The organism is Streptomyces sp. NPDC002788 (assembly GCF_053592115.1).
Map to the genome: position 1 here is coordinate 57,266 of NZ_JBSFVB010000003.1, position 55,147 is coordinate 112,412.

General features: G+C 71.3%; 57 protein-coding genes, 3 tRNA genes and 1 other RNA gene (3 of these 61 running past the window's edge). 25 read left to right on the forward strand and 36 right to left on the reverse strand.

Annotated elements, in window-relative coordinates:
- Positions 1-3, forward strand: partial view of a sensor histidine kinase gene (locus ACWD1U_RS06885; protein WP_451105122.1) — the 3' end only. 1,287 nt of this gene lie to the left of the window's left edge; the window shows 3 of its 1,290 coding nt (coding positions 1,288-1,290); its start codon lies beyond the left edge, outside the window; the stop codon is at positions 1-3.
- Positions 1-620 carry the 3' portion of a response regulator gene (locus ACWD1U_RS06890; protein WP_451105124.1) on the forward strand. It extends 1 nt beyond the left edge of the window, so only the last 620 of its 621 coding nucleotides appear in the window; its start codon straddles the left edge of the window (only 2 of its three bases are visible, at positions 1-2); its stop codon occupies positions 618-620. The genes ACWD1U_RS06885 and ACWD1U_RS06890 overlap by 4 nt, the downstream gene beginning before the upstream one ends.
- 22 nt (positions 621-642) lie before the next feature.
- Positions 643-718 (forward strand) — tRNA-Gly (locus tag ACWD1U_RS06895).
- Between the two features lie 42 nt (positions 719-760).
- Here ACWD1U_RS06895 and ACWD1U_RS06900 read toward each other — a convergent pair.
- The 6 genes from ACWD1U_RS06900 to ffs form a co-directional block, all read right to left on the reverse strand.
- Positions 761-1,660 carry a phosphoribosylaminoimidazolesuccinocarboxamide synthase gene (locus tag ACWD1U_RS06900; RefSeq protein ID WP_451105126.1) on the reverse strand — a complete coding sequence of 300 codons (900 nt, stop codon included), beginning with the start codon at positions 1,658-1,660 and terminating at the stop codon, positions 761-763.
- Positions 1,661-1,729: 69 nt separating this feature from the next.
- A complete protein-coding gene (locus ACWD1U_RS06905; protein WP_451105127.1) occupies positions 1,730-3,205 on the reverse strand; it encodes a N,N-dimethylformamidase beta subunit family domain-containing protein in 1,476 nt (491 codons plus the stop codon).
- A gap of 226 nt (positions 3,206-3,431) precedes the next feature.
- Complete coding sequence (locus ACWD1U_RS06910) at positions 3,432-5,327, reverse strand: hypothetical protein (RefSeq protein WP_451105129.1); 1,896 nt, start codon at positions 5,325-5,327, stop codon at positions 3,432-3,434.
- A gap of 345 nt (positions 5,328-5,672) precedes the next feature.
- Entirely contained in the window at positions 5,673-6,923 is a 1,251-nt protein-coding gene (gene purD, locus ACWD1U_RS06915) for a phosphoribosylamine--glycine ligase (protein ID WP_451105131.1), read from the reverse strand.
- A gap of 111 nt (positions 6,924-7,034) precedes the next feature.
- Entirely contained in the window at positions 7,035-9,449 is a 2,415-nt protein-coding gene (locus ACWD1U_RS06920; RefSeq protein ID WP_451105132.1) for a DNA polymerase III subunit gamma and tau, read from the reverse strand.
- A 63-nt stretch (positions 9,450-9,512) separates the two neighbouring features.
- Positions 9,513-9,607, reverse strand: an RNA gene (ffs, locus tag ACWD1U_RS06925) — signal recognition particle sRNA small type.
- A 73-nt stretch (positions 9,608-9,680) separates the two neighbouring features.
- On the opposite strand from ffs, the gene ACWD1U_RS06930 reads away from it, so the two are divergent.
- Positions 9,681-9,768 (forward strand) — tRNA-Ser (locus ACWD1U_RS06930).
- A gap of 465 nt (positions 9,769-10,233) precedes the next feature.
- Here ACWD1U_RS06930 and ACWD1U_RS06935 read toward each other — a convergent pair.
- Positions 10,234-10,602, reverse strand: coding sequence for a winged helix-turn-helix transcriptional regulator (locus ACWD1U_RS06935; protein ID WP_451105133.1), 369 nt, complete (start codon positions 10,600-10,602; stop codon positions 10,234-10,236).
- A 93-nt stretch (positions 10,603-10,695) separates the two neighbouring features.
- Here ACWD1U_RS06935 and ACWD1U_RS06940 point away from each other — a divergent pair, with 93 nt between their 5' ends.
- From ACWD1U_RS06940 to ACWD1U_RS06960, 5 genes are all read left to right on the forward strand, one after another.
- Positions 10,696-11,091: a nuclear transport factor 2 family protein gene (locus ACWD1U_RS06940; RefSeq protein WP_451105135.1), complete on the forward strand. Its 396-nt coding sequence runs from the start codon at positions 10,696-10,698 to the stop codon at positions 11,089-11,091.
- Positions 11,092-11,564: 473 nt separating this feature from the next.
- Positions 11,565-12,458 carry a phosphorothioated DNA-binding restriction endonuclease gene (locus tag ACWD1U_RS06945; protein ID WP_451105137.1) on the forward strand — a complete coding sequence of 298 codons (894 nt, stop codon included), beginning with the start codon at positions 11,565-11,567 and terminating at the stop codon, positions 12,456-12,458.
- Between the two features lie 115 nt (positions 12,459-12,573).
- Positions 12,574-12,852 carry a CopG family transcriptional regulator gene (locus tag ACWD1U_RS06950; protein ID WP_451105139.1) on the forward strand — a complete coding sequence of 93 codons (279 nt, stop codon included), beginning with the start codon at positions 12,574-12,576 and terminating at the stop codon, positions 12,850-12,852.
- Entirely contained in the window at positions 12,849-13,274 is a 426-nt protein-coding gene (locus ACWD1U_RS06955) for a hypothetical protein (protein ID WP_451105141.1), read from the forward strand. Before ACWD1U_RS06950 ends, ACWD1U_RS06955 begins: the two co-directional genes overlap by 4 nt.
- A 211-nt stretch (positions 13,275-13,485) precedes the next feature.
- Positions 13,486-15,933 carry a helicase-associated domain-containing protein gene (locus ACWD1U_RS06960; RefSeq protein WP_451105142.1) on the forward strand — a complete coding sequence of 816 codons (2,448 nt, stop codon included), beginning with the start codon at positions 13,486-13,488 and terminating at the stop codon, positions 15,931-15,933.
- 223 nt (positions 15,934-16,156) lie between these two features.
- Here ACWD1U_RS06960 and amaP read toward each other — a convergent pair whose 3' ends face one another.
- From amaP to ACWD1U_RS06985, 5 genes are read right to left on the reverse strand one after another with little or no spacing between them, the layout of a single operon-like run.
- Positions 16,157-16,750 (reverse strand): alkaline shock response membrane anchor protein AmaP, encoded by a 594-nt coding sequence (gene amaP, locus ACWD1U_RS06965; protein WP_451105144.1) that lies wholly within the window; start codon positions 16,748-16,750, stop codon positions 16,157-16,159.
- Between the two features lie 10 nt (positions 16,751-16,760).
- Entirely contained in the window at positions 16,761-17,444 is a 684-nt protein-coding gene (locus ACWD1U_RS06970) for a DUF6286 domain-containing protein (RefSeq protein WP_451105146.1), read from the reverse strand.
- Positions 17,441-17,884 (reverse strand): Asp23/Gls24 family envelope stress response protein, encoded by a 444-nt coding sequence (locus tag ACWD1U_RS06975; protein ID WP_451105148.1) that lies wholly within the window; start codon positions 17,882-17,884, stop codon positions 17,441-17,443. Before ACWD1U_RS06975 ends, ACWD1U_RS06970 begins: the two co-directional genes overlap by 4 nt.
- Positions 17,881-18,108, reverse strand: a complete 228-nt coding sequence (locus ACWD1U_RS06980; protein ID WP_451105149.1) for a hypothetical protein — start codon at positions 18,106-18,108, stop codon at positions 17,881-17,883. The genes ACWD1U_RS06975 and ACWD1U_RS06980 overlap by 4 nt, the downstream gene beginning before the upstream one ends.
- A gap of 38 nt (positions 18,109-18,146) precedes the next feature.
- A complete protein-coding gene (locus tag ACWD1U_RS06985; protein ID WP_451105151.1) occupies positions 18,147-18,578 on the reverse strand; it encodes an Asp23/Gls24 family envelope stress response protein in 432 nt (143 codons plus the stop codon).
- Between the two features lie 117 nt (positions 18,579-18,695).
- Between ACWD1U_RS06985 and ACWD1U_RS06990 the strand changes: the two genes are divergently transcribed.
- Complete coding sequence (locus ACWD1U_RS06990; protein WP_451105153.1) at positions 18,696-19,475, forward strand: hypothetical protein; 780 nt, start codon at positions 18,696-18,698, stop codon at positions 19,473-19,475.
- Positions 19,476-19,876: 401 nt separating this feature from the next.
- Here ACWD1U_RS06990 and ACWD1U_RS06995 read toward each other — a convergent pair whose 3' ends face one another.
- The 3 genes from ACWD1U_RS06995 to ACWD1U_RS07005 all read right to left on the reverse strand — a co-directional run bounded on the left by ACWD1U_RS06995 (position 19,877) and on the right by ACWD1U_RS07005 (position 23,139).
- On the reverse strand, positions 19,877-21,037 hold the full coding sequence (locus tag ACWD1U_RS06995; protein ID WP_451105155.1) for an HTTM domain-containing protein: 1,161 nt from the start codon (positions 21,035-21,037) through the stop codon (positions 19,877-19,879).
- Positions 21,027-21,722 carry a DUF5819 family protein gene (locus tag ACWD1U_RS07000; protein ID WP_451105157.1) on the reverse strand — a complete coding sequence of 232 codons (696 nt, stop codon included), beginning with the start codon at positions 21,720-21,722 and terminating at the stop codon, positions 21,027-21,029. Before ACWD1U_RS07000 ends, ACWD1U_RS06995 begins: the two co-directional genes overlap by 11 nt.
- A 193-nt stretch (positions 21,723-21,915) precedes the next feature.
- The gene (locus ACWD1U_RS07005; protein ID WP_451105159.1) at positions 21,916-23,139 is read right to left on the reverse strand and encodes an ice-binding family protein; all 1,224 of its coding nucleotides are present in this window, start codon (positions 23,137-23,139) and stop codon (positions 21,916-21,918) included.
- Positions 23,140-23,844: 705 nt separating this feature from the next.
- On the opposite strand from ACWD1U_RS07005, the gene ACWD1U_RS07010 reads away from it, so the two are divergent.
- Positions 23,845-24,066 carry a hypothetical protein gene (locus tag ACWD1U_RS07010; RefSeq protein WP_451105160.1) on the forward strand — a complete coding sequence of 74 codons (222 nt, stop codon included), beginning with the start codon at positions 23,845-23,847 and terminating at the stop codon, positions 24,064-24,066.
- A 494-nt stretch (positions 24,067-24,560) separates the two neighbouring features.
- Here ACWD1U_RS07010 and ACWD1U_RS07015 read toward each other — a convergent pair whose 3' ends face one another.
- The 3 genes from ACWD1U_RS07015 to ACWD1U_RS07025 are packed head-to-tail and all read right to left on the reverse strand — an operon-like array spanning position 24,561 to position 28,172.
- Entirely contained in the window at positions 24,561-25,028 is a 468-nt protein-coding gene (locus tag ACWD1U_RS07015) for an MSMEG_6728 family protein (protein ID WP_451105162.1), read from the reverse strand.
- Between the two features lie 17 nt (positions 25,029-25,045).
- The gene (locus ACWD1U_RS07020) at positions 25,046-25,489 is read right to left on the reverse strand and encodes a DUF4383 domain-containing protein (RefSeq protein WP_451105163.1); all 444 of its coding nucleotides are present in this window, start codon (positions 25,487-25,489) and stop codon (positions 25,046-25,048) included.
- Positions 25,490-25,502: 13 nt separating this feature from the next.
- On the reverse strand, positions 25,503-28,172 hold the full coding sequence (locus ACWD1U_RS07025; RefSeq protein WP_451105165.1) for a SpoIIE family protein phosphatase: 2,670 nt from the start codon (positions 28,170-28,172) through the stop codon (positions 25,503-25,505).
- Positions 28,173-28,320: 148 nt separating this feature from the next.
- Between ACWD1U_RS07025 and ACWD1U_RS07030 the strand changes: the two genes are divergently transcribed.
- Positions 28,321-29,292, forward strand: coding sequence for a DUF72 domain-containing protein (locus tag ACWD1U_RS07030; RefSeq protein WP_451105167.1), 972 nt, complete (start codon positions 28,321-28,323; stop codon positions 29,290-29,292).
- On the opposite strand, the gene ACWD1U_RS07035 is transcribed toward ACWD1U_RS07030, so the two are convergent.
- The 4 genes from ACWD1U_RS07035 to ACWD1U_RS07050 all read right to left on the reverse strand — a co-directional run bounded on the left by ACWD1U_RS07035 (position 29,192) and on the right by ACWD1U_RS07050 (position 34,405).
- Positions 29,192-31,084: a copper resistance protein CopC gene (locus ACWD1U_RS07035; protein ID WP_451105769.1), complete on the reverse strand. Its 1,893-nt coding sequence runs from the start codon at positions 31,082-31,084 to the stop codon at positions 29,192-29,194. The two genes, ACWD1U_RS07030 and ACWD1U_RS07035, sit on opposite strands and share 101 nt — an antisense overlap.
- A gap of 141 nt (positions 31,085-31,225) precedes the next feature.
- Complete coding sequence (locus ACWD1U_RS07040) at positions 31,226-31,705, reverse strand: cupin domain-containing protein (protein ID WP_451105168.1); 480 nt, start codon at positions 31,703-31,705, stop codon at positions 31,226-31,228.
- On the reverse strand, positions 31,702-32,310 hold the full coding sequence (locus ACWD1U_RS07045; protein WP_451105169.1) for a GNAT family N-acetyltransferase: 609 nt from the start codon (positions 32,308-32,310) through the stop codon (positions 31,702-31,704). The genes ACWD1U_RS07040 and ACWD1U_RS07045 overlap by 4 nt, the downstream gene beginning before the upstream one ends.
- Positions 32,303-34,405: a penicillin acylase family protein gene (locus ACWD1U_RS07050; protein ID WP_451105171.1), complete on the reverse strand. Its 2,103-nt coding sequence runs from the start codon at positions 34,403-34,405 to the stop codon at positions 32,303-32,305. The genes ACWD1U_RS07045 and ACWD1U_RS07050 overlap by 8 nt, the downstream gene beginning before the upstream one ends.
- A 78-nt stretch (positions 34,406-34,483) precedes the next feature.
- On the opposite strand from ACWD1U_RS07050, the gene ACWD1U_RS07055 reads away from it, so the two are divergent.
- The 6 genes from ACWD1U_RS07055 (at position 34,484) to ACWD1U_RS07080 (ending at position 38,268) form a co-directional block, all read left to right on the forward strand.
- Positions 34,484-35,206 carry a siderophore-interacting protein gene (locus ACWD1U_RS07055; RefSeq protein WP_451105173.1) on the forward strand — a complete coding sequence of 241 codons (723 nt, stop codon included), beginning with the start codon at positions 34,484-34,486 and terminating at the stop codon, positions 35,204-35,206.
- 57 nt (positions 35,207-35,263) lie between these two features.
- Positions 35,264-35,857: an HhH-GPD-type base excision DNA repair protein gene (locus tag ACWD1U_RS07060; RefSeq protein ID WP_451105174.1), complete on the forward strand. Its 594-nt coding sequence runs from the start codon at positions 35,264-35,266 to the stop codon at positions 35,855-35,857.
- Positions 35,858-36,382: 525 nt separating this feature from the next.
- Positions 36,383-36,721, forward strand: coding sequence for a hypothetical protein (locus ACWD1U_RS07065; protein ID WP_451105176.1), 339 nt, complete (start codon positions 36,383-36,385; stop codon positions 36,719-36,721).
- A 54-nt stretch (positions 36,722-36,775) separates the two neighbouring features.
- Positions 36,776-36,907 (forward strand): hypothetical protein, encoded by a 132-nt coding sequence (locus ACWD1U_RS07070; protein WP_451105178.1) that lies wholly within the window; start codon positions 36,776-36,778, stop codon positions 36,905-36,907.
- Positions 36,908-37,231: 324 nt separating this feature from the next.
- Positions 37,232-37,528: a type II toxin-antitoxin system VapB family antitoxin gene (locus tag ACWD1U_RS07075; RefSeq protein ID WP_004943146.1), complete on the forward strand. Its 297-nt coding sequence runs from the start codon at positions 37,232-37,234 to the stop codon at positions 37,526-37,528.
- Positions 37,529-37,650: 122 nt separating this feature from the next.
- Positions 37,651-38,268: a LytR C-terminal domain-containing protein gene (locus tag ACWD1U_RS07080; RefSeq protein WP_451105771.1), complete on the forward strand. Its 618-nt coding sequence runs from the start codon at positions 37,651-37,653 to the stop codon at positions 38,266-38,268.
- A 15-nt stretch (positions 38,269-38,283) separates the two neighbouring features.
- Here the strand turns inward: ACWD1U_RS07080 and upp are convergent, their stop codons facing one another.
- Positions 38,284-38,919 carry a uracil phosphoribosyltransferase gene (gene upp / locus ACWD1U_RS07085; RefSeq protein ID WP_451105179.1) on the reverse strand — a complete coding sequence of 212 codons (636 nt, stop codon included), beginning with the start codon at positions 38,917-38,919 and terminating at the stop codon, positions 38,284-38,286.
- A gap of 130 nt (positions 38,920-39,049) precedes the next feature.
- On the opposite strand from upp, the gene ACWD1U_RS07090 reads away from it, so the two are divergent.
- The 4 genes from ACWD1U_RS07090 (at position 39,050) to ACWD1U_RS07105 (ending at position 40,724) form a co-directional block, all read left to right on the forward strand.
- Positions 39,050-39,283, forward strand: coding sequence for a hypothetical protein (locus ACWD1U_RS07090; protein ID WP_451105180.1), 234 nt, complete (start codon positions 39,050-39,052; stop codon positions 39,281-39,283).
- Positions 39,284-39,558: 275 nt separating this feature from the next.
- Positions 39,559-40,095, forward strand: coding sequence for a tRNA adenosine deaminase-associated protein (locus ACWD1U_RS07095; RefSeq protein ID WP_451105773.1), 537 nt, complete (start codon positions 39,559-39,561; stop codon positions 40,093-40,095).
- A gap of 56 nt (positions 40,096-40,151) precedes the next feature.
- Positions 40,152-40,583 (forward strand): tRNA adenosine(34) deaminase TadA, encoded by a 432-nt coding sequence (tadA, locus tag ACWD1U_RS07100; RefSeq protein WP_451105182.1) that lies wholly within the window; start codon positions 40,152-40,154, stop codon positions 40,581-40,583.
- Between the two features lie 56 nt (positions 40,584-40,639).
- Positions 40,640-40,724: transfer RNA gene (locus tag ACWD1U_RS07105), tRNA-Ser, on the forward strand.
- Between the two features lie 879 nt (positions 40,725-41,603).
- Here ACWD1U_RS07105 and ACWD1U_RS07110 read toward each other — a convergent pair.
- The 13 genes from ACWD1U_RS07110 to ACWD1U_RS07170 form a co-directional block, all read right to left on the reverse strand.
- Positions 41,604-42,857 (reverse strand): tyrosine-type recombinase/integrase, encoded by a 1,254-nt coding sequence (locus tag ACWD1U_RS07110; protein ID WP_451105183.1) that lies wholly within the window; start codon positions 42,855-42,857, stop codon positions 41,604-41,606.
- Between the two features lie 81 nt (positions 42,858-42,938).
- Entirely contained in the window at positions 42,939-43,172 is a 234-nt protein-coding gene (locus ACWD1U_RS07115; protein WP_451105185.1) for a helix-turn-helix domain-containing protein, read from the reverse strand.
- A gap of 181 nt (positions 43,173-43,353) precedes the next feature.
- Positions 43,354-44,499 (reverse strand): DUF3631 domain-containing protein, encoded by a 1,146-nt coding sequence (locus ACWD1U_RS07120; RefSeq protein WP_451105186.1) that lies wholly within the window; start codon positions 44,497-44,499, stop codon positions 43,354-43,356.
- Positions 44,496-44,801, reverse strand: coding sequence for a hypothetical protein (locus tag ACWD1U_RS07125; RefSeq protein WP_451105188.1), 306 nt, complete (start codon positions 44,799-44,801; stop codon positions 44,496-44,498). The genes ACWD1U_RS07120 and ACWD1U_RS07125 overlap by 4 nt, the downstream gene beginning before the upstream one ends.
- 122 nt (positions 44,802-44,923) lie before the next feature.
- Positions 44,924-45,850, reverse strand: coding sequence for a bifunctional DNA primase/polymerase (locus tag ACWD1U_RS07130; RefSeq protein WP_451105189.1), 927 nt, complete (start codon positions 45,848-45,850; stop codon positions 44,924-44,926).
- Positions 45,847-46,539: a class I SAM-dependent methyltransferase gene (locus tag ACWD1U_RS07135; protein WP_451105190.1), complete on the reverse strand. Its 693-nt coding sequence runs from the start codon at positions 46,537-46,539 to the stop codon at positions 45,847-45,849. Before ACWD1U_RS07135 ends, ACWD1U_RS07130 begins: the two co-directional genes overlap by 4 nt.
- Before the next feature lie 91 nt (positions 46,540-46,630).
- On the reverse strand, positions 46,631-47,095 hold the full coding sequence (locus tag ACWD1U_RS07140) for a hypothetical protein (protein ID WP_451105192.1): 465 nt from the start codon (positions 47,093-47,095) through the stop codon (positions 46,631-46,633).
- Between the two features lie 204 nt (positions 47,096-47,299).
- On the reverse strand, positions 47,300-49,417 hold the full coding sequence (locus ACWD1U_RS07145; protein WP_451105193.1) for an ATP-binding protein: 2,118 nt from the start codon (positions 49,415-49,417) through the stop codon (positions 47,300-47,302).
- A 111-nt stretch (positions 49,418-49,528) separates the two neighbouring features.
- The gene (locus ACWD1U_RS07150) at positions 49,529-50,086 is read right to left on the reverse strand and encodes a hypothetical protein (RefSeq protein ID WP_451105195.1); all 558 of its coding nucleotides are present in this window, start codon (positions 50,084-50,086) and stop codon (positions 49,529-49,531) included.
- Between the two features lie 31 nt (positions 50,087-50,117).
- Complete coding sequence (locus ACWD1U_RS07155; RefSeq protein ID WP_451105774.1) at positions 50,118-51,167, reverse strand: conjugal transfer protein; 1,050 nt, start codon at positions 51,165-51,167, stop codon at positions 50,118-50,120.
- A 56-nt stretch (positions 51,168-51,223) separates the two neighbouring features.
- Positions 51,224-51,670, reverse strand: a complete 447-nt coding sequence (locus ACWD1U_RS07160) for a Pycsar system effector family protein (protein WP_451105196.1) — start codon at positions 51,668-51,670, stop codon at positions 51,224-51,226.
- Positions 51,667-51,936, reverse strand: a complete 270-nt coding sequence (locus ACWD1U_RS07165) for a DUF6284 family protein (protein WP_451105198.1) — start codon at positions 51,934-51,936, stop codon at positions 51,667-51,669. Before ACWD1U_RS07165 ends, ACWD1U_RS07160 begins: the two co-directional genes overlap by 4 nt.
- Positions 51,937-52,044: 108 nt before the next feature.
- On the reverse strand, positions 52,045-52,224 hold the full coding sequence (locus tag ACWD1U_RS07170) for a hypothetical protein (protein ID WP_451105199.1): 180 nt from the start codon (positions 52,222-52,224) through the stop codon (positions 52,045-52,047).
- 404 nt (positions 52,225-52,628) lie between these two features.
- Here ACWD1U_RS07170 and ACWD1U_RS07175 point away from each other — a divergent pair, with 404 nt between their 5' ends.
- From ACWD1U_RS07175 to ACWD1U_RS07185, 3 genes are all read left to right on the forward strand, one after another.
- Positions 52,629-53,387 (forward strand): GntR family transcriptional regulator, encoded by a 759-nt coding sequence (locus tag ACWD1U_RS07175; RefSeq protein WP_391350144.1) that lies wholly within the window; start codon positions 52,629-52,631, stop codon positions 53,385-53,387.
- On the forward strand, positions 53,384-54,067 hold the full coding sequence (locus tag ACWD1U_RS07180) for an AAA family ATPase (RefSeq protein WP_451105201.1): 684 nt from the start codon (positions 53,384-53,386) through the stop codon (positions 54,065-54,067). The genes ACWD1U_RS07175 and ACWD1U_RS07180 overlap by 4 nt, the downstream gene beginning before the upstream one ends.
- 398 nt (positions 54,068-54,465) lie before the next feature.
- A protein-coding gene (locus ACWD1U_RS07185; protein WP_451105203.1) for a pentapeptide repeat-containing protein crosses the window boundary here: on the forward strand, positions 54,466-55,147 show its 5' portion. The gene runs 629 nt beyond the window's last position; the window shows 682 of its 1,311 coding nt (coding positions 1-682); the start codon lies at positions 54,466-54,468; its stop codon lies beyond the right edge, outside the window.

The window sequence follows — 55,147 nt, forward strand, 5'->3', positions numbered from 1 at the left end:
TGACGGCCGGAGAAGCCGTGCGGCTGCTGCTCGCCGATGACGAGCACCTCATCCGGGGGGCGCTCGCCGCGCTGCTGTCGCTGGAGGACGACCTCATGGTCGTCGCCGAGGCGGCCACCGGGCCGGAGGCGCTGGCCATGGCCCGGGCGCACGAGCCCGATGTCGCCGTGCTGGATCTCCAGATGCCCGGCGCCGACGGTGTGAGGGTCGCCACATCCCTGCGCGCCGAGCTGCCCGGCTGCAAGGTGCTCATCGTGACCAGCCACGGGCGGCCGGGGCATCTGAAGCGGGCGCTGGCGGCCGGGGTGCGGGGGTTCGTGCCGAAGACCGTGAGCGCGCAGCGGCTCGCCGAGATCATCCGGACCGTGCACGCCGGGAACCGTTACGTCGACCCGGAGTTGGCCGCCGACGCGATCGCCGCCGGTGACTCGCCGCTGACCGCGCGGGAGGCGGAGGTGCTGGCACTCGCCGCCGACGGGGCGCCTGTCGCGGAGATCTCCGAGCGGGCCGCGCTGTCGCAGGGGACCGTGCGGAACTACCTGTCGTCGGCCGTGTCGAAGCTCGGGGCGGAGAACCGGCATGCGGCGGTACGGCTCGCGCGGGAGCGAGGTTGGGTATAGTGGTTTCCGCGCCACGGCGCATGCGAACGTAGCTCAGTTGGTAGAGCGCAACCTTGCCAAGGTTGAGGTCGCGAGTTCGAACCTCGTCGTTCGCTCCAGCGAGAAGCCCCCCGGTTCCGGCCGGGGGGCTTTTGCGTGCCCTACGACCAGCTCGTGCCGGTCAGGCGCTCGTACGCCTCCACGTACTTGGCGCGGGTGGCGTCGACGACCTGCTGCGGCAGCGCGGGCGGCGGCTGCTCGCTCCTGCGGTCCCAGCCGGACTCCGGCGAGGTCAGCCAGTCCCGGACGAACTGCTTGTCGTACGACGGCTGCGCCCTGCCCGGCTCCCACTGGTCGGCCGGCCAGAAGCGGGAGGAGTCCGCGGTGAGAACCTCGTCGGCGAGGACCAGGGAGTCGCCGTCGAAGCCGAACTCGAACTTGGTGTCCGCGAGGATGATTCCCCGTTCCCGGGCGATGTCACGGCCCCGGGAGTAGACGGCGAGGGTCGCCTGGCGCAGCCGGGCCGCGGTGTCCGCGCCGACCTGGCGGGCGACCTCCTCGTAGGAGACGTTCTCGTCGTGCTCGCCGACCTCGGCCTTGGTGGCCGGGGTGAAGATCGGGGCGGGCAGTTCGCTGCCGTCGGTCAGGCCCTCGGGGAGGGCGAGGCCGCAGACCGTGCGGGTCTCCTGGTACTCGGCGAGGCCCGAGCCGGTCAGGTAGCCGCGCGCCACGCACTCCACGGGAACCATCTGGAGCGACTTGCAGACGAGCGTGCGGCCCTCCCAGTCGGCGGGGGCGCCGGCGGGCAGCTCGGTGCTCAGGACGTGGTTGGGGATCAGGTCGGCGAGCCGGTCGAACCACCACAGGGAGAGCTGCGTGAGCACCCGGCCCTTGTCGGGGATCTCGGTCGGCAGCACCCAGTCGTACGCGGAGATGCGGTCGCTGGCGACCATCACGAGGTCGCCCGCCTCGTTGCGGTACAGCTCGCGCACCTTGCCGGTGTGCAGATGCACCAGGCCCGGAACCTGGATCGGCTCGGGCTTTTCGACGAATCCGGACACGGTTCCTCCCCGTGGTTCTGTCCAAGTGGCTCGATTCTCCCGTATGGGAGCTTGATCACGGACAGCGGGTCAGTCGCGTTTGCAGATGCGGTCCAGGAGGTTTGCGGTGGCACGCTGGATACGGCTGTCTACGTGGCCGGGGCGGTCCAGGGCCGGGGACCAGGCGAACGTTCCGGCTGCGAAGACCCAGGCGCCCGAGGGCGCGCGGTAGAGGGATGTCTCCTGGTGGCGGAGGGTACCCCCCTTGTCGGTGTACGGGGAGTGGGCGAGCAGCACACGCTCCTCGTGCTCGGGCAGCGGGGTGCGCGGGAAGTAGCGGTCGGCCTCGCCCGCCACCAGGTTCTCGATCTCGTCCCCCTCGTGCGCCCCGGTGGCCTCCCACAGCCAGTGCCCGGCGTTGCGCACGATCAGCGGATGCGGCTCGGGAACGGGCCCGGCGTACTGGATGCCGATGAGCTGCTGCTCGGCCCGGTCGATCTCCCGCCACAGCACCGGCTTGCCCGGGCCCCTGCGCTTGCGGCAGGTCAACAGGCGGTCGGGGACGCCGGAGGGGGAGGGGCCCAGCTCCACCTGCCAGTACATGGAGTTGGCGGAGAGGAAGACGAGCGAGGTGCCGGCGTCACGGGCGACCTCCACGGTCCGGCGCATGTCGGCCGACCAGTACTCGTCGTGGCCCGGGAAGACCAGGCCTCGGTAGTGGGTGGGGTCGACGCGGCCCGCGTGCAGATCCGAGGCATGGGCGTAGGCGACGTCGTAGCCGTAGCGCTCGGCCCAGCGGATGAAGTCGTAGGCGTGGCCCACGTGCATGGGAAGGCCGGCGCCCGCGTACGGACGGTCGAAGGAGACCGTGGTGGCGGCTCCGGACTCGCCCAGCAGCCGGCCCTGCTCGTCCCAGGCGTGGTAGAGGCTCGCGCCGGTGCGGCCGTCCTCCGGATAGAGGTTGTACGCCTGCCAGGTCACGTCGGGCAGGACCAGCAGCAGGTCCGCGGGCTGGTCGTGGCGGACCGTGAAGGGGACGTGGGAGCGGTAGCCGCCGACGGTGGTGAGGACGGCGACGTACGCGCCGATGTTCCAGTACGACGGGACCTGGAGGCGCCAGGACAGCCACCAGTGGTGGCAGGAGACCGTACGGTCCGCGGTGAGCGGTGGCGGCTGGACGATGCCGGGCAGGCGCGGGCTGGTGGTGATCTTCGCTGCGCCGTCACCGCCGTAGTGGCCGATGCGGTAGATGTCGACGCTGAACTCCTGGGGCGGGTCGACGGTGATGTGGAAGTCGATGGCCTCGCCGGGCGCGACCGCACCGGCGGAGGTGAAGCCCTTGATCTGGCGGTGCACGTCGTCGGCCGCGCGGGGGCCGGCGACGTGCATGCCCTTCTTCGACGCGTGGGGCGTCTCCTGGTCCGCGTACCAGGAGACGACCTGGCCGGTGTCGCCGAAGTACGTCACGCTGCCGCGCAGCCACGGAACGGGGCCTTGCGCGAAGGGATCCGTCACGGCGTGCGCCAGTGCTCCCGACTCCCAGCGGCGATTCTGCTCCGAACCCATGGTGGCTTCCCCTCCCCTTGGCCCCCGTGATCGTGCCGTGCCGGTGCGGTGTGTGCGTCTTCTCGCGGTGGGTGCGGCGGTCGTGCCTATGTGCTTGTCGTATTCCGCAAGCCCTTGCCATGCGCGTGAACGGTTCAAGCACATCACATGACACGCACACTTCGTCACGGTTCGTTTTGAATTGGCCAGAAGTGGAAGCCGACGTTCCGCAGTCGGCCTGCGGGGGTCAGGCGAGCCGGACCGGCTTCTCCGGGCGTATTCCCAGCTCGGCCAGCCAGGCGCGCAGGGGGGCGGCGTCACCGTCCTCGATCAGGGTGAGGACCTTGGGCGCGAGGTCGGCGGTGCGCGCGCCGTCGACGAGCAGGGTCGGGCCGTCCAGCCAGTCCAGGCCGGGCGTCGCACCGGCGGTGTCCATCGCGGCGCAGCAGACCATCGCCGTGAGGTGGTCGGCGAGCAGTTCGCGGGCCGTGCGCGGGGGCTGGAGGGGGAAGAGGGGCAGGGCCCGGTCGTCCCAGAGGGCGGCGGGATCGGGGGCGGGGGTGCCGTGGGGCGGGGTGGCCGGTGTGCCCGGGGAGGGGGTTGCGGAGGCCGCGTCGGCGGTCGAGGCCTCCTCGCGGGCCAGCTCGGCGCGGAGGCGGGCGGCGAGGGTGGCGCTGCGGGGGGTCGTGTCGGAGAGGTCCTCGTCGTCGGTGCCCGCTGTTGTGCCGGTGTCTCCCTGCAGGGGGGTGTCGGCTCCGCCTGCTCTGTAGCCGGTGGTCTCGGGCGCGGGCCCTGCGGCGTCGGTTCTGTGGCCGGCGAGGCCGGCACCGGGGTCGGCGACGCCGGCTGCGGGCCCGGCGGGGGCGGCCGGCCAGGCGGGGTCCGTGTCCGTGAGGTGGTCGAGGACGCGGGACAGGGTCGGGGCGCCGGCGGCCGGGGCCGTGGCCGGGCGGACGCCCATGGCGTTCAGGACGCGGTGGAGCCGGGCGGCGTCGATACGCCACTTGCGGTCCACGACCTCCTCCGGATACTCGCTCCAGTCCACCGGCGACCAGTCGGGCCCGGCGGGGCCGCCGTGGAAGAGGCGGGCGGCGAGGAGGGAGGCGGACTCGTCGATCGCGCCCGGTTCCTCGAGCAGGTCGCAGGCGGGCCGCTCGCCGAGCCGGGACGCGAAGCCCTCGGCCAGGCGGTCGCGCCGGGACAGCTCCGTGAGCGCCGCGACGACGCCGGCGTCCAGCCGGGAGGGCCAGCGGCCCATCCGCCAGGCCGGCAGCGCGACCCGGGTCAGCAGCCGGTCCCAGCCCGCGTACGCCAGGCCCACCTGCTCCTGGGCGACGATCCGCAGCCCGTAATCCACAGCCTGTGCACGCTCCGCTGCCGCGGCCGCCACGCCCCGCTCCATCTCTGCGGCGTGCCCACGGCAGCTGCGCAGCAGCAGGCGGGCCACCCAGCCGACCCCGGCGAGCACCGCCCGCGACACCGGATCACGGCGGGGCGCCGAGGCCACGGCCACCGCCGCGTCCAGGCCCCGGACGAAACGACGGGCGGCGGCTATGTCCGGGTGGGCGGAGGGGCCCGTACCGGCGACGACCGGGGCGAGGACCGCGCGCAGCTCGCCGACCCGCATCCACCACAGGAACGGGGAGCCGATGACGAGGACCGGCGCGACGGGGTGCCGGCCGTGAGCCTGCTTCCCCGCACCCGCTACGTCGTCGTGCTCCTCGGCCGGCGGCGGTCCGTGGGCCGGATGTGTACGGTCCTCAAGCCAGCTGTCGCAGTCCGGGGTGAGCGCTATCGCGGAGGGCGCGGGGACGTCGAGGCGGTCGGCGAGGTCGCGCACCATCCGGTACAGATCGGGGGCCGCCTCCTCGATGATCGGGACCGTCGGGCTCATCGCCGGCCGGGCCCGGGCGACGACCAGGGCGACCCCGGCGGCGGCCAGCAGCACGAGGACCGCGACCGGGGTCAGGACCCAGCGGGCCGCGTCCCAGACGGGGCCCTCGAGACGGTCGCCGACGGCGCCCGCGAGCAGGATCACGGCGACGGCGGCCGGCAGCAGGGCGACGGCCAGGGCCCGGCTGCGGATGCGCAGCACGACCAGTGCCCGTGCCCGCGCGGCCTGCGCGCCTGCTTCCACACTCATTCCGGTCACGACCGACCTCACCCCCTCCCCGTTGACCTGACGCTTCCCTTGCTCACTCCCCCACTGTGGCACCCGCCCCTGACATCGCAATGCCGGTGGGCCAAGTGCCGGAACGCTTGCGCCGCACCCTAGTTGGGGCTCCGCCCCCCGTCAGCCGGATAGGGCATCGGTCACTCGATGGAATGGCTTTGGGGAGAGGTGGCTGACGGACCGCGCGGATCAGGCACCCGGCGGACCGAAAACCTCAGGCCCCGGATCCTGAGACGGATCCGGGGCCTGATGGGTTCATCGGCGGCGGGGTGGTTCAGGGTGATTTCCCTGCTCCGCGCGGGCCGCGCGGGTCGGTTACGCGCTTGCCGCCTTCGCGGCGATGTCCGTGCGGTGCTGGGAGCCGTCGAGGCGGATGCGGCCGACGGCCGTGTAGGCGCGGTCGCGGGCCTCGGTGAGGTCCTTGCCGGTGGCCGTGACGGACAGGACGCGGCCGCCCGCGCTGACGATCGCGTCGCCGTCCCGCTTGGTGCCGGCGTGCAGCACGTAGGCGTGCGGGGCGTCCTGGACGGCGACCTCGTCGAGACCGGTGATCGGGTCGCCGGTGCGCGGGGTGCCGGGGTAGTTGTGCGAGGCGACGACGACGGTGACGGCCGCGTCGTCGCTCCAGCGCAGCGGCTCCAGGTGGGCGAGGTTGCCGGTGGCGGCAGCCATCAGGAGACCGGCCAGGGGGGTCTTCAGCCGGGCCAGGACGACCTGGGTCTCGGGGTCGCCGAAGCGGGCGTTGAACTCGATCACGCGGACGCCGCGGGAGGTGATCGCCAGACCGGCGTAGAGCAGGCCGGAGAACGGCGTGCCGCGCCGCTGCATCTCGTCCACGGTCGGCTGCAGCACGGTCTGCAGCACCTCGTCGACCAGCTTCGGGTCGGCCCACGGCAGCGGGGAGTACGCGCCCATGCCGCCGGTGTTCGGGCCCTCGTCGCCGTTCAGCGCGCGTTTGAAGTCCTGGGCGGGCTGGAGCGGTACGACCGTCTCGCCGTCGGTGACGGCGAAGAGGGAGACCTCGGGGCCGTCGAGGTACTCCTCGATGACCACGCGCCCGCAGGCCGCCGCGTGGGCCCTGGCCGCCTCGATGTCGTCGGTGACGACGACGCCCTTGCCGGCGGCCAGCCCGTCGTCCTTCACCACGTAGGGAGCGCCGAAGGCGTCGAGAGCCGCGTCGGCCTCCTCCGCCGTCGTGCAGACGTACGACCGTGCCGTGGGCACTCCGGCCGCCGCCATCACGTCCTTCGCGAAGGCCTTGGAGCCTTCGAGCTGCGCGGCCAGGCCGGACGGGCCGAACACCGGGATGCCCGCCTCGCGCACGGCGTCGGCGACACCGGCGACCAGCGGTGCCTCCGGACCGACGACCACGAGCTCCGCACCGAGCCGCGCGGCCAGCGCGGTGACGGCGGCACCGTCCAGGGCGTCGACCTGGTGCAGCTCGGCGACCTCGGCGATGCCGGCGTTGCCGGGGGCGCAGTGCAGCGCCGTGACATCGGGGTCGTGGGACAGGGAGTGGCACAGGGCGTGTTCGCGGGCGCCGCTGCCGATGACGAGGACCTTCACGGGGGTCAGCCTAACCGGAGACAGCCGGTTCTCTTTGTGCGGGCTGCCGAGGGAGAGGGAGATCTCGAGCTGGAGGTTCCTCCGACAAGGTCCCGCTCCTCAGGGCCCGTGCTACTCGTTCGTGAACTCTTCCACCACCGTCGCCCCCAGCTCCCGGACGATCAGCTCCTGGCCGGAGAGGGCCGACTCGTCGAGGTCCGGGTCGTCGTCCTCGGGGATGTCCTCCTCGACGGAGACGTGCCGGGGCGCCGGGGAGGAGGGCTGGGGGGCGGGGGACGGGGGCGCGGGGGCCGGCGCGGGGGCGGGGGGCCCGGACTGCGGGGCGGGGGTGGCCGGGGCCGTCGACTGGGCCGGGGCGGGACGCTGGGCGGTCGCCGTACCTCCGCCGCCGGAGGGGTAGCCGCCACCGCCGTAACCGCCGGAGCCGGTGGCGGGGCCTCCGTGGCCGCCTTGACCGCCGCCGAAGCCGGCCGGGCCGCCCGGCGCCGGGGGCGCGGAGCCGCCTGAGGGGTCGACGATCGCCTCGATCTTCCACTGGACGTTGAACTGCTCGCCCAGGGCCTGGCGCAGCACGTCCTCACTGCCGCTGCTCAGGAAGTTGTCCCGCGCTCCGGCGTTCACGAAGCCGAGTTGGAGGGTCGTGCCGTCGAAGCCGGCCACCTGGGCGTTCTGGCTGAGCAGGATCCAGGTGAAGCGGCGGCGGTTCTTGACCGCTTCCAGGATGTTCGGCCAGAGCATGCGGGGGTCCAGGCCGCCGGCCGGGGGCGAGGTGGGTGCGGGAGCTGCCGGGGGCTGCGGCGCGGACGGGGTGGCCGATGGCGCAGCGCTGGGCGGGGGGGCGCTGGGCGCGGGGGCGCTCGCTGACGGGGTGCTCGATGCGGGTGCGCCCGGGGCGGGCGAGGGCCAGCCGCCGGGGCGGCGGCCACTGCCGGCGGACGCGGCTGTGGGCCAGGCGCCGGGGGCCGGGGCGGAGGGGGCCGGTGGCTGGGGCGCCTGGGCGGGCTGGGCGGGTCCGCTTCCGGTGCCGGGGCTGGAGGCGGCAGGGGCCTCGACGGGGGCGCTGGGAGCAGTCGGGGCGTGCTCCTGGGGCGTACCGGCCCCGGACGGCGGCGCGCCCTGGCCCGCCGCCGCAGGGGCGTGCCCCGCCGCAGCCGTCGTACCACCGCCGGGGCCGCCACTGCCCGGGCCGCCGGGACCGCCGGGACCGCCGCCGCTCACGGCACCGGGCGCTCCGGAAGGCCGTACCGCCGCCCGGGCCGCTGCCGGGCCGCCGCCGGGCGGGACCGACGGGGCGGCCTGCGCGTGAACCTCGGGCCCGGGCACGTATCCCATGGCGGGCATGGCGGGCGAACCCGCGGCGGAGAAGTGCACGCCGCGCTCGATCCGGTCCAGGCGGGCCATGACGGACCGCTCGTCGCCGTAGGCGGCGGGAAGCATGACGCGGGCGCAGATCAGTTCGAGCTGGAGACGGGGCGAGTTGGCGCCGCGCATCTCGGTCAAGCCCTCGTTGACCAGATCGGCGGCCCGGCTCAGCTCCGCGGGGCCGAAGGTGCCGGCCTGGGCCTGCATGCGCTCGACTACATCGGCGGGGGCGTCGATGAGCCCCTTCTCGGCGGCGTCCGGAACGGCGGCGAGGATCACCAGGTCACGCAGCCGCTCCAGCAGGTCGGCGACGAAACGACGGGGATCGTTCCCGCCCTCGATCACCCGGTCGACGACCTCGAAGGCGGCAGCCCCGTCACCCGTGGCGAAGGCCTCGACCACGGAGTCGAGGAGCGAGGACTCGGTGTAGCCCAGCAGGGAGGTGGCCATGGCATACGTCACACCGCCCGCGGTGGCACCGGCGAGCAGCTGGTCCATGACGGACATCGAGTCACGCACGGAGCCGGCGCCGGCGCGCACGACGAGCGGGAACACCCCGTCCTCGACCGGGATGTTCTCCTTCTGGCACACCTCGGCGAGGTAGTCCCGGAGGGTGCCGGGCGGCACGAGCCGGAAGGGGTAGTGATGGGTCCGGGACCGGATGGTCCCGATGACCTTCTCGGGCTCGGTGGTCGCGAAGATGAACTTGAGGTGCTCCGGCGGCTCCTCGACGACCTTCAGCAGCGCGTTGAATCCAGCCGACGTGACCATGTGGGCCTCGTCGATGATGTAGATCTTGTACCGGCTGCCGGCGGGCCCGAAGAAGGCCTTTTCGCGCAGGTCACGGGCGTCGTCCACGCCTCCGTGGGAAGCAGCGTCGATCTCGATGACGTCGATGGAGCCGGGGCCGTTGCGCGCGAGGTCCTGACAGGACTGGCACGCGCCGCACGGCGTGGGCGTGGGCCCCTGCTCGCAGTTCAGGCAGCGGGCCAGGATCCGCGCACTGGTCGTCTTGCCACAGCCGCGCGGCCCGCTGAAGAGGTACGCGTGGTTGACCCGGTTGTTGCGCAGCGCCTGCTGCAACGGGTCGGTGACATGCTCCTGCCCGATGACCTCGGCGAAGGTCTCCGGACGGTAGCGGCGGTACAGAGCGAGAGACGACACGCATACGAGGTTATAGGCGCCCACTGACATCGGGCCCCGGCGAGGTGATCCGGGTCCGGGAACGCAGACGCCCCCCACGCACCCGCCAGAGCCGACCTACCCTTGCTGCCTTCCGGCCCTGGGGGAGTTCAGTCAGATAGCGCCGCGTGAGGGGCTGCGCCAAGGCTACCTGATGTCCGGGGCAGGGAACGAGTTCGCGAGCACTCCTCTCGGTCATGTAATGTTTCCGGCGGAGGATTCGCCTAGAGGCCTAGGGCGCACGCTTGGAAAGCGTGTTGGGGGCAACCCCTCACGAGTTCGAATCTCGTATCCTCCGCCAGTGCCTCACCGGGCACGATGTCGAAGGGCCCCACCGCTTGCGGTGGGGCCCTTCGACGTGCTCCGTCTCAGTTTCCGTCTCAGTTGGATTTTTCTTCCGTGCTGGGCGGCTCACCGGTGTCCCGGAGGCTCCCAGAGCGTGTCTCCGACTTGTTGAGCGACCTTGCGGAGCATGGCCCCGGTCACATGCGTGTACCGCGCAACCGACTGCCAGAGTTGTCGCCGGCCAGTCCGCCAGCTCCAGGGACGAAGGGGTACGTGCCAGACGCGTGCCAGATCCAGTGGCGAGCCAGGGGAACACCGGGATATCGAACAAGGGGCCGGTCAGGCGCCGACACTGCTTCGCCGCAGGTCAGCACGTAGCTGACCCCAAATCACCTCAGCTTCCCAAGCTGAGAGCGCCAGCCATCAACGGCTACTGGCCTGCCCGGGGCCGGCCTTCTCTTCCGGTCCTTTCCTTGAGAGGTCAGCGACGGGTGTCGTACTCATCACGCGCCGCGAGCACCTCTTCGATGTGCTCCTCAGCCCAGCGGCCCAGTGCTTCCAAAGGCATGTGCAGCGTGCGCCCCAGTGCGGTCAGCTCGTACTCGACCCTCGGCGGCACCTCGGCGTAGACGTGGCGGGTGACGATGCCGTCACGTTCCAAGTCCCGCAGGGTGTCAGTGAGGACCTTGGCGCTGATGCCGTCGACGGTGGTACGCAGGTCGCGGAAGCGCATCCTGCCGCCGCTGAGGGCGATGACGACCATGGCGGTCCACTTGTTGGCGATGCGGGCCAGCGACGTGCGGGAAGGGCAGGTCGCGGTCATCAGGTTGAAATCCGGTTGCTGTGGCATGCGTCACACCGGTCCATTGGTTACGTTGAGGTGACTGGTTACCGATGGTGAGTATAGGGCTCCAGCAGCAAGAACCCAACGAAGGAGAGAACCGTGGAGTCCCACACACTCACTGTCGCCCGCCGCTACGTCGACGCCGTGTCCACCAAGGACTTCGCCGCGGTCGCGGGCCTGTTCGCCGACGGCATCGTGTGGCACCAGCCCGGCGACAACGCTGTCTCCGGTACCCACAGCGGGGCCGCGGTAGGCGAGATGCTGGCCACCCAGATGACCGCCACCGAGGGAACCTTCGAACTCCAGCTGACCGGCGACCCCATGATCAACGGCGCGCTGGTCGCGATCCCCATCCACTTCTCGGCCAAGCGCGCCGACAATGAGATGTCGATGGACGGGGTCGACGTGCTGAGGGTCGAGGGCGACAAGATCGCGGAAGTGTGGCTCTTCTCCTCCGACCAGCAGGCCGAGGACGCCTTCTGGGGCGCCGGCTGAACTGGACCGCCCCGACGGAGCCGCTGGCCCGAAGTCAACGGGCAGGACCAGTCAACCCCTCCGTGATTGGCACGTCACCTCGGGCCGCAGCCCGTCTCAGTTTCCGTCTCGTTCAGCCCCGTTCGCAGCCGTTCAGAGGAGACCGCACACCAGACTCGTCGTACGGGTCGTCCACCCATGAACGCGGGTGAACGCCCCTGCACGCACCCCACCACCGCACCAACACAGTTGGAAAGCGTGTCGGGGGCACCCCCTGACGAGTTCGAATCTCGTATCCTCCGCAGCCGCCTGAACAGGCGAGACGGAGCGTCGGACCGCAGCTCGCGGTCCGACGCTCTGGCATGCCCCGGTCTCAGTCTTGGTCTCGTTCATTCCGGCCATTCAGCGCGAATCGCTGCGACCCCAGCCGCCGTCAGCCGCCTGCCCTCGCAAGTCCGGGACAGTGTCCGAGGGCGCCGCTACGATCGCCGGTCATGGACTGGCTGGAGCGCACCGCAAAGCTGAGGCAGTGGACCAGAAGCGGCACTCGCGCTCCGCACAAGCCGCTGCTGCTTCTGTACGCCCTCGGCCGGTTCCAACAGGGTGCCGACGACGAGCTGCGGTACAGCGCAGTGGAAGAGGATCTGAAGCGGCTGCTGTCCGAGTACGGGCCACCCAACAAGACCACGCCCGCCTACCCGTTCCATCACCTGGCCAGTGACGGGGTGTGGGAGGTGCGTACCGATCGCGGACCGGGCAGTCCCGGTAGTGGGGTACGGGAGCTGCGGGCCGCGGGAGCGGCAGGGCGCCTGGCGCCCGACCTGCGGACGGCGCTGCGGCGTGAGCCGTCGCTGCTCGGCCGGATGGCACGGGTGCTGCTCGACCTGAACTTCCCGCCATCGCTCCACGACGAGCTGTGCGAAGTCGTCGGTCTGGAGCTGGAACAGGCGGAGACCGCCGAGGTCTCGGCCGTGCGGAGGCGCCGGGACCCGCGGATGCGGGAGCTGGTGCTGACGGCCTACGAGTATCGGTGCGCCTTCTGCGGCTATGACGGCAGGATCGGCGCGGTTCCGGTCGGACTGGAGGCCGCGCACGTACGGTGGTGGGCGTTCGGCGGCCCTGACGATGTCGACAACGGACTGTGTCTGTGCTCGCTGCACCACAAGCTGTTCGACAAGGGCGTCCTCGGTGTCGGCGCCGGCCACCGCATCCTGGTCTCACAGCGGTTCGTCGGCCACAGCCCTGCCGCCCACGAACACGTCATAGCACTCGCGGGCCGTACGCTCGTCGGCCCTCAGCCGGGCATCCGCTCCATCGCGCCGGCCCATCGTGCCTGGCACGCGAGCCAGGTGTTCCACGGCGACCCACGCCCTGCCACAGCCGCCTGACAGCCGACTCCGCTCCCGAACTCCCCGACCGAGCCCGGCCACGTGCGCAGGCCGTGCTTGGCTGTCGCAGCGACAACCTGGTAAGGGATTCGATACCAGGAGTATGGTGACTTGTATGGCGACCAAGAAGGTGACGGTGACCATCCCTGAGGATCTCCTGGACGAGATCCGCACGGAGGCAGCCGAGCGGGGCCTGTCGGCGTACGTCGCCGAGGCCCTGCGCTTCAAACGCGACCGGGACCGGCTGCGGGAACTCGTGGACTGGCTGCAGGAGGAACACGGCCCCGTCACCGATGACGAACATGTGGAAGCGCTGGAGGAGCTGGCGGACCTCGATGCCGAGCATGAGCGCCGCCGCGCCACCGCCAAGGACAATGCCGGAGAGGCCGCGTGAAAAAACGGGCCGGTGACCCTGCGCAGCCGCGGCTGCGCGTCTTCGTGCTCGACTGTGAGGCACTGTCCCTCGCCGTGCGCGGTGACCGGAAGATGATCGCCTGGCTGGACCTCGCAGCACGGGGCGAGGCCGAGGTGGTGACATCTCCTGTGACGCTGGTCGAGGCATACGACGGCAGGACCACCGAGCAGCGCTGGGACTGGGTCCTCTCGCGCCTCAAGGTTGCCGAGATCGGGAAGGACGAGGCCCGTCAGGCCCGTCGGCTCCTGGCCGACGCGAAGCTGCACGGACACGAGTACGCCATCGACGCGGTACTGGCCGTCATCGCCCGGCGGCAGAAGGGGCAGGTCACCGTCTTCACCTCGGACGTGGACGATCTGGAGCGTCTGGTCCCGGAGTCGATCGTCGTCCGGAAGGTATGACCCGCGGCGGATGGTCGGCGACGTCAGCCGACGTCGCCGCGGCATGCACTCGGGCGGACATCGGCCACCCTTACGGTGTACGCCACCGCACCACGGCCACGCAGCATGCAACACCCTTTCGTGTGACCTCATCGGCGTTGTCCGTCCGCCACCCTTGAATACTGTGCGTGCCGGTTCCCCTTGCGGAGCCAACCTGCTCTTCGACGGTGAGGTGTTCCCCATCAGTAAGTCCAGTGGATCAACACTGGCCGCCTGGCTGCTCAGCCTTGATACAGCGCGGCTGGAGAGGGTCCTCACAACGAGGACCGATGCCGTGTCCCCTCCGGAGCCGAGGTCGGTCGGCGAACTGGCGGACCGCCTGCAGCGGCCGGGGGCGGTGGCACAGGTACTGCCCCGGCTCTCGCTCCCGCACCTGCAGGTGGCCGAGGCGCTCGCGGCGCTGGCGCCCACCACCCGCGATGCCTTGGCGGAACTGCTGGGAGCGGTGGACGAGGAGCGAGCTCGCGGCCTGGACGCGGCCCTTCGGTCGCTGGCCGATCACGCGCTGGTCTGGCCGGACGGTGAGGGACTGCTGCGCATCGTGGCGCCGCTGCGGCAGGCGTGGGACGCTCCGCTGGCACTGGACGCGCCGCTGCGGCAGCTGCTGAAGGACACCACCTCCGACGAACTGCGCCGCATGCTGGGGGCGTTGGGGATCAAGTCCGGTGGCACCAAGCAGCAGCGGCTGGCGGACCTGGTGGAACACCACAGCGACCGGGAGCGGATCACCGAAATCGCGGCACGGGCTCCGGTGGCCACCCGCAAGCTGCTCGAGCGCCGGGCTAGGACCGCGCCGGAGCGGTCGGAGCTCATTGTGTTCGGGGCTCCGGGGATCGACTCGGAGCCGGGTGCGCGATGGGCTCTGGAGCGGGGACTGCTGGTTCAGGACCATCGCGGGTACGGAACGGCGCGCATGCCGGCCGAGGTGGCGCTCGCACTGCGCGGGCCCGGCTGGCGCGCTCCGTTCGAGCCCGTCCCGCCCGACGTGCCCGCCGTGCCCGTCACCCCGGCCGAGGTGGACCGTGAGGCGACGGCCGCGGCCATGGCGTTCGGCGCTCATGCAGCCTCGGTTCTCGCGGTGTGCGCCGCCTCACAGCCGGCCCGGCTGAAGAGCGGCGGGATCGGAGCACGCGAACTCTCCCGGGTCGGCAAGGCGGCACGCTGTGACGACGTCGTGGTGCGCATTGTGTTCGAAACGGCGTACGCGGCGGGGCTGTTGGCCCGGGACGGCGACAGGGTTTCGGCGACGGAAGGCTACGACGCCTGGGCGGAACAGGAACCGGCTGAACAGTTCGCGGTGCTTCTCCGGGCGTGGCGGACACTGCGGCTCACCCCCGGTCAGGCCCGCGACGAGGACGGCAAGTCCCTGGCCGTGCTTGCCGGAGCACCTCCTTGTGACGGCTGTCTGCAGGCCCGGGAGGGTCTCCTCACCGCCGCGGCACGGCTCCCAGTGGGGCACGGCGTGAAGAGTCACGCGGATCTGGGCCGGCTTGTCGCCTGGCACCGTCCACTCGCCGACTCGCCGCCCCAGGACTCCACGCCGTTCGCCACCGTGATCCGCGAGGCGGAACTGCTCGGCGTTCTCGCCCGGGGCGCTCTGTCCCCCGCCGGGACCGCCCTGTTGTCCTCCCGGCCGGACGATGATGCCGAGATACTGGCCGCCGCCTGCCGCCGGCTGCTTCCCGGCGCCACTGCGTCCGCCTGCTTCGGCGCCGACCTCACGGCCGTCGTCACCGGCACGCCGTCCGCCCGCCTCACCACGCTGCTGGATTCGGTCGCCGACCGCGAAACCGGCGGCACTGCATCGGTGTGGCGGTTCAGCTCCGGCACCATCCGCCGGGCCCTGGACGCCGGCCGCACCCCCGATGCCATCGAGGCCGACCTGGCCGCCATCTCCGGAGAGACTCTCCCCCAGCCGCTGGTCTACTTGATCCACGACACCGCGCGCGGTCACGGCCGGGTGCGCATCGCCCCCGCGGCCTGCGTGCTCCACGGCGAAGAGCCCGCACTCCTGGCCGAGCTGGCCGCCCACCGGGGGCTGGCCCGACTCGGCCTGCGGCACCTGGCGCCGACTGTACTGGTAAGCCGGACCTCGCTCGACAAAACCCTCGCAGCGCTCCGGGCCGCGGGCTACGCCCCAGTCGCCGAAACCGCCGACGGGACGGTACGAGTCGAGAAGGCTCAGCGCCACCGTGCCGTCGCACCGGTCCCGTCCCCGCGCCGGTCCGGCGGCACCTCCCGCCGCCGGAAGACCGACGGCCGGACGGAGGAGGCTCCGGCGACGGCCGACCTGCGTGCCCTGGCCACTCGGCTGAAGGCCGCGCCACCGGCCTCCCCGCAGCCAGACCCGTACAACGGCATCCCCTTCGACAGCGACACCGAGGAAATCATCGCCGGGTCCGCCCGTCAGCTCTCCCTCGCCGACGTTCGTCAGCTGGCCCATGCCGTAAGCGAAGGCCAGCCGGTCACCATCGAATACGTCGCCGCCTCGGGCAGCCGCACCATACGTACCCTCAGCGAGCTCGATCTCGACGCGCCCTACCTGTACGCCTGGTGCCACCTGCGAAACGACGAGCGTGTCTTCACCCTCTCCCGCATTCACGGCGTCATGCCCGGGTAGCCGCGTGGTCTCAGTTTTGGTCTCAGCCGTCCGCAACTTCCATCAGCACCCGCTCCACCGCAGGTCAGCACGCCCCCGGCCCTCGCCGAACCCCCAGACGAACATGTGGAAAGCGTGTGGGGGCACCCCCTCACGAGTTCGAATCTCGTGTCCTCCGCCCAGTGCCTCACCGGGCACGATGTCGGAGGGCCCACAGCGGTGGGGCCCTTCGACGTTGACCGCCTCAGGCGACGCGGTCGGCGCGGTGGCGGGCTTCCCGGAGACGGACCTTCGACGGGAGGCGGTCCAGGCCGGCCGAGTCCCGCGCGTGGACGAGCGTTTCCCGGCTCAATTGCCCGAGAATCCGCTCCGGGTCCGCGTAAGGCTCCAGCAACAGCCGCAGGCGTGCCGTCGGAGCGGTACGCCGGCCCGCCAGCCGTACCCGAGCCCGCGAGACCCCGTCCAGGGCCTGCGCTTCTTCCTGGATCACGCCCTCCAGCGCACGGCCGCTGAGATGGGCCGCCGCGCCGTCGTCGCTGTCGACGAGGACCCGGTCCTGGCGTCGTCTGCGCTGCGTGAGGAGCCACCACAGCAGCAGGACCAGCAGTACGGCGAGCACCGCGATGACGGTCGGCCACCACCAGCCTTCCTCCCGCCACCGGGTGCGTCCCTCGGTGCCCAGCACCACATCGTCCGGCCCGCGGAAGGGCCACCAGCCCGGCATGCCGAAATTCCAGTGACGCTGCAGATCCAGCCCGCCCAGCAGCACGCCCGCCCCCAGGGCGAACAAGGCGAGGCCGAGCAGTCCCAGCAGCACCCGGTTCACTCGCGTGAGCATCGGGATCACCTCAGTCCTTCTTCGGCCGCCGCACGTGCACGGTCAGCGTGGGCTGCCGGGCGAGGCCCAAGGACGTCACGGCTTCGCCCAGCGTGGCGTCCAGGTCCGAGCGAACCTCCTCCAGATCGCGGAAATGCGCCCATGCCCGGGCTTTGACCTTCCGGCGGCCGACCGCGACCCGTGCCGTCTGGACACCGGGCACCTGCACGGCCCGGTCGCGCAGGATCAGGGCGGCCGCGCGGCGGTCGAGCCCGGCGTGGACCTCCTGCGTCCCCGGGGCGCCGGTGGGCTGCCGCATGGGCAGCAGCCTGCGCAGTCCCGGCGTCACCGCCAGCAGGAAGAGCCACAGGCCGAGGGCCGTCGCCACCGCGGCTCCGACGATCATCCAGACGTCGTCCAGCGGACGGGTGGCCAGTTCCTCGGCGAGCCGACGCCGCCAGCGCATCGCGGACCGGCCCGCCCGAACCGAGACCACGTCGTACAGGAGCAGGCCGACCGCCGCGACGGACAGCAGGGCCACCAGTGCCGCGGGGAGCCGCCGCGCGGACCAGAAACGGCGCGCCGACCGGCCCGAGGCGTCGACCCCTGTCGTCGAGCCCGTGCGCTGGGTGCCGTCCGGGGACGGATCCGTCTGACCGGGATCGGTGGGCAGGTCACTGTCACCGGTCGGCTTCCGCCAGGTGTTCGCGCTCATCTCACCCTCTCCCGGTCCGTGTGGAGCGCGTGCACCGAGTGCAGCCGCTCGACCGACACCGCGAAGTCGGACACCTCCATGCCGGCCCATGTCCTGAGCCGTTCGGTGACCTCCCGGCGCACCGCGGCGCACTGAGCCCCGATGTCGGACGGATAGCCGAGCTCTACGGTGACGTGCATCCGTACCTCGCCGATGACCGCCTGCCGTCCGGCGGCGGATTCGGCGTCTCCCCCGGCGGTCCGCTCCGGTGCCCGCCGCACGGATGCGTTCACGCGTGGCGTCCGGCGGCCGGGTGGGACGTGGCCGACCGACTCGGTGAACCGGCTCAGCACCTCGGCCGCCACCTGGGAAGCGATCTTCGCGACGACCCGGTCGGCGACGCTGATCGCACCGCGCTCCCCGCGGGGGATGCCAGGGCGCCGGTCGGCTCCACCGGTCACTGCCGCCAGTCTCCCCGAGCCCGTCGCCGGTCATCGCGGATCCGGTCCTGCCGGTCACGGCGGCGGACGAAGTCGCCCGGTTCGAAATCGCCTTCCATGAGCCGCCCGACCACGAGACCGACGACGCCCAGCCCGAGCACCAGCAGGAAAGCCCAGAAGTTACCGAAATAGGCGGCGAACCCCAGCGCCATCCCCGCGATCAAGCCCACCATGGCCCTGCTCATCACGCGCTCCTTCACTCAAGTGGGCTGCTCCGCCCCGGCTACTGGATCCGCTGCCGCTCTTCCCCTTCGTCCTCCTCGTCGGGGAGCTTCACGTCGCTGACCATGATGTTGACTTCCACGACGTCCCGGCCCGCCATCCGTTCCACCGCGGCGATCACGTTCTCCCGCACCGCACCGGCCACGTCCGTGATCGAGACGCCGTAGTCGACGACGATCTCCAGATCGATGGCCGCCTGCAGCTCGCCGACCTCCACGCTGACCCCGCGTGTGACGGACTTGCCACTACCGGCGCCGGGCATCCGCTCGCGCACGGATCCCATCGAGCGCGCGAATCCGCTGCCCAGGGCATAGACGCCGCGTACGTCCCGTGCCGCTATTCCGGCGATCTTCTCCACCACCACATCGGCGATGGCCGTCCGGCCGCGAGATGCCGGCGCACCACCGTGCCGTAGGCCGGTGTTCTCAGTCATCGGGATGTTCCTCCCTGAAGGATGCCCACTTTGCCGCCTCTTTTACATTATATTCCCTTTAGTATGTTTTTAGTATGTTTCCAGAGGTGCGGTGAGAAGAAAGAGGGCGAGAGGCCGGTGAAGACCGAGGCGTGGGCGGAGGCGGTACGACATCAGCTCGACCTGGGCCGACTGCTCCCGCTCGGCGGGCCGGAGGACGGGGCGTGGATCACCGAGCAAGCGGCCGTCCGGGCCCTCAGGCGTGCCGCGGCCGGGTTTCCTGGTGTGCGGCTGGAGTCTGTGCGCATCGGGGCGGCACCGCAGGAGCCCGTGTCCGAGCCGTCGGTCCGTCCGCCGGCCGGCGCGCTACCGCCGGGCCCGCTCAGGATGGAGGCCGCCCTCACAGCCTCGCTCGGGCAGCCACTGCCCGACATCACCGAACAGTTGAGGAGCACACTTCTCGACGCGGCCACCGAAGGGCTCGGCCTGGCCGTCGTGACGGCTGACCTGCGCGTCACCGATCTCGTCGAGGGCCCGGAGACGGTCGCCGGGTCGCAGACCGCGACGAGGGCCATGAAGCCCCAGCGGGAAGCTGCGGCCGCGCGAAGCCGGCCCCCTGCGACCGGAACGGCAACAACGCCAGGACCCACGGGAGAACTGGCCGACGTCGCGGCGACTGTTCCGGGCGTCGCCCACCTCACCGCCGTTCTGGGAGGCCGCCCGATCAGAGTGAGGTACGAGGGCGATCCGCCCGGACGCCACATCGAGGTCCAGTTGGCGGTAGCCCCCCGACACCATCCGCTGGAAGTCGCCCGCGCCGTCCGGACCGCCCTGGTGGAGGCAGCCACCTCGGACACCCCCGGCCCGGTCACCGCCGCCGTTCTCATCACAGACGCCGCGCCCTGGCCAGCCGGGTGACAACGGCAGCCCGATGAGGAGTTGTTCGGTGCCCCAAACACGGGCCGGACAGCAGCCCTCGGCCATGGGTCCATCGTGTCCGTCCGCGGATCGACGCTCACCGCGGAGAAACCGAGTCATCGTGGATCTGACGGGGAAGGCCGTGGGACGGCTGTCTCGACCGCCCTTGCGGGGGGTGGTCGGGGAGGCGGCGCCAACGGGCGTTTCACCGACCTCTTCACCTGGGGCAAACGCTCCAGGCCACCCACGTCGGCCGCAGAGATCCAGTACCGGCTCCTGCCACCGTCATGTGCCTGGACTGGCACGGCCCCCACGAGCCCCAGCGGCACGTCAGCTCCGGCGCGGACACCGGCAGGCCTCAGCCGCCCGCGGGAAGCAGCCGTGACCGCAGGCGTGCGGCGTCAGGGACCATTCCTCGGGCCCACTGCCGGCTCAACGGGGTGGTCGACGTGTTGCTTCGAGCCGAGCGCGCCGCCGGGACCGCCTTGCGCGGGTACGGCTCTGGAGCCTGCCGCTCGTGCCGGTGCCGACCGTCTGCTGTCCGCCCGCCGCACCACGCGTCGGCACAGGCGAGGCAGAAGGGCGTAGAAGCGGTCGGGAAGGAACACGGCGTCCGCGATGATCATCGCGCCGGAGAAGAGAGGCAGGCCCATGAGCACGGCGATGCCGATGTGCATGCCCAGCAGCAGGGTGAGAACGGGGTACTTGAGCCTGCCGAAGAGCACGAACGGGAAGGCCACCTGCAACAGCACGGTCAGGTAGCCCACGACGGCGATCACGAGCGTGTGCGAGTCCACGAAGTGGGAGAGCGCGGGCCAGGGCCGGAAGAGTTCGAGGTTCAGGGCGTAGTGGAGAGCGGTGCCGCTGCCCCAGGAAGCGCCCTGGACCTTGTACAGGCCGGCTGATCCGTAGAGAAGGCAGACCTGCGCCGCGATGACGAACATGCCGCAGTTGTGCACCGCCGTGACCAAGGTGGTCCGGGCGTCGCGGAGTTGCCGTGTGAGGAGGCTTCTCTCCGGTTGCGGCGTGTTGTCGGCGGGAACCGACTTCGATCTGTTTCTGCGCGCGTCCAGGGACCAGCGTCGGCCGCAGGCGGTGAGGACGAGGTAGAGGGCCATCAGCAGGACCAGGTTGTCGCCCCCGTCCGTCATGAAGATCGCCCGGGCATGGAACGAGGTCACCACGACGGCGAAGAGGACGGACATGAAGCGGGTCCGCCAGCCCAGCGTGAACAGCGCGGACGTGACGAGCGCCAGCCCGTAGCAGAGCTCGAAGTAGGCGCGGCTGTCGGACAGGGCCAGGATGCTCAACCAGCCCGTCTGGTCGAAGAGCTGCTGTGCCAGTGCGGGCGTCCACGGAGAGCCGGGGCCCCAGATCTCGTCCCGGTGCGGGAACTCACGCAGCAGAAAGATCAGGTAGAGCAGCCCGTAGCCGATGCGCAGCATCGACGCGGCGTACAGGGACACCGGCCGGCCGGTCAGGAGGTTCCACCCGGCACTGGTCCGGTCGACGAGCCACCCGGCCGCGCCGCCGGACGCGGTCTTCTGCGCCTCAGCTTCCATGGCGGATCACCTTCCACCAGGGGAGAAGCCGGTTCTCGGTCGGCGTCGGGGGGCGATTGCCGGCCGCGGGGGCGGGAGCGGCGACAGGCAGTGTGACGACGCGGAGCTGAATGAAGTCGAAGGTGCCGCGGTTGTGGGCGGCGACGCGGTCCGCGGCGATGTTGCTCAGGTACTTCCGCATCATCAGAGCGCGTTCCGTGCCCGCCTTGTCGTCTCCTCCGTGCGAGTCGGCGTAGCCGGCCCAGGCTCGGCGCAACATGTTCTGCGCCGTGTGGCTCGGGAACACCTGGTGCTCGACCGCGGAAACGTCCACGGCGGTCAGGTCGAACCAGGAACTCACCTGAACCGATCCGTCGGAGCCGGTGTGCGCGGTTCTCGCCAGAATCTGCCGGTTGACGGATTCGGGGTCCGGGGCGAAAAGCCGCCAATTCTGTTCGAAGAAGGGGTACACCCATGCGGTGATCTGCTGGTTGTATCGCTTGGAGACGGTGTTGGCCGGTGCCACATGAAGGAACACCAGAAGCACGTGCACGACACTCGTCACCAGGAAAAGGGCCACGGCGGCACACAGTCCGGCATTCAGTGCCCGAACGCCTCTCGATGGTTTCAGGGGCGCGGCCACGGCGCCAGGACATGACTGCGTGACCGTGGCCGGACCGGAATCGGAATGCTGGATTTCCTGCACGGCCGCTGAGTCAATTCCGCTCGACACCGCCCATCCCGTCTTTCTCTTGTCAGCTGCTCGCGCCCGGCGTTTTCCACCGACTAGCGCTGACGGCGCGCGGCGGACTCGAGGAGATACCGCCGCGCGCTGTCATCCGGTGAGCGGGCTGGCCGCGGTGGGCTGCCTAGCCCTCGTGGCTCTCGGAGTGGTCGTCCTAGTAGCCCTTGGGCACCTTGTCGTAGCCGTAGTGCTCGTCGGAATGCTTGCCGTGGTTCGGCTTACCGGGCTTGCCACCGTGGTCCGGCTTTCCGGGCTTACCACCGTGATCCGGGCGGCCCGGCTCATGGTCGTGCCCGCCGGTGGTGTTCCCCGCGGTGTTGCCCGAGGTGTTCCCGGACGTGATGCCCGAGGTGTTCCCGGACGTGATGCCCGCCGTGTTCCCCGCGGTGTTGCCCGAGGTGTTCCCGGATGTGATGCCCGAGGTGTTCCCGGACGTGATGCCCGAGGTGTTCCCGGTGTCCCCGGACGTGCCGCCGGTGGGCTCGCCCGTGGTACCACCCGTCGCGGTACCACCCGTCGCGGTACCACCCGTCGCGGTACCACCCGTCGCGGTACCACCCGTCGCGGTACCACCCGTCGCGGTGCCACCCGTCGCGGTGCCACCCGTGGTGGTGCCGCCGGTAGTGGACGTCGCGCACCCGCTGAGGAAGATGTTGTTGGTGTCGAGCGTCACGGCGCCCTCACGAGCCAGCGCCCGGCCCTGGATGCTCGCCCCCGTGGTGGCGCTGATCGACGTCAGAGCCATGATGGTGCCCACGAAGGTGGAGTTGGTGCCGAGGGTGGCAGAACTCCCGACCTGCCAGAACACGTTGCACGGCGAAGCACCGTTCGCAAGGAGCACCCGGCTGGAGGATGCCGTCGTCAGGGCTTCAGGGATCTGGAACACCCAGACGGCGTTCGGGTCTCCCTGGGCGTCCAGGATCAGGTCGCCGGTGAGCCCGACGCCGGAGACAGCGGTGTGGACGCCCGGAAGCAGCGTCTGGCCCGGGACACCGCCGATGGCCGCCGGGAGTGCGAAGTCCGTGGCCTGGCCGGCCGCGTTGTTGTACGCCGTGACCAGGTCGGACTTGGCCTGAAGGGCGACAGCGTCCGCAGCGTGGACGGAGCCGAGCACGATGCCGGGCGGGAATCCGGTGATGGACGCGTTCGGGTGCGTGCCGAGGTCCTGGCCGATCACCGTGGGGCCGGTGTTGGTGACTCCCTGGCCTGCGAGAACGGAGAAATCCGCGGCCGTGCCCAAGGGTACGGGCGTAGCGATGGCCACAGCCTGCGTCGGCATCAGGGCAACCATCACGGCGGCGACGATGGCGGCAAGAGCCGAGGCCAGCAAGCCGGACAGAGTGCGACGGTGGAATACCTGAGGGATCTTCAGCTTCATCGAAAGGCCATTTCCTGAGGGGCCATGGCGTACCGGGCCCTACCGATCACCCGGGAAGCCTTGTTGCTGTTACTGCCGCCGCACATTACGCAGAAATACCCTTGTAACCGGCTTGGACAAGACCGGAGAATATTCCGATCATTCGAACGGCGCACAGCGCTACGAAAATAGCTTTAATTCGAATGAGCGGAGCCGACGACGGCAATCATCCCGGTGGCGAACCGGGCTGCCGCAATTTACAGGCGCCGCCCAGGCCGACCGGACGGGCATCCCCGGGCACGCGGGCGCATGCCTTCGCGACGGCATCCGCACCGCCGGCGTCGATCCCGGCGGACGAGAATTCCGTCATCTTGAAGGCACCCGGCCGCAGTCACCGGAAGGCGGCTCCGGCGCGCCCCGGGCCTGCCGGCTGCCAGGTGTCGGCTGCACCTCGGTACCGTCACCGCGCGAGGGCCCGACGCGCGGACGCCCACCCGCCGCCGGCCGGCCTTCGCACCCCTCGACGAGGCAGTCCTGAGGCGAGCGATCCATGGGCCGTGCGCTGGTCCCAGCGCTCCCTCACCGCTCCGTCCGATGACACCGGTGGCCGGCCATCCGGGTCCGCCCGTGGCCGCCCCTCGCCCGCGCCACCCTCCGAGACCTTCCTGACCAGGCAAAACGCATAGCCTATGGGAACGGGAGAGCCATAGGCGCATACTGGGGTCGATGACTAAGCCTGCTGCACCCAAGCGTCATTTGCCTACCAGCCCCTTCAAGGCCCCCGTCGCACCGGCTCCCAAGCACTTCGCCGTGGGCGACCAGGTCACACATGACATGTACGGTCTCGGCCGCGTGATCGGCATCGAGGACGGAATCGCGGCACTCGTGGATTTCGGCTCGGCGCAGATGCGGATCCTGAGCCCGTACAGCAAGATGACCAAGCTGTAGGACCGCTGTGCCCGGTCACGGCACGCCAGGCCCCGTCAGGGACCTGCAACGAAAGAGAGACTTCCCATCGAACCGACTTCGCTGTTCTCCGCTCCGGAAGGGCAACCCCGCCGTTCCGCCGCAGCATCGCCGCCCCCGGCGACGAACCCCTTCCAAGCCCCGGACTTCGGGGAGGACGAGGTCTTCCTGCCCGAGGACTCCCAGGAGCCCGTCCCGGGCAGGCGCGCGGCGGGGACCAGGGCGGCTTAGCTCCACGAGGACGGTGGCTTCGACAGCCCGTCGGGGCCTTCGTCATGTCGTGGTCCCTCACGGCGTGTCGCTGGGGATCACGCAGTTCTTCGGTTGGGTCTTGCCCTGGGCGGGCCCAGGCCCACGAATTCCAGCGTGCCCTCCCCCCGGCGCCCCGGGTCCGGTTCGCCGATCGCGGCCGGTCGGTCGTAGGCGTTGCCGCCCGTGGTGAGGCGGATCAGCCGCAGTCGACGAGAGGGACGCGCCTACGGCTGACGGTCCGACGCCGGCCAGACGTACGGCAGGTCGTCCGGGACTCCGGGGAAGAGGTCCGCGTAGGTCGTCGGGTCCTTGCGGACCAGGGCCGAGCGGTGGCTGCGGTGGAAGGAGCTGTCGCCGAGCCAGGGCGGGAGTTCACCCTCGGCGGCCAATAGGGACTGGTCGCGGATCGGGGCGTGCGGGCGGATCGCGGCGAGGTCGGCCACTAGGGTGGCGGCGCAGGTGTCCTGGTGACCCTGTTCGCGCCAGACCCGGCAGATCTCCAGGCCGTAGCGGACCAGCGCCTCCTCGTAGCCGAGCCACATCTTCACCGCCGGGTGGCGGCGCCACGCGTATCCCGGGACGACCAGGCCGCGCAGCACCTGCAGCGCCTCCACCCGCTGCTTGCCCAGCCGGCGGCGGTCGAGGGCCAGGGCCGATTTCCTGAAGTCCGCGTAGGGCAGGAAGGTCTGCATGCCGTCGTCGGTGATCCCTACCGAGCGCCGGAGCGCCGGCCGAGGACGAGGGCCAGGCCGATCATGGCGATGCCCAGGACGAAGTGCAGCCAGTCGTCCGCGGTGTTGAGGGGGATGAAGTTGGCGTCGCTGTCGTGACCGACGAACAGGCCGTAGATCCACAGCACGAGGTAGACGGCACCGCCGGCCAGCAGGTACGAGTACGCCCCGGCGGCCGTGCGGGCCAGGGCCAGACCGGCTAGACCGAAGGCCAGGTGCACCAGATTGTGCAGGATCGAGATCTGGAACACGCCCAGGAGTTCGGCGCCCGACTCGTGGGAGGCGAACTCCATCGAGCCGTAGTCGGTGGTGATGCCGGGGATGAAGCCCAGTACACCGACGAGGAGGAAGACGAGGCCGACCAGTTGGGCGGCCTGCCGGACGGGGGCACGGGCGGCCCGGTGGGAGGGGTGCGTGGTCATGGCTGGTGGCTCCTCACTGGGGATGCAAGGGCTGTTCCGCCCAGATGGTCTTGCCCGTGACGCTCTGGCGGGTGCCCCAGCGCTCGGTCAGCTGGGCGACCAGGAGCAGGCCGCGGCCGCCCTCGTCGTAGGTGCGGGCGCGTCGCATGTGGGGCGCGGTGCTGCTGCCGTCGGAGACCTCGCAGATCAGGCTCGTGTCGTGGATCAGGCGGAGCTGGACCGGCGGCTCGGCGTGCCGGATGGCGTTGGTGACGAGTTCGCTGACGACCAGTTCCGTGACGAACACGGCGTCGGTCAGGCCCCACCGCTCCAGTTGCGCCACCACGTCCTTGCGGGTTCGCGCGACGGCGGACGGGTCGGCCGGCACCGCCCAGGTGGCGACCTGGTTCGCGTCGAGCGCACGGGTGCGGGCGAGGAGCAGGGCCACGTCGTCCGCCGGGCGCTGCGGCAGCAGCTCGGTGAGCACCGTGTCGCACAGCACCTCCAATGAGGGCGCCGGGCGGGCGAGAGCCTCCCGCAGCCGGGTGACCCCGACGTCGAGGTCGTGGTCGCGGGTCTCGATCAGGCCGTTGGTGTAGAGGGCGAGCAGGCTGCCCTCGGCGAGTTCGACCTCGGTGGCCTCGTACGGCAGCCCGCCCACACCGAGCGGGGGAGCGGCCGTGAGGCCGACCAGGTCGACGGTGCCGTCGGGGCTCACCACGGCCGGCAGGGGATGCCCGGCCCCGGCGAAGCAGCAGCGCCGGGAGACGGGGTCGTACACGGCGTAGAGGCAGGTGGCGCCGACGTCGCCCGAGGTTTCCGCGTAGGGGGGCGGTTGCCTAGGTTCCAGGGGATCGGCGTATGCGGGCGGTTGCGTGTCCTGGCCTGCGGGCTCCGGGTATGCGGGCTCCGGGTGTGGCTCCGCGCTCGCGGGAGGCTCCGCGCGGCTCCCGGCCTCTGCGGTCCCGGTGGTCTCCCGCGCCCCGACTGCCTCTCCGGCCCCCGTGACTCCGGCCCGGCCTCCCCGGTCCCACCCGTCCTCATCCTCCGTGTTCAGCCGCGCCACCAGGTCGTTCAGGTGCGTCAGCAGCTCGTCGCACGGCAGGTCGATGTCGGCCAGGGTGCGAACCGCCGTACGCAGCCGCCCCATGGTCGCGGAAGCGTGCAGCCCGTGGCCGACCACGTCGCCGACGACCAGGGCCACCCGCGCCCCCGAGAGCGGGATGACGTCGAACCAGTCCCCGCCGACGCCGGCGTGCGCGCCGGCCGGGAGGTAGCGGGTCGCGACCTCGACCGCTGCCTGCCGGGGCAGCCGCCGCGGCAGCAGGCTGCGCTGGAGCGTGACCGCGGTGGCCCGCTCGCGCGTGTAGCGGCGGGCGTTGTCGATGCTGACCGCCGCTCTGGCCGTCAGTTCCCCGGCCAGGACCAGATCGTCGTGCCGGAAGGTCTCGGCGTTGCGGTGGCGGACGAAGAAGGCGACGCCCAGGGTGGCGCCGCGGGCGGCCAGCGGCACGCTCATCACCGAGTGGACGCCGAACGCCCGGAACCGGGCCGAGCGGGCCGGGTCGCGGGCGAGCCACGCGGTGAACACCGGTTCGGCCGCCTCGTACAGCGCGGGCCGTCCCGTGCGCAGGCTCTCGTACGGCGCCGAGCCCTCCGGATAGGCGTCCACGCCGCCGGCCGCCACGACCGCCTCCGGGGCACCCGGAATCACGGACCGCAGCGCGGCCCGCCGCAGCAGCAGCGGCCCGACCGCCGGAACGGCCCGCACGGGCGGTTCGGGTACGTCGTCCAGCGCGGCCAGCAGATCGACGCTGACGAAGTCGGCCAGGGCGGGGACGGTCACGTCCGCCAGCTCCTGGGCGGTGCGCGTCACGTCGAGCGTGCTGCCGATGCGCCGGCCGGCCTCGGCGATCAGCTGGAGCCGCTTGCGGGCCCAGAACTGCTCCGTCATGTCGTGCGCGGCGAGGCAGACGCCCCGGACGGTGCCCTCCTGGTCGCGCAGCGCGGACATGCAGACCGACCAGGCGTGCTCATGGTCCTCACCCTGGACGCGCGGGTAGTTCTCCTCGTACTCCGGCTCGCCGGTCCTGAGCACCCGGGCCATGCTGCGTTCGGCCCGCTCAGCGGCGTCGTCGTCGACGATCTCGCACACGCGCAGCCCCCGCATCTCCTCCTCGGTGAGGTGCGTGGTCCGCTCCATGTCGGCGTTGGCCCGCCGCAGCCGGAGCCGGGTGTCGTAGATCGCCATGGCGCAGCACGGGGACTGGGCGAAGCTCCAGCTCACGAGCGATTCGTCGAGGCCGGTCCGGGGCCGGCTGCCGGCGAGGGGGGAGACGATCAGCCAGGCGGGGGCGTCGGTGCCGGGCGGCCGGTGGTGGGCGAGGATCCTGACCGTCAGTTTCCGGCCGTCGCGGTGCCGGAGCGCGACGTCTCCGTTCCAGCGCGGCAGCGAGGACAGGGCCGGCATGCCGCCGCGCACCGGGATCGGCTCGGCCAGCAGGTCCGCGGCGCGGCGGCCGGTCATCCGCTCGGCCGGATACCCGAGGAGCCGTTCGGCGCCCGCGTTCCAGCCGGTCACCGCGCCGTGTTCGTCGAGGGTGACGCGGGCGGTGAGGGCTTCGCCGACGAGGGCGTCCAGCGCTTCGGGTCCTGGTCCGGGCGACGACCGGTCGGCCCGGCCGACGGTGACGGGCTGCTCCATGATGGGTCATCTCGCTCTCGCGGGGGGCGGCCATATCCCCGGATATGTGCGGTTATGACCTGCTTACCCCGATTAGTTATCGTCTCACCGTGCCGCCCCTGCCGAGAAGCGGGGCCTGCCGCCGCCCGGCCCGGGTAACCGCTCCGCCATGGGTGAGATCCTCGTGGGCACGTGCTCCTGGACCGACCGGGCCCTCGTCGCAAGCGGCTGGTATCCGGCGGGGCGGCGGGACGCCGAGGGGCGGTTACGGCACTACGCCGAGCGGTTCCCGGTCGTCGAGGTCGACGCCTCGTACTACGCGCTGCCGAGCGAGCGGAACAGCCGGCTGTGGTCCGAGCGGACACCGGACGGGTTCGTGTTCGACGTGAAGGCGTTCTCGCTGCTGACCGGGCATCCCACCCGGGAGGCGGTGATGCCGGGCGGGCTGCAGGCCGATCACCGGGACCCGGCGGTGCTCGACGAGGTGTGGGCCCGGTTCGCCGCCGGCATCGAGCCGCTGCGGCGGGCCGGACGGCTCGGGAGCGTGCTGTTCCAGTTCCCGCCGTGGTTCCGGCCCGGGCAGCGGGCGGAGGTGTTCCTCCGGGAGTGCGCCGAGCGGACGGAGGGATGGCCCGTCGCCGTGGAGTTCCGGCACCCCTCGTGGTGGGAGCCGGACCGCGCCGACGACACATGCGCGCTGCTCGCACGGCACGGCATGGCGGCGGCCGCCGTCGACATGACGCAGACGCTGCCCTCCTCCGTCCCGCCCGTGACACCCGTGACCTCTCCCCGGCTGTCCGTCGTCCGGTTCCACGGCCGCAGCACCGCCTGGGGCACCGGCAGCAAGGAGGACCGGTTCCGGTACGCGTACGGCGAGGACGAACTCGCCGAGTGGGTGCCCCGCGTCCGCCGGCTGGCCGAACGGGCCGAGCAGGTCCACGTCCTGTTCAACAACTGCTGCGGCGACGCCGCCGTACGGGCCGCCGAGACCATGACCGGGCTGCTCGACGGCGCCGGGCCGACAGCGGCGCCGAAGCTGCCTAGGGCACGATCCGCACCCGCTTCTCCACCGTCACCTGGTCCACGTCCGACACCCGCACGGTCGTCTTCATCGTCCAGTTCCCGGGGAGCGGCAGGTTGACGGCGTTGGTGCCCCAGTAGCCGCCCCGGTCGGTGAGCTCGGCGTCGATCGGGCCGACCTCGCGGGAGGGGAGGGTGAAGGTGATGCGGACCTCGGGGACCACGACCAGGCCCGTGTCGGCGCCGTAGACCACGGCCTGCACGCCGTTCTCGCCGACGCGGGCCGGGTCCAGGGTGACCTGCACCGTGCCGCGGCCGGTCACGGAGTCCAAGCCCGTGTCGAAGGGAACGGTGGCCTGGGTGGTGGGCGGCAGCGCGCCCGCCGGGGCCTGCTGCGCCGCCTCCGCCTCGGCGCGGCCGGGCAGTGTCCCGGTGAGCACGGTCGTGATCAGCAACACCACGGCGGCGACGGCGACCTCGGCGAGGACGGACCGGCGCAGACCCCGACGCCGCGCGTCCGGGTCGCCGGTCGCGGACGCCTCGCCCGCCGGTCCGCCGGGCATCTCCGGTCCGCCGGGCAGCTCTGGTCCGCCGGGCAGCTCTGGTCCGCCGGGCACTTCCGCTCGGCTGGACGTCTCCGGTTCGGCAGGCGACTCCCGTTCCTCGAGCTCCCCGGGGTTCCCGGGGCCCGCCGGTGCGCCGACCGGCTGCGGGACCCGTTCGGATACGGCTTCCCGGGCCGTGGCGGCCGCCGGTGCCGCGAACCGCGCCGTCCAGCGGCGGGAGTACCCGGCCATCAGCAGCAGCGCGCTCACCGCGACCAGTTTGGCGAGCAGCAGACGGCCGTACGGCGTCCCGGTCAGCGCGGACAGGGAACCGAGGCCGCGCCAGGACTGGTAGAGGCCGGTGACGGCCAGGACGGTCACCGAGGCGAAGGCGATCCGGGAGAAGCGGGGCACGACCTCCGTCAGCTCCTCGTCCGACGCGCGGCGCAGGGTCAGCAGCAGCGCCACCAGGCCGCCGAGCCAGACGCCCGTCGCCAGCAGATGCAGCACGGACGACGTCATCGCCGGCGGCACCTGGATCCCGGCGGAGGCGTGCTCGGCCGCCGCCCAGGTCAGGGCCAGGCCCACGGCCAGGACAGTGCCCACCACGAGCACGAGGGGCTCCCGGCGGTCACGGCGCCTGGACAGCCACATCAGGAAGGCCGCGGTGAGCAGGAGGACGCCCAGCCTGGCGAGCAGGGCCAGGCCCGGGCGGCTGGTCGCGGTGCGGCCGAGGGCATCGGCGTCGAAGGCCGTCGCCGGGCCGGTGCCCGCCTCGTACGGGGCGCGCAGCAGGAGCAGGACGGCCGTGGAGCCGAGCAGTGTCCACCAGGCGCCCACCAGCGGCTTGCGCAGGGCAGCCGTGTTCACGGGCCGGCACAGCAGCGCGAACGCCACGGTGCCGACGAGCAGCGCGGCGGCGAGGTAGGCGAGGTAGCGGGCGGCGTCGTGGAGCCCGCGTGTGACGGGGTCCTCGTCCAGGCCGGTGTCGACCTGGGCCGTGGTCGCGGAACGTTTCCCGACGGAGAAGGTGAAGGCACCGGAGACCGGGTGGCTGTCGGCCGACACGACCCGCCAGGCCACCGTGTACGTGCCCTGGGCGAGCGTGCCGGGCAGTCCGACCCGGGCCGTGTCGGAGCGGCCGTCGGCGTGCGTGGCCTCGCCGGTGCGGACGCGGCGCTGGTCGGGGCCGAAGACCCGGAAGGAGTCGTCGAGCAGGCCGACGGACTCGGTGAAGGTCAGGGTCACGTGGCGGGGGGCCTGCCGGACGACGGAGCCGTCGTCGGGGTCGGTGCCGCGGAGAGCGGCGTGGGCCGAGGCGGGCGTCGCGCCGAAGAGAAGCAGCACCAGCACGGTGCCGAGCAGCACCAGGGCTCGGGCTCGCCGGGCGTGTCCGGCACAGCGCTCCTCGTTCCGCCGTTGGTCCACGTGGTTCTCCGAGGTCGGGCTTACGGCTTCCGGTTAGGTACGGACGGGATCGGTGCGGCGCTCATCGGGGAGGTCCCCGCGTCACGGGACGGGCCGGGACAGCCCTGCGATCTTGCCCGCCGCTGCCGGATAGCGGGCCGTCAGGTCCGTCGCGTCTCCGTGTTCGTACCCCTCGACCGTGAAACCCGGGGCCATGGTGCAGCCGAACAGGGTCCAGGAGCCGCCCTCGCTCACCCTGCCGCCCATCCAGGTGCCTGCCGGGACCGTGAACTGCACGTGCTGGCCGTGCAGGACGTCCGGGCCCAGGACCGCCGTCCGCACGCTTGCGTCCGGGGCGAGCAGGAGGAGCTCCAGCGGGTCGCCGAGGTAGAAGTGCCAGATCTCGTCCGTGGGCAGGCGGTGGAGGGCGGAGAAGTCGTCCGCGGTGAGGAGCGCGATGATCGCCGTGCCCTCCGGACTGCCGTCGGGGCGCTCGCGGCCGGCCCAGGTCTGGCGGAACAGGCCGCCCTCGCTGGGGATCGGCTCCAGGCCGTAGTGCGCGATGAGGTCGTCGGGCGTCACCCGGGGAAGGGTATCTCCCGGTCCAGGAAGGCGAGCTGGGCCTTCTTCTCCGGCAGGTACACGTCCGGGAGGTCGATCTCCGGCAGGACGACCACCGGTCCCGGCGTGAAACCCAGCCGGCGGAAACGGGCGACGGCCTTCTCGTTGCGCACGTCCGGGTCGACGACGACCCGCCTTCGGCCCAGGCCCAGCAGGACGTACTCGGCGATGACGGCCACCAGCCGGGCCGTCCAGCCGGACTGCCCGCCGCCGGGCCCGGCGGGCGCGAGCAGCAGGTGGAGGCCGATGTCGCCGGGGCGGACCTCGTAGCACTCGCCGAGGCGGTCGGCGTCGGGCTCGTAGGTCTGCAGGAGCGCGACCGGCTCGCCGTCCCGGACGACGAGGAAGGCGTGGTGCGTGGTGAGCGTCTCCATGTGGGCGTAGATCCCGGCCACCTGCTGTTCGGTGAGGCCGGTCATGCCCCAGAAGGCGGCCCGGTCCTCGCTCACCCAGCGGTGGATCACGCCGGCGTCGGCCTCCGCATCCAGCGGCAGGACGCGGACGGTGCCGAAGCCGCCGGTCACCTGCTCGTGGACGGCGGTGCGGGAGGCGTACGGGTCAGACATCGGTCTCCTTCTTCAGCCGGTCCCAGTCGGTGACGACCGGGACGAGGTCTCCCGCGAGCCACAGGGGGAGCTGGTCGCGGTGGTGGGGCGAGCCGGGGACGCCCGAGGCGCCGAGCGGGACCACCCAGCGGCTGTCCTCGCGCCGGGCCAGGTCCCAGACGTAGCGGGCGGCCGGGCCCCGGGCCGCCAGGTCGGTGAGGCCCGGCACGCCCGAGGTGCACAGCACGCAGTCGTGGTCGCCGGACAACCCCGGTTCGCCGTACGGCTTCTCCGGCTCCAGCGCCCGCCAGGGGGCGAGCCGGTGGGTGTCGCCCCAGACACCGGCCGGTGGGCGTACGGCCACCTCCTCGATCGCCGCGCGGACGGCCGCCGGGCGGTCGACGCCGTACAGCTCCTCGGCGGTCAGCAGGTGTTCGAGGGCGAAGCCGACGCGCGGGAGGAGGGCGAGCCAGGGCCGGAACACCTCCGGGTACGCCGGTGGGGTGGCGAGCGCGGTGAACGCCGGGTGCCCCGCCAGCCGCCGTACGACCGCTCCGCGCACCGCCGCGTACAGGGCCGCGTCCGCGCTGTCCGCGTCCATGCGGCGGTTCCAGGCGAGGAGGCGGGCCCTGAGGGCGGCGGCCCCGGGGGTGAGGCCGTCCAGGGAGCGGAGGTGGTCCAGGAGGGCGCTCGCGGAGGCGAGGTGGGTGTCCGTGTGGACGGCGGGCATGTCGGCGGCGGACCAGCGCTCCTTGCCGGCCAGCAGCGCGGCGATGCGGTCGTGGCGGTGGGGCGGGGCGAACTCGACGCCGAGGGGTTCGGCCGGGCCGCGCTGGTTGGCCATGACGGCGACGCCGTCGGTGAGCCCGGCGCGGGGTGACTCGTGCCAGCCGTGCCAGTCGTGGCCGGGTTCCCATGCGGGCACCAGGCGCAGGCGGTTGGCCTCGGAGCGCAGCGGCACCCGCCCGGCCACGCGGTGCAGGACACCGCCCTCGGTGTCGGCGGCCTGGACGACGTTGACCGGCTCGGCCCAGTGGTCGAAGGCACGGTCCACATCGGCGACCCGGCGGGCACGCAGCAGCGGCAGCAGGGCGCCGAAGCCGAGGTCGCCGGTCACGCGGGGCGGGTAGCGCAGGCTGACCGCCACGGGCACGCCGGAGGGGTCGGCCGGGTCGGCCGGGTCACCGTCGAGACCCTCGGGGCCACCGATGATCACGGGCCCGCGGCTGGTCTCGATCACCTCGACCTCGGCCGGCTGCCCGCCCGCGACCTCGACGACCTCCGTGTGCCGGGCCGCCCGCCGCCAGACCCCGTCCGGGCCGAGCGCCTCCACACCGGCGCCCGTGCGCCGCAACCGCTCCCGGTACAGGTCCTGGTAGTCGGCCATGGCGTTGGTGATGGCCCAGGCGACCGTGCCGGTGTGCCCGAAGTGGGCGATGCCCGGGACCCCGGGGACGGCCAGGCCCACGACGTCGAACTCCCGGCAGGACAGGTGGATCTGCTGGTAGACGCCGGGATCCTCGATCCAGCGGTGCGGGTCGCCGGCGATCACGGCCTGCCCGGTGACGGTCCGCTCCCCGCTCACCAGCCAGCCGTTGCTGCCTGAGGTGCCGGGGCCGTCGGTGGCGAACAGACCGACGGCGTCCGCGCCGAGATGGGCGACGACCCGCTCGCGCCAGAGCTTCGCCGGGAACCCGGCGAAGAGGATGTGGGTGGCGAGCCAGACTCCGAGCGGGGTCCAGGGCTGCCAGCGGCCGGGGGCGAGACCGGTGCGGGCGAACTCGGGGGCCGCTTCGGCCCCCTCCGGTAGTCCCGCGTCGACCCCGTCGACGTAGGCCCGCACCCAGTCCGCCGTCTCGGGGTCCCGTCCCTCCAGCTCCGCGAAGCACCGTCTCGCCGTGTCGTCGAGTCTGGCGCGTCTCGCGAACCGGTCCCAGGCCAGGGCGCTCTCGCCGAGGAAGGACGCCGAGGTGCCCTGCGCCCGGTGGCGCTCGACCTCCAGCTGCCAGGCCCGGTCGCGGGCGGTGACGAGGCCCTGCGTGTAGGCGAGTTCGGCCGCGCTGCCCGCACGCAGATGCGGAACGCCCCAGACGTCACGGTAGATCTCGGCGGCCACGCTGTGCCCCTTCTTTGCTTTAGGTTAGCCTTGCCTAAGTCGATCGGGGCGAAATCGTACGCGAAGGATGAGGACGCGATGGGGCAGGGGCGGGGTTGGGAGGGCGCGGTCCTCAAACTGCTGCGCGCGAAGGATTTCGAGTTCACCGTGACGGCCGCGGAGGACGTCACCCCGGACTACCGGCGGCTGCGCTTCACCGACGGCGGTCTGCTGGCCGCGACCGGCGTGCACCCCACCATGTGGGTCCGGCTCTGGTTCGACAACGCGGGCAGGCCGCACCAGCGGGCCTACACCCTGGTCGATCCGGACCCGGCGGCCGGCACCTTCGGTCTGGAGTTCGCCCTGCACGAGGGGTGCGCGAGCGACTGGGCCCGGGCGGCGAAGCCGGGCGACACCATCGAGGCGACCGTCCAGGGCACCGGCTTCGAGCACCCGGGCCCCGCGCCCTCGCACGTCTTCGCCGTCGGCGACCCGGCCTCCCTGCCGGCCATCAACTCCCTCCTGGACGCGCTGGGATCCGCCCCGGCCACCGTCTGGTTCGAGGGCGGCGCGGACGGCCTGCCGTTCCGCACGGACCCGGACCGGCACGAGCTGCGCGAGGTGCCGCGCCGGGACGGCGGCGCCCACCTCGTCGACCGCGTCAGGTCGGACCTGCCCGGCCTGCTCCAGGGCACCTCCGACCCGTACGTCTGGATCGCCTGCGACACGGCGACGACCCGGACGCTCGCGGCGTACGTCCGCAGGGAACTGGGCCTGCCCAGGCAGCGGGTGCACGCCCTGGGCTACTGGCGGGCGACCTGAGCACCGGCGGCCCCGGCTCCGGACGCGGCCGGGCCCGCACCGGGAGATGATCGGGGCATGGACGTCACTCTTCACCTCGCCCAGGACCCCGAGGCAGACGCGCTGCTCGGCCGCAGTCCACTCGCCGCGCTGGTCGGGATGCTGCTGGATCAGCAGGTTCCGATGGAGTGGGCGTTCAAGGGTCCGGCGACGATCGCCCAGCGCCTCGGCACCGACGACCTGGACGCGCACGAGATCGCCGCACACGCGCCGGAGGCCTTCGCCGCGCTGCTCTCCCGGAAGCCGGCCGTTCACCGCTACCCGGGCTCCATGGCCAAGCGGATCCAGCAGCTGTGCCAGTACCTCGTCGAGCACTACGACGGTGACGCCGAGGCCGTCTGGAAGGACGTCGGCACCGGCAAGGAGCTGCTGAAGCGGCTGGCGGAACTGCCCGGCTTCGGCAAGCAGAAGGCCCAGATCTTCCTCGCCCTGCTCGGCAAGCAGCTCGGGGTGCGGCCCACGGGCTGGCGGGAGGCGGCGGGCTCCTACGGCGAGGAGAAGTCCTTCCGTTCCGTCGCCGACATCACCGGGCCCGAATCGCTGGCGAAGGTGCGGGCGCACAAGCAGGAGACGAAGGCCGCGGCCAAGGCGGCGAAGGCCGCGGGCACGTAGCCGCCGCGCCGGCCCGCAGGCAGCCGTCAGCCCCTTGGCCCGCCCCGGATGGCGGAACCCTGCGGCCCGGTCCAAGCATGGACCATGACCGAGCCACCCAGCGGCTCCCCCTGGGACCCGGAGCCCGAGACCGACCACGACCGCGCACCCCAGGGCCTGGAACCTCCCGTCCCCCAGGGCCCGGGCCCGGACGGTCCCCACTCCCACGAACGGCACGGTCACACCCCACCCGTTCCTCCCGACCACTGGCCGCACGACCCGCAGGCCCCCGAGGGCCCGGGCCCCCGCGAACGGCCCGGCCGCACCGCACCACCCGGCCCGCAGGACGCCTGGCCCCACGACCCGCACGGCCCGGCCTCTTGCGCACCGCGGACACCGCACACCACGAGCCGGCCCCCGGAAGGCCATCAGCCGGAGCCGTCGAAGTCCTCGGGGCCCCGCACCCCGGGAGCCGCCGTACGCCGAGCGAGCGGCTCCCCGAGCGGTCGGGATGAACGGCCCGCGCCCGGCGGGGAATGACCTCCCGTGAACCCCGCACCGCAGCCGGTCCCCCGCGTCCCGCGCCGGCCCGCCTGGCTGCGGGTGCTCGTCCTGCTGCTCGCCCTGCTCGTGCCGGGCGCACACGCCGAGGCCCACACCGGGCCGCCTGCCACCGTCTCCGGGGAGAGCACCACCGTCGTGTGCGACCTCCTCGACACCGCCCCGCGCCCGTCGCCCCGGGGCTCCCGGCGCACCGCGGTCGCCCCGCGCCCCGCGCCGCCCCCTGGCCCCGGCCCCGCACACACCACCCGGAGCCCCGTACCCGTGCGGCGGGACCCACCGCCCGACCCGCGCCCCCCGCGTTCCGAGGTTCTGCGTTGCTGAGCGGACCCGCCACCGGTCCATCAGTCCCGCACCGCACCAGAAGGAACGACAGCCATGCTTCAAGACCCGTACGCGGTTCTGCGCGCCCTCCTGCGCGCGGAGGCCGTCCGCAACACCCCCAAGCCCGCCTCGAAGGCGGACACGCGGAAGCCGCCGCAACCACCGAAGGAACGGGACCGCGGCTGACTCACCCGCGGCGGTGGCCACCGGCCGAGGGCCTGTCGTTCGGATCCGGTCGCACGGAACCGCCGGCATCTCGTCGCGGCGTGATCCGAACGACAGGTCCTGTCGCCTCCGCCGCCTGAACGCCGAGCCGTCCCGAACTGCGACGAGCGTCGGGAGAGCGGCGGCGCGCGGGGACCCTCTTGGGCGGGAGCCGCGGGCATGGTCTCACGGTCTGGCATATTCCCGCCGCTGTTCCCGGTTCGTACCGCCTTGCGGGGTTTTTTTCGGCGTCGCACTACGCCGCCATAGCTGCGCCCGGAAGGTCTTGACCGGTAGGCTTTCCGTGTGATCTTCAAGCGCATCGGAAACGGCCGGCCGTACCCCGACCACGGCCGGGAAAGCACCCGGCAGTGGGCGGACGTCGCGCCGCGCCCGGTCCGCCTCGATCAGCTCGTGACGACGAAACAGCAGCTCGACCTCGAGACCCTCCTCGCCGAGGACTCGACCTTCTACGGGGACCTCTTCGCGCACGTCGTGAAGTGGCAGGGCGATCTGTACCTGGAGGACGGCCTGCACCGCGCGGTGCGGGCGGCGCTCCAGCAGCGTCAGGTGCTGCACGCGCGCGTGCTCGAGCTCGACTGACCCCCGCCGGTCACGGGTTGACCCTTTCGGGTTCCGCTCGGCGACGTCGAATGATCATCTAGTAGGCACCGTCGTCCCGGGCGCACTACGCTGCGCTCATGAGCATGCTGACTCCCCGAGGCATGGGCGGCAAGTACCGCATCACGGGCAACAAGTACCCCCGGATGCGCCGGCCCCGGCGGCGCGGCAGGCTCGTCGCTCTGGGCGTCGCCTCCGTCGTGGTGCTCGGGGTGAGCGGCTGGGGCACCCTGCAGCTCATCGACGTCTTCACCGGCGGCAACAAGAAGGCTTCGGCGGCCGGCAGCGGGACGGACTGCGTGCCCGCCACCAAGGCGAGCCCGTCGCCCAGCGCCAAACCCCTGCCCGAGCCGCGCACGATCACGGTCAACGTGCTCAACGCCACCACCCGCGGGGGCCTGGCGAAGAAGACCGCCGACGAGCTGAAGAAGCGCGGCTTCAAGATCGGCGACGTGGGCAACGCGCCCACGGAGTACGACAAGAAGGTCAAGGGGACCGGCGTACTGCTCGGCCCGGCCGCCGCCCTGGACACCTCGCTGCCGGTGCTCGGCACCCAGCTCCCGGGCGCCGAACGGCGTACCGAGGCGACCCGCAAGGGTGGTGCCGTCGACCTCGTCATCGGCGACGGCTTCACGGAACTGGCGAAGAGGACGGACGCCGACCGGGCGCTGACCGAGCTGGCCAGGCCCGAGCCGGCGCCGACGTCGAAGAAGGACTGCTGAGCAGGCCCGTTCGGCCTACTCGGCCGCCCCGTACATCCGGTCCCCCGCGTCTCCGAGGCCCGGGACGATGTAGCCGTGCTCGTTCAGGTGCTCGTCGACCGAGGCGGTCACGACCGTCACCGGGGTGCCAGCCAGTTCACGCTCCATGATCTCGACGCCCTCCGGCGCGGCCAGCAGCACCACGGCCGTCACGTCGTCGGCGCCGCGCCGGATCAGCTCCTGGATCGCCGCGACCAGCGTGCCGCCGGTGGCGAGCATCGGGTCCAGCACGTACACCTGACGCCCCGACAGGTCTTCGGGCATGCGCGTCGCGTACGTGGAGGCCTCCAGTGTCTCCTCGTTGCGGATCATGCCGAGGAAGCCCACCTCGGCGGTCGGCAGCAGCCGCACCATGCCGTCCAGCATGCCGAGCCCGGCCCGCAGGATCGGCACCACCAGGGGGCGCGGGTGGGACAGCTTGACGCCCGTGGTCCGCGCGACCGGCGTCTGGATGTCGACCTGTTCGGTGCGCACGTCGCGCGTGGCCTCGTAGGCGAGCAGGGTGACCAGCTCGTCGGCGAGACGGCGGAAGGTCGCGGAGTCGGTGCGCTGGTCGCGCAGCGTGGTGAGTTTGTGGGCGACCAGAGGGTGGTCGACGACGTGGAGACGCATGTCCACAACATTAACCGGGCCGGATGAGCCCGGCCGCCGTCGGCAGGCCGACCACCGGCGGCCCCCGTTCCCTGGCGTCAAACCGGCCGTCCGGGGGAAAGTGGGAGGGACGGACAGGGGTGGTGAGCTGATGCACGACCGGGATTACCGAGACGATCCGTCGCCGCGCGCATGGCCCGGGACGGATCCGTACATCGACCGGACGGACCGGACGGAGGAGTCGGAGGCCGAGCGCCGCAGGCGCCGCGCCCGGTTCCTGCGCGACCTGGCCGAGGCCCGGCAACTGCGCGACCGCGTCCAGCCGCGCCGCGCCAAGACGGCCCGGCTGCGCCACGCGATGCGCATGCGCACGTTCCGCTGGTAGGAAACGGGTGAGGAAACCGCCGGAGAAGATCACGAACCGCGCGGAAGTTGTCGAGGTGGCCGCGCGTGGAGCGGCGGAAAGCCGCGTACGATCCGCAGGTGGCGGCAACGAGCGTGCGAACAGAACTGCCGGACACAGGGAGCCGAAGACGTCCCCTGAACGCCTTGTTTCTGCCACGATTCCGAGTGGGTGGGGCTCGGACGAGCACTCCCCGCCCGCAACCTCCGCCGGGGGGATCCCCAACCGGCACGCCTATGACCAGTGGGAGAGTCACGGTGTACTTCGCCGCACTGCTCGCGCGCACCGAAGACGGGTGGGAAGCGAGCGACACAGAGCTCGACGATGTGGAAACCCTGTCGGATCTGGCCGACCTGGCCCGTGAAGCCTCCCCCGACGAGGACACGGTGCTCGTGCTGATCGAGCAGGAGGACGCCTGGTTCGGCGTCGTCCGCGTGGACGGCGAGGAGGACCCTCGCATCTACGTCTCGGACGCCGCCGCCGCTGCCCGCAGCAGCTACGGCGAGATCCTGCTCACCGACGAGCTGCTGGGCCGGGATCCGGACGACGGGGACGACCTGGACGCCCTCGATCTCGACGGCACCGAGGACGGTGAGTCCGACGACGAGGAGGCGGACGACGGTGACGCGGCCGCCCGGTCCGTCGACGCCGTGCCGCACGGCCCGGTCGGCGACGCCCAGATCCTCGACGACCTCGGCGTGAGCGAGAAGGAACTGCGCGCGATGGCGACGGACGCCGTCACCGAGATCGCCGAGTCGCTGGGCGCCTCGGAGACCCTGGAGACCGTCCGCTGACCGCTCGCGCCACACCAGGACCGCCGGACCCCGTACGGGACCCCTGGCGACCCGCGATGCGACTCGCCCTGGACGAGGCCGCCGAGGCCGTCCGGGGCGGGGACGTCCCGGTCGGCGCCGTCGTCCTGGCGCCGGACGGCACGACCGTGCTCGCGGCCGGGCACAACGAACGCGAGGCCGGCGGCGACCCGACCGCGCACGCGGAGGTCCTCGCCGTCCGGCGGGCCGCGGCCGCCCTCGGGCGGTGGCGGCTCGCCGGCTGCACCCTCGTGGTGACGCTGGAGCCCTGCACGATGTGCGCGGGCGCGATCCAGCAGTCCCGCGTCGACCGGCTCGTCTACGGCGCCCGCGACGAGAAGGCCGGCGCGGCCGGCTCGCTGTGGGATCTCGTCCGCGACCGGCGGCTCAACCACCGGCCCGAGGTGATCGAGGGCGTGCTCGCCGACGAGTGCGCCCTGCTGCTCACCGAGTTCTTCCGCGGTCGCTGAACGGTCGCCGGATACCGATTTCGAAGCACCCTGCACCTTGCTGTAAGGTCTCCCTCGGTAGCGTGTCCGAGCGGCCGAAGGAGCTCGCCTCGAAAGCGAGTGTGGCGCAAGTCACCGAGGGTTCAAATCCCTCCGCTACCGCAGGTAGAAGAGGCGCCCGGTTCATTGAACCGGGCGCCTCTTCGGCTTCCGTCTCAGTTCTCGTCTCAGTTGGCGGCATCGGGGGACGGCAAGTTACCTGTCCAAGTTGTCCCTCGTCCCTGTTTGGCGAACCTGGCCCCCTCCGGCCAACGGGCCCCATAGGCTGCCACTCGGGTGGCCGTAGGTCACGCCAACCAGTCCCTCAGATCACGTCCAATGCCCACAGACGGGCTTCGATCTGGAGGTGACTTTGGAAGGCAAGAAGGACGGACATCCCTCCTCCGAGCCGGCTCGGGAGACCGAGACGACGAAGGGGGACAAGCCGGAACCGACTCGGGACGCAGAGCCGGCGAAGGAGAAGAAGGGCCCGAACTGGGCCGCGGGCTCATTCGCGATCAACCTGTGGCGCGCTTGGCGCGACTGGTGGAACGACGGTGAGTAACCCGCTGCCTCAGCTCAGGCCCTCCTAACGAGAGGGCTGCGTAAGCAGCCCAACCCTGCCATGAGGCAGGCCGATACGTCCTAGCCCGACGTATCGGAGGAGGCCGCACGCCGCATGGCGCTGCGGCCTCCGTCTTTGGGGTCCAGCGTGAGTGAAGTGAGGTACCGGCTTGGTGGCGGGTCCAATGCCGGCGTGCTGGGCGTTCCTCGTTTGTGGTTTCCCTGGTCGCTCTCCAGAGATCGTTGCAATTAGTGTCCTGGCGGGTGACACGAAGTTTGCACCGTCAGCGTAGCGGCCCTTCCTTCCTTGCGAGGAAGAAAGAGTCCACAAAGTTGCCTGCTGGGTCCTCCGTCCATCGGAGGTGCGACAAACGTTTAGCGCTTCTGACCAGGGCAAACGACCAGCAGCGTCAAACACTTCCACAGCTGGAAGAATGACTAGTCAATGCGGCCGCGCTCACCCTGACTGCGACCAACCGCCGTCCAGATCAACCCGTCCACCTGCCGAGCGACATCGGCGCGGACGGAGTCGACCATGTGCTGGTACCGCGCGGCCATGGCTGTGGTCGACCAGCCCATGAGTCCCATCACGGCCCGCTCGGAGACGCCAAGGATCAAGAGAACCGTGGCGGCGGTATGACGAGCGTCGTGCAGGCGGCCGTCCCGTACCCTCGCGTCGTCAAGCAATTCCTTCCAGTCGTCGTAGTCCGTTCGGGGTGAGGTGCCTCGCCCGGTCGGCGTAGCGAAAAGCCATCCTTCGTCTGCCCAGTCAAGGCCGGCCGCAGCGCGTTCGGCCTCCTGCCTGGCCTTGTGGGTACGCAGCAAGTCCACGAGTTGCCCGGGCAGCCCCACGGCTCGCCGTCCGGCGCGAGACTTCGTGTCGGCCGTCTCCGGGTTGGTCCGCTGACGCTGCGGGCAGTACCCAGCCTTCCTGCCGCAGGTCTCACCACACCCATGGGCGTAGCGCGGTCGGCGACGGCTCCGGCGGACCATCAGTACCCCTCGTTCAAGGTCCACGTCCGACCACTTGAGGCCGAGTGCCTCACCCTGTCGGAGTCCGAGGGCCAGCGCGACGGCCCAGCGCGCGGAGTTACGACGGTTATCCGCCGCGCGCAACAGCCGCTGCACCTCGTCAACCGTGTACGGCTCGATCTCCTCCTCACTGACGCGAGGGGCCTTGGCGAGCTGGACGGGATTGCGGGCGAGGTGGCCGCGCCGTACCGCCTCGTTCAGTGCAGTGCGGAATGTGCGGTGAATCTGATGGATCGTCCCGGCCTTACGCCCGTCGGCCACCATGCGGCCGTAGAAGTTCTCGATGTACTCCGGCTTGAGCTTGTCCAACCGGTGAGCACCAAGGGCAGGAATCAGGTGCTTCCGCACGGCGACGCCGTACCCAACCATCGTGTTCTCGTTGACGGCGAGGGGGGCGATGTTCTCGACCCAGTGAGTCAGCCACGTCTTGACCGTCCAGGGGCGACCCGCCTTCCGGATGCTCTTGGCGTCGCGCTGCTGCTCCAGCTCGCGGACGGCGGCGGTCACCTCGGCGCGAGTCTTTCGCTCGACGTGGCGGCGGTCCGGCTTCCCGTCGTCGCGAATGCCGACAGTTACACGGCCGTGCCATTTGCCGTCGCTGCCCTGGTAGATGGAGCTGCGGCCGTTGGGCTGTCGAGTGCGCTTCTTCTCTTCCGCCACGGGCGGACTCCTTCAGATTGGGGTGTGAAAACAGCCCGGGACGCCACCCTCGTGGCGAGGTGGCGTCCCGGTGTGAGGTGATCAGGCGGCGTGCTGCTCAGCGCGGCGGCGGGCGAGGTAGGCGGCCGGTGCGTCGGCGGGTACTCGCCGGAGCCCCCCGATCATCAGGGACTCCAGCTCCCCGGCGCGGATGAGCGCGAAGCAGGTAGTCCGTCCGATGCGGAGGCAGCGGGCGGCTTCTTCGACGGTCAGCACAACGGGGGCCGGGTCGCCAGCCTCAACGAGCGGTGCGAGGTCCACGGTGGCAATGCTCATGGGCAGGTCTCCTCTAGGACTTTTCCGTTGGGGGTCCCTCTGAGGGCCGCTACTTCCGCTACCGCCGCTACCGCACAGGTCAGGGGCCTGTTGGAGGTAGCGGGAAGGGGTAGCGGTAGCGGATGGGTAGCGGCGCGGTAGCGGCAACCGGGGCCGATTGCCGCTACCGCGTTAGTACTGGTCAGGCCGCGTTTTCGGTGCCGGGTAGCGGAGGTAGCGGACTTTCCGGGGGCGGGGGGCAGTAGCGGGCCCACGCGTCCCATAGATCGGCGCTGTAGTAGCCCTTGAGGACGCTTCCGGCGGTCTTGATGTTGCGGGAAGCGATGGGCTCGTTGTCGGCCGTCATGTACTCGGCGAGCATCTTGGACAGGCGCCGGTTGTCGAGCGGCTTGCCGTGGAGGTCGGCCCATGGCGCGTCGTCCAGGGCGTTGAGACGGTCCAGGATGGCGACGGTGGGCAGGCGGTCGATGCCGACCATGACGTGGTCGCGCAGGTCGGTCAGCAGCCGGACACCAAGGCTGCCTTTGTCGTTGGCCTTGGACGCGGTCACCAGGGCCACGCATGCCTCGCGTGCCCGTGCGGGCCAGTCACCGCCGGCCGCGTCGGCGATGGCAAGCAGGGGTTCCCACACGTCCGCCGGCCGGTCGGTCACGCCATCCGGCATGTCCGGCCACGCCCCCATGACCGACGGGCGTGCCTGCTCCGTCCACTGTGCGAGCCGCTCGCGGAGCTTGTGCCCCTCCGCCTCGTGGAGGCGGGCACGGAAGGCTTCCACGCGTTCGTTACGGGCCCGGCGACGCATCCGGATCACGACCGAACGGGTCATGATCGTGTCCGGCAGTGCTCCGAGTCCGGCGACCGCGACCGCACAGTACGACGGGAAGGCCTGCACGGTCTGATTGCCACCGTCGCCGATGCACCGGTAGGTGACCCCGGTGCGGCGGTGGCCGGCGTTGAGGAACCCGCGCAGTTCCTCGTTGTCCCCGGCCTTGGGACCGAAGATCGTGTCGATCTCGTCGAACAGGATCGTGGGCCGCCCGTTGGGGTTGGACACGGACCGGAACAGGGCGGCGGCGGACGCGTTGACGGCCGTCATGGGCTGCGGCACGAGGGTTTCCACGACCTCCAACGCACGCGACTTGCCCGACCCCGGCTCAGGGGAGAGGAACGCCAGGCGCGGCGTGGAGTCGAAGCAGTCGAGCAGGTGAGCGTGTGCGTCCCACAGTGCCACGGCAACGTAGGCGGCCTCGTGCGGGAAGACGTTGAAGCGGCGGTGGAAGGCTTCCACCTCGTTGAGCAGCGTGGCCCCGTCGATGGTGGGGGTCATGCGGCAGTCCTCCCTTCCAGGGGTGCGGCAGGTTCTCCGGTGCAGGCGGACTTGTGGGCGTCGTACTCGGCGACCAGCGCGGCCACGGCACGGGGGCCGGTGGCGGTGCCGGTCTGCCCGCAGGCGCAGGCGTAGGCGGCGGTAGGGGTGTCGCCGTAGCGCTTGGACCAGCGGGCCCCGTCGTAGTGGTGCCGGTAGACCGGCGGGGCGTAGACGCGGATGCCGGGCCGGTCCGGTGTCGGGTCAGCGTCGGGCTGCACCTCTGCGGTCGGGAGCCGGTTCGAGCAGGGAAGAGCAGTCACGACGCCCTCACGGGCGGCGCCTTTCGGCTCGCCCACGGCCGCCCGGCCCACAGGCTGTGGAGCGGTGTGCGGCCTGCTCGGGGTGCTGGAGGGGCAATCCAGGCGGGGGGAGTTGGGGGCGGTCATGAGGCTGCCTGCCGTGGTGTGGCATGGGTGATGACCCAGTCCATGGCGCTGCGGATGGTCGTGCGGCACTCGGTCGGCGGCAGTCCGGTAGCCTCCCCCGCCCCCTGGATTGCCTGCTCCGCCACATCCCGGGGCAGGTGACCCCACGCGACGAACCGCGCCACCTTGCAGGCGCTCTTGTGCAGGGTGTTGTTGCGGCCGTCCGGCCCACCCTCGGTCGCGGAGGCGATGACCGCGCATTCGCGTTCCAGCGCCGCCCTGGCAGCCTTGGTGCCGTCGCGCACGACGGCCAGGTCGACGACCGCGGGCTTGGCCGGCTCGGTGAGCCGTTCGGCCAGCCACCCGGGCAGCGGAGCCACCGGGGCATCGTCGGTCACCCCGTACGCCCCATCGGCCGTCGTGCTGCCGGGGGCGACGACGTAACCACCCCACGCCCGGGTATCGATGTGGGGCCCCAGACGGTTCGCGCTGCACTTCAGCCGCACCCCGGCAGGTGCGGTGAAGTACAGATGCTCCCCGCCGCGCGCGGTCCGCACCCGGTAGGTGTCGGGGACGGTCTGTCCGGTGCGCTCGCAGAGCGCCGCAAGGGAAGTCGCGCCGTCAGGCGCCCCTTTCGGCTCTTCGGGCTTGCACACGTCCAGGTCGATGACGAGCAGACCGGCCGGACCCGTCGCAATCCCCACGTTGTACGGGCGCGTAGCCCACGTGGCGTGGATCAGGTCAGGGTTGGTGGTGGCGCGCTGCTCGGGCTTGCGGTGCCCACCCGCACACCGCCCTGTGCCGGGGCAGTCCCGTTCGGCGTGCCCGGCCGGACGCTTGGCGCGCGGGTGCAGGGGGATGACCGGCCAGCCGCGTTCCGCGCTGGTGAGCGCGGAGGCGAGCAGGGGCAGGCAGGCCAGATCGGCGGTCAGGATGCCACTCATGCCGCCACCCCCAGCACCGGGGCGAGCTGGGCCAGTGCGGCGTGGCCGATGTGCTCGGCGTAGGCGGGCGGGATGCACTCACGGATGCCGTCGCGGTTCATCCACGGCACCCCCAGCACCTCACGCGCGAGGGGGACGCCGGAAAAGTTGCCGACGAACTGCCCGTAGTGGCCCGGCGGGACCGGACGCCCCATCTTGGCCTGCGGCACCAGATGGGCCGGGTGATCGGGTTGGGTGAGTGTGAATCCGCCGCCGGTCTCGAAGTACCGGTGCCGGTAGTTGGCCAGGCCGAACATCTGCCCGCACAGCATCACCGGAGCGCGGAGCTTGGGCACCGCACCGCGCACGTTCTCCATCGCCCACGGGCGGCCGGTCGTCTCCAGCGCCGCACGGGTCGGGTCGATCAGGTCGGGGTGATTGTTGCCCTGGAGGCGCTGGCATTCGGTGTCGTGCTGGCACGGCGGTGAGGCGTGGATGAAGTCGAACTCCGCGCCGTGCTCCAGGACGAACGCGATCGCGTCCGCCTGCACGAACCGGAACGGGTAGCGCGGCTGCGGGTCCTTGTCGACGCCGGTCACGGCGAATCCGGCGTCGTCGTAGCCCTTGCCGCCGCCGCCCTGGCAGCAGTACAGGTCCAGTAAGCGCGGCCGTCGGCCGTGCACTCGCCGGAAGATGGCACGTTGCGTCATGCTGGGAGACCTCCAACAGGTCTGTTGCGGACTGGTTGGGCCGGGGCGACCGCCGCGTCTCGCCAAAGAACTGCGGTCGCCCCGGGCGTAGCTAGCTGTGGAAGTGGTTGCGCTTGAACGTGGCCTTGCGGATGTTGACCGTGGTCCCGCCCTTGTGGCCGCTCGTGCTGAAAATCTGCACGGCGATCCATCCGCCGAAGATGACGGCGGCCAGGGTGATGAGCTGGGCGATGAACGCGGTGAGCGCGGCGATGAACGAGGTGAGCAGGATCAGCCCGCCGCACACCGCCAGGAACCCGACGCCCCCGAGGGCGACGTTCACGGCCGTGCGCGAGACGGCCGGCTTGACCCCGACCGGCTCCGGCCGGGCCGGTTCGATGGCGTAGCCGGTGACGACGCGGCCGTCGGGCAGGACGATGCTCGCCACCGTCGGAACACTGCCCGGCTGCACCGTGACGACCGGTGCCGGGACGGTGACGGCGGGCGGGAGCGGGGTCGGCTGATGAACCTCTATGGCCCGCTGAACGGGCGGCTGGTGAGTATGGTCGGGGTACATGCGGAATCCCTTCCGGCCATGGGTCAGGGAGGCAGAGACACCCCCTGCCGGGGGCGCTGTGGAGGGGTGTTTCAGGGGTCTGACCTGCATGCCTCCCTGCCTCCCCGAGCGATCATTTGCGCAGCTCAGGGCAGGGGAGGCGGGTCAGGGAGGCGGTTAGGGAGTTCTCCCTGCCTCCCCGACCCGTTGGGGGTCGGCTCCCTGTCATCCGTCGGCGGAAGCGGAACCGTCTGCGTCGCGGTTGGCGAGAGCGCGGGCGACGCGGTCACGTCCGACGACCATGCGGCCCTCGGACTTGTACGGCTCGGCGCCGACGTCCTCCAGCACGCGCTTGAGGTCACCGGGCGTCCACTTGCCGTAGGCGTCCTCGCTGAGCGCGGACAGTCGCTTGAGGACGTCCGCGGTCAGGACGCGGGAGGCGTTACCGAGGACGGACGCGATGTCGGCGAGCGGGTCGCGCTCCTCGCCCCGCTCGATGGCGTGCAGGGTGGTGACCCCGTCGCGCAGGGCCTTGGCCCGCTCCGCGATCTCGGTTGCGTCGTCGGTGCTGATGTAGTGCGTGCGCACCGTGATGGACGCCTGCCCGGCCGGGATGTCGATGCCATCGGAGGCGACGACCAGGGTGCCCTTGTCCAGGCCTTGGCGCAGCAGGTGCGGGGCGGCGCCACCATCGACGGCCTTGTCCCCCAGAGCCATGCGGGCCTGCGATTCGGTGCCCAGGGCGAGGGATGCGCGGGTGTGGGCGCCCTCGCGGACCAGCTTGGGAAGGTTCTGGTCGGTGGGGTCCTGCGTGCCCTGCCACAGCAGCACGTTGACCGCACGTCCCTGGTTCTGGATCTTCCGGCAGGCCATGAAGTACCGGGACTCGTTCCTCTGCCCTCCGTAGGGGCGCTTCTGCTCGTCCTTGGCGGGGCACATGAACGCGACCTGCGCCTCGTCCACGAGCAGGATCAGCGGCGGGAAGGCGGTGCCGGGCGGGGCCTGGAGACGGCGGTTCATCTCCTCCACCCCGTCCTCGACCATCTCGGTCGCCTCGATCACGTGCTCATCGGTCGGACCCTGGATCAGCACGGTGGCGAGCCCGTCGAACATGGCCCAGTCGCCCACGCCCTTGAGGTCGGCGATGCGGAACTCGGCGGTGCGGTCGAATGCGAGCCACAGCGCGAGCGCCCGCAGCGCGGCCGTCTTGCCCTGGTTGGACAGGCCCGTGACCAGCAGCATCCGCTGATACAGGCTCAGCAGGGCTGCATCTCCGCGCAGATCCTGGCCCCAGGGGGCGCGGCCCTTGGCGTAGTCGGCGGTGAGTGACTCGTCGACGGCCAGCGGGGACGGGCCAATCGGCTCGTCCAGCGCCCCGGAATCGGCGATCCACAGCCGCACCGTGCGCGCGGCTTGCGGGATGGTGATGAACACCTCGTGCTCGTGCCGGGTCAGGTTCTCGGCGAGCTTGCGCCGCCGGTTCTGCACCTCGACCGTCGACACCCCCGAGGGCAGCGTGACGTCCACCTCAACGCCGCATCCGGCGATCCGGATCGGCCCGAGCATCGAGGCGCCGGCATCTCCCATCTCCTTAATGGCGTTCTTCAGCGGAGCGATGCCGAGGTCGCGCAGGGCCTTGACCACGATGGACGGCGTGATCGGCTCACCCTCACCGTTCCGTACGTTGGCAGGAAGTGCCCAGTTCGGGGCGGCCTGCTGCTTCCGGCCGACCGACCACAGGGCCAGTAGGGCGAACAGCGGACCGAGGGTGATGGCGTAGGGCCAGACGACTTGAACGATGGTGATGAGCAGGCCGATGAACTCGATCACCGCAGTCAGCGGGGTGATGACGTCGGCGGCGTCCTTGGTGTTGAGGGCCATCACGATACCGAGGGCGACCAGGGTGCCGATGCTCATCCCGGTGCCGATGACGGCGCCCTTGGCCACGTCGACGGGCGACGTGAGCAGGTCCATGCGGCGCCGGTGCCGGGCATCCCGGAAGCGCTGCAGGCGCTCTTCCCACTCCTCGGCCAGCTCGTGGTTCCCCGCGGCTTCAGCAGCGCGGATCATGCGTTCGTAGCGGGAGCCGGTGCGGCCGTCCCAGGTGCGGCGGGCCACGATCCGGCCCCCGTTGAACGTGTAGAGCCCGTGCCGGGCCACGGCGCGGACGGTGGTTGTGGTGCGCTCGTCGGTGGCGACGCGCTTCACGGCCCGCCCGGAGCGCACCCACAACGGCACCGGGGCCGGGACGGGCGCGTCGGGCACCACGGTCAGCGTGGTCACGGAGGCGTTCTGAGCGGCGGGTTCGGGGTCCTTGTGGAGGCGTACGACGTTGTCGGACATGCTGAGGGTTCTCCTGACTGCCCCCATCGGGGGCGGGAGTTGAGGGAGAAGCCGGGGGTGGCCTGGTCCTGGCAGACAAGGGGCCACCCCCGGGCAGCAGTACGGGGGGCTTCAGGCGGCGCGGGCGCCGGGCACGAGCTGCTCGGCGAGGTACTCGCGGCTGTGCGCCTCGTTCTCGTCCAGCTCGACCAGCCGCTCGTGTTCGCGGGCCTGGCGGCGGGGCTGGCGCTCGATGCCGAGCTCGTCGCGGGTGTTGCGCACGATCCGTTCCAGCACGCCCTTGCGGCTGAACTGCATGGCGTGGACAAGCTCGTGCACGAGCGTCACGGCGAAGTCGGCCGGGGTGGGGTGCTTGTTCGCGTCGATCAGGATCAGCGTCGAGCCGTCCGGGCGCGGGATCGCCGCTGCCTGCACCTCACGGGCGGTCCGCTTGGCGTGCTGGGTGACGCGCTTGAGGGCGCGGCGGTCAGCGGCGCCGGCCAGGGCGATGTCAGCGGCGACCATCAAATCGGCCATGCCACGCTCGTTAGTCAGGACGACTTCCACGTCCGGCATGCGGCCGGGCACCGACCGGTTCACGAGCTTCACCGCCTGCTCGGTCAGCCGTCGGGAGGTGCGCAGGGTGGAGCCGTAGCCGGGCAGCTTGTGCGTGCTCACGGATGTCTTCACGACTGGTCTCCGTCTCAGGGATCGCCGCAGGTCAGGCGGCGCGTTCGGCGAGGATCGTGTCGCGCAAAGTGCGGGCGTTGGCCGGTGACGTGTGGATCGCGCGGCGGATGCCCTCGGCGGTCACCTTCGCGTCCGGCCAATCGGCCGTAGCCGACCGCGCTTCGGCGAGCAGTTCTTCCGGGGTGCGCTTGGGCCGGGGCGATCGGGCCACGTCGGGCAGTCGACCGGTCGCCCGTCGGCGCGGGGTCGATTCCGCCGCAACAGCCCCCCGCACGGGCTTGGTAGCCGGGGGCTCGATCGGGGCGGGGATCGCGGGCACCGGCTTGAGCGGAGGGATCGACTTGCCCAGGTCGACCGCCACCGGCTCCGGCACGGTCAGACGAGTCAGCGTCACCACCGGCTCCGGGGTCGATTCCCGCAGTTCAGCCGTAGACCGTTTCATGATGCTCTTGGTGGATTCCTCCGCTTTCGCGGAGTGTGCGGGATCGAGGGCGGGGGTGGGGGTGGCACCGCCGAACATCGAGGCGAGGGCGGCATCCGCACCGGCGGTGACCCGGTCGCGCTGTACGTCCAGCAGCCTCGATCCGAGCGCCACATCGCCGACGCCGACCTTGCGGGCCAGGCGCCACGACTTACGCTCCGACCACTTCTTGATCCGGTCGCTGGGGTGGGAGGCGGCGCGGGCGCGGTGGTAGGCGAGCGCCTGCACCAGATCGGCGGTGCGGCGTTCGTTCTCCGCGTCGCGGCCGTCGGTGTGGACGACGATCCGCCGGGCGAGGAACGCCATGCCCTCAGCCGAGACGGACATGCCCATCGGGGTCAGGGCGTAGATGACCGTGCGGCCCGGATCGGGTGCAGCCATCGCACCCATCACGGCGGCGGCTGCCGGCAGCGCCCACAGCCCTACTCGCACGATCCGGGGGGAGGACTGCCCGAGCATGGTCAGCCCGAGCAGGACCAGGGCGAGCACGGCGGTGGCGCCCTCGCCCGCGGCGAGCGCTCCGAGCGCGGTGCCCTTGCCGTAGGCGTGGCCGATGTTGCTGTAGGTACCGATCCCGCCGAACACGCCCGTGGCGAGCATCGGCACGAACGCGGCCGCCAGCACCCCGACCTGAACGCGGGTCAGCTTGGTGCGCTTCACCGGACACCCCCCACCATGAGCAGCGCAGCGAGGATGAGCAGCGCCCCACCGACACAGGTCAGGTCGACCGCGCGGCGCAGGATCGTGAACTTGGCGACCGCGAGCCGGGACAGCCCGGCGATGTCGGCAGCAAGGCCGGTTGCGACGGCGTCGGTGATCTCCTCGGCGGTGAGCGTGGCCCACAATGGGAACCCGTGTCGGCCACGCAGGTTCGGCCTCGTCGAACGCAGCAGCAGACCGGCCGCCGCGACCAGCAGCACCATCCCGAGCCCACCCGCCACGTAGGAGGGGAGCGTCAGGGGCAGGTCTCGGGCGACCGTCCAGGCGCCGGCCAGGACCGCGCCGACGAACGCCAGCAGTAAGCCCGTCTTCGTGTCGGTCCGCGTGATCTCCGCCTTCACCTCGGCGTGCGCCGCGGTCAGGCTCCGGGTCGTGTCGCTCATGCGGCACCCCCGGGCAGGGTCGCGGCGGTGGTGCGGTTGGCCAGGGCGATGCGCGCGGCGAGCGCCCGGCGGCGGGCCCGCCGGATGCGCCGGTTGTCCAGCTCGGTCGGGACGCGGTCCAGGGTGATGATCTGCGCGTCCAGCAGGTCAACGTCCGCCAGGATGACGGGCATCTCCTGCTCGATCGCCTCCAGCTCCGCGTCCGTCGGCTCCATGAAGTCGGCGAACGCGGTAACAGCGTCCTGAACAGTGACGATGTGATCCATTGGGTCGTGGTCTCCCTTGCAGGTGGAACGGCCCGAACAGAGCCCCCGGAGTTGCCGCTCCGGGGGCTCACGCCGTTCATCGGATGTAGGTAGGGCAGGCAGGTGTGCCTACTTCGGGGTGATCGTGATGTCGCAGATCGGCTCGTATCCCCTGCTCCGCAAGCTCCGCTCGACGGCCTTCCTGGCGGCCGTCGGTGAGGATGCGCTCAACGTGCCGCTCGCGCTCGTGGTCTCCCCGGGGGTCAGGGTGTCGGCAAGCCTGTCGGCGGTGAAGCTGAACTTCGGCACGAGGTTCTCCCCTCGGTTCTGGGTCCGGCCCTTTCCGGCTCCCCTCAGCGCTGCTCGTACGAGACGAGCAGCGGAGGCAACCGGCCGCAGCGCTGAAAGCGCTGCGGTAGCTCGGGGGCGTGCAGATGTCTCCTTCGGGAACGCGGGCTCCCGTTACAGGCGTATGGAGACGTGACCTTTCGGTCTAAGCCCTCCCGAATGACCAGGGTCGGGTGCGCCCTCGGCCCGATCTGTCCCGGGCCCCTTGACCTCGAAGCGGCCCTGAATCAGAGCGCATTGAGGTCCTGCACCCTCCGACCGGCGGACCGACCGGCGGGCACATCCCTAAGGTTCCCTAGGGTTCCCTGCGGTGTCAAGCGGTAAGCTAGGGAACCTCAGGGAAGTCACGACAGGGAGCGGACAACATGGCAGGCCAGGCCGACAATCGGGCGCCGTACGCGAGGATCGCCGCTCACTACATGGAGCTGATTACGTCTGGTCAGCTACAGCCGGGAACCCTCTTGCCGAGCATCAAGAACCTTTCGGAAGAGTGGAAGGTGAGCACGGCGACAGCGGAGAAAGCCCTGCGCAAGCTGCGCAATGAAGGGCTCGTCCGTGGTATCCACGGCATCGGTACCGAAGTGCTGGACCGACCGGCCTCTATGTCGTCGGGGTCCCAGCGGCAGGACCGGGGGCGGCGTACCGGATCTAGCTGGGGAGCAGGCGAGCGATCCGACTCCCACCAGGCAGCCGTGGTGCCCGCACCCGAAGACGTGGCGCAAGCACTGGACATTCAGCCCGGCTCCGACGTGGTGCGCCGCAGCCGCGTGTACCGGGACCGGCACGGCATCGTCGCGCACAGCACTTCGTGGATTCCCGCGCAGTACGCGGAGCTGATCCCTCAGCTCGCAGCAAGCGAACGACTGACGGGGGGAACCTCGCTTCAGCTCATCGCCCAGGCGACCGGCCACCCGATCAGCCACCGCATCGACACTGCCTCAGCTCGCCTCCTAACGCCGGAGTACGCGCGACTCCTGGAGCTGGACCCTGACAATCCGCAGACGGACCCAGTGGTCGTGATGACTGCCAAGTTCGTGGACAGCGAGGGCAACATTGTGGAGTACGGCGTAGACCTCGGCGGCCCGGGTCGGACGTGGCGCACAGAATCGGAGGTGGCCCCGTGACGGTCGTGGACGACACGCTCATGAGCGTGCTCGAAGACCGCCTGGATGCACTACTTGCGGCCCGCAGGGCTGGCACAATCACGCCCAAAGCAGAAGCAGAGGTGGCCGCCATCTCCCGAACCGTGACGAGACTGATGCCCCCACGTCCGCCGTTCTGTGTCCTTATGGCGGGGCTTCCCGGCTCCGGCAAGACAACTCTGTCCCGCACCCTCACCGACCGTGGCTTCGTACGGTTGTGCCCAGACGAAGAGATGTTCCGCCGGCACGGCGTCTACGGCGTGGACTTCCCCCGGGGGGTCTTCCCCACCCTTGAGCGCCCCGTTCTGGAAGACGTGGCGATCGAACTGCGGGAGCACCTCAAGGCCGGGCGCGATGTCGTCGTTGACCACGGCTTTTGGACTCCAGAGGACCGGGCGAAGTGGCGAGCGATCGCTACCGACGCCGGCGCGACCCCCATGCTCGTCTACCTCGCTGCCAGCCATGAAGAGCTGTGGGCGAGGATCAGCAAGCGCAACGAGTTCCACGCCAACGACCCCAACTCGATCTACTTTGCTGAGAGCGACCTACAGCGCTACCGCACGCGGTTCGTTCCCCCTCAGGAAGACGAACCGCACGTGCTGTACGACGGTGACCCGGCGGCCGTGATCGCAGCCCTGGAAGCCTCTCCCCCTGACTGGTAGGGGAGCCAGGGGGCAGGTCAGCCGGGCCGTGCTCCGTCTCATTCAGCCTCGTGCGGAGTCGTTCACAGCGGTTCACGCGGCAGGCGGGGGAGCGGGAATGAACGAGGCTGAACGACCTCGAACGCCCCTCTGACCAGCACGAACAGACATCGAAAGCGAGTGTGGCGCAACTCACCGAGGGTTCAGATCCCTCCGCTACCGCAGGTAGACGAGGGGCCCGGTCCGTTGGACCGGGCCCCTCGTGCTGCCCCGTCTCAGTTGCGCTACCTGCAGCCCTGTCCTGCGACTGGACGAGTGCTCCGGCGGCCTAGGTCAGGCAGGGTTCAAGCGGGGACTGCCCCAGTCGAGATTCTGGAAACTCTCTGCCGACGGCGCAGGTCTGCCCCCATGATCCTGTCGTGGCATCACTCCTACGCAGGCGTCAGGCTCCGCGGGGCCGCTATACGCCGAACCTCTGGTCGGTCTGGGTCGTCGCCCCCTTGGCCCTCGTCGTCGTCGGTATCCTGAGCTTTGGGCTCTATCACGGCGTCTACGGCTTGCTCGCGGATGCCGCCCGCAGCGAGAAGCCGCCCAAGCCGGTCAACATCAACGACGTCATCAAGACGACCGTCACCGTCCTGACCCTGGCCGGCGCAGTCCTCGCTGGCATCTATGCCTACCGCAAGCAGCTTCTCTCGGAGGGTGACGCTCATCGAGCCGACGCGAGTCAGCTCGCCGATCGCTACACAACCGCCGCCGAACAGCTTGGCCACGACCAAGCTGCCGTCCGTCTCGCTGGCGTATACGCCCTCGCGCGTCTCGCCGACGACTGGGAGGAACAGCGGCAGGTGTGCATCGACGTACTTTGCGCCTATCTGCGTATGCCCTATGAACCCGAGGACACAGCACCTGGGCACAAGGAAGGTGAGCGCGAGGTTCGGCTCACGATTATCCGTGTCATCTGCGACCACCTCCAGCAGCCGGACGCTCCCACCTCCTGGTGTGACTATTCCTTTGACTTCACCGGCGCCACCTTCGACGGCGGAGACTTCTCCGGCGCCCATTTCCGCCACTTCGCCATTTTCCGTAGCGCAGACTTCA

Coding starts and splice junctions, on each gene's coding strand:
- ACWD1U_RS06905 (WP_451105127.1), bottom strand. CDS start 3,205: ATGGGTTCGGAGCAGAATCGCCGCTGGGAGTCGGGAGCACTGGCGCAC.
- ACWD1U_RS06910 (WP_451105129.1), bottom strand. CDS start 5,327: ATGAGTGTGGAAGCAGGCGCGCAGGCCGCGCGGGCACGGGCACTGGTC.
- ACWD1U_RS06935 (WP_451105133.1), bottom strand. CDS start 10,602: ATGCCACAGCAACCGGATTTCAACCTGATGACCGCGACCTGCCCTTCC.
- ACWD1U_RS06945 (WP_451105137.1), top strand. CDS start 11,565: ATGGACTGGCTGGAGCGCACCGCAAAGCTGAGGCAGTGGACCAGAAGC.
- ACWD1U_RS06950 (WP_451105139.1), top strand. CDS start 12,574: ATGGCGACCAAGAAGGTGACGGTGACCATCCCTGAGGATCTCCTGGAC.
- amaP (WP_451105144.1), bottom strand. CDS start 16,750: ATGCTCACGCGAGTGAACCGGGTGCTGCTGGGACTGCTCGGCCTCGCC.
- ACWD1U_RS06970 (WP_451105146.1), bottom strand. CDS start 17,444: ATGAGCGCGAACACCTGGCGGAAGCCGACCGGTGACAGTGACCTGCCC.
- ACWD1U_RS06980 (WP_451105149.1), bottom strand. CDS start 18,108: ATGAGCAGGGCCATGGTGGGCTTGATCGCGGGGATGGCGCTGGGGTTC.
- ACWD1U_RS06985 (WP_451105151.1), bottom strand. CDS start 18,578: ATGACTGAGAACACCGGCCTACGGCACGGTGGTGCGCCGGCATCTCGC.
- ACWD1U_RS06995 (WP_451105155.1), bottom strand. CDS start 21,037: ATGGAAGCTGAGGCGCAGAAGACCGCGTCCGGCGGCGCGGCCGGGTGG.
- ACWD1U_RS07005 (WP_451105159.1), bottom strand. CDS start 23,139: ATGAAGCTGAAGATCCCTCAGGTATTCCACCGTCGCACTCTGTCCGGC.
- ACWD1U_RS07010 (WP_451105160.1), top strand. CDS start 23,845: ATGACTAAGCCTGCTGCACCCAAGCGTCATTTGCCTACCAGCCCCTTC.
- ACWD1U_RS07015 (WP_451105162.1), bottom strand. CDS start 25,028: ATGCAGACCTTCCTGCCCTACGCGGACTTCAGGAAATCGGCCCTGGCC.
- ACWD1U_RS07020 (WP_451105163.1), bottom strand. CDS start 25,489: ATGACCACGCACCCCTCCCACCGGGCCGCCCGTGCCCCCGTCCGGCAG.
- ACWD1U_RS07025 (WP_451105165.1), bottom strand. CDS start 28,172: ATGGAGCAGCCCGTCACCGTCGGCCGGGCCGACCGGTCGTCGCCCGGA.
- ACWD1U_RS07030 (WP_451105167.1), top strand. CDS start 28,321: ATGGGTGAGATCCTCGTGGGCACGTGCTCCTGGACCGACCGGGCCCTC.
- ACWD1U_RS07045 (WP_451105169.1), bottom strand. CDS start 32,310: ATGTCTGACCCGTACGCCTCCCGCACCGCCGTCCACGAGCAGGTGACC.
- ACWD1U_RS07055 (WP_451105173.1), top strand. CDS start 34,484: ATGGGGCAGGGGCGGGGTTGGGAGGGCGCGGTCCTCAAACTGCTGCGC.
- ACWD1U_RS07060 (WP_451105174.1), top strand. CDS start 35,264: ATGGACGTCACTCTTCACCTCGCCCAGGACCCCGAGGCAGACGCGCTG.
- ACWD1U_RS07070 (WP_451105178.1), top strand. CDS start 36,776: ATGCTTCAAGACCCGTACGCGGTTCTGCGCGCCCTCCTGCGCGCGGAG.
- ACWD1U_RS07080 (WP_451105771.1), top strand. CDS start 37,651: ATGGGCGGCAAGTACCGCATCACGGGCAACAAGTACCCCCGGATGCGC.
- upp (WP_451105179.1), bottom strand. CDS start 38,919: ATGCGTCTCCACGTCGTCGACCACCCTCTGGTCGCCCACAAACTCACC.
- ACWD1U_RS07090 (WP_451105180.1), top strand. CDS start 39,050: ATGCACGACCGGGATTACCGAGACGATCCGTCGCCGCGCGCATGGCCC.
- tadA (WP_451105182.1), top strand. CDS start 40,152: ATGCGACTCGCCCTGGACGAGGCCGCCGAGGCCGTCCGGGGCGGGGAC.
- ACWD1U_RS07115 (WP_451105185.1), bottom strand. CDS start 43,172: ATGAGCATTGCCACCGTGGACCTCGCACCGCTCGTTGAGGCTGGCGAC.
- ACWD1U_RS07120 (WP_451105186.1), bottom strand. CDS start 44,499: ATGACCCCCACCATCGACGGGGCCACGCTGCTCAACGAGGTGGAAGCC.
- ACWD1U_RS07130 (WP_451105189.1), bottom strand. CDS start 45,850: ATGAGTGGCATCCTGACCGCCGATCTGGCCTGCCTGCCCCTGCTCGCC.
- ACWD1U_RS07135 (WP_451105190.1), bottom strand. CDS start 46,539: ATGACGCAACGTGCCATCTTCCGGCGAGTGCACGGCCGACGGCCGCGC.
- ACWD1U_RS07140 (WP_451105192.1), bottom strand. CDS start 47,095: ATGTACCCCGACCATACTCACCAGCCGCCCGTTCAGCGGGCCATAGAG.
- ACWD1U_RS07145 (WP_451105193.1), bottom strand. CDS start 49,417: ATGTCCGACAACGTCGTACGCCTCCACAAGGACCCCGAACCCGCCGCT.
- ACWD1U_RS07155 (WP_451105774.1), bottom strand. CDS start 51,167: ATGCTCGCCACGGGCGTGTTCGGCGGGATCGGTACCTACAGCAACATC.
- ACWD1U_RS07160 (WP_451105196.1), bottom strand. CDS start 51,670: ATGAGCGACACGACCCGGAGCCTGACCGCGGCGCACGCCGAGGTGAAG.
- ACWD1U_RS07165 (WP_451105198.1), bottom strand. CDS start 51,936: ATGGATCACATCGTCACTGTTCAGGACGCTGTTACCGCGTTCGCCGAC.
- ACWD1U_RS07175 (WP_391350144.1), top strand. CDS start 52,629: ATGGCAGGCCAGGCCGACAATCGGGCGCCGTACGCGAGGATCGCCGCT.